45 protein-coding genes (1 of these 45 only partly in view) are annotated in these 57,671 nt (G+C 69.6%); 14 read left to right on the plus strand and 31 right to left on the minus strand.

All coding sequences use genetic code 11. The features are described from left to right. Window positions 1-363: 363 nt before the first annotated feature. The 10 genes from CXQ97_RS06385 to CXQ97_RS06430 all read right to left on the minus strand — a co-directional run bounded on the left by CXQ97_RS06385 (window position 364) and on the right by CXQ97_RS06430 (window position 10,212). Window positions 364-1,263, minus strand: a complete 900-nt coding sequence (locus CXQ97_RS06385) for an aminoglycoside phosphotransferase family protein (protein WP_104180020.1) — start codon at window positions 1,261-1,263, stop codon at window positions 364-366. Window positions 1,264-1,603: 340 nt separating this feature from the next. Further along, the gene (gene gatB, locus CXQ97_RS06390; protein ID WP_104180021.1) at window positions 1,604-3,118 is read right to left on the minus strand and encodes an Asp-tRNA(Asn)/Glu-tRNA(Gln) amidotransferase subunit GatB; all 1,515 of its coding nucleotides are present in this window, start codon (window positions 3,116-3,118) and stop codon (window positions 1,604-1,606) included. Beyond that, the gene (gene gatA / locus CXQ97_RS06395) at window positions 3,118-4,632 is read right to left on the minus strand and encodes an Asp-tRNA(Asn)/Glu-tRNA(Gln) amidotransferase subunit GatA (RefSeq protein ID WP_104180022.1); all 1,515 of its coding nucleotides are present in this window, start codon (window positions 4,630-4,632) and stop codon (window positions 3,118-3,120) included. Before gatA ends, gatB begins: the two co-directional genes overlap by 1 nt. Before the next feature lie 3 nt (window positions 4,633-4,635). Continuing rightward, window positions 4,636-4,932: an Asp-tRNA(Asn)/Glu-tRNA(Gln) amidotransferase subunit GatC gene (gatC, locus tag CXQ97_RS06400; RefSeq protein WP_104180023.1), complete on the minus strand. Its 297-nt coding sequence runs from the start codon at window positions 4,930-4,932 to the stop codon at window positions 4,636-4,638. A gap of 111 nt (window positions 4,933-5,043) precedes the next feature. Then, on the minus strand, window positions 5,044-5,550 hold the full coding sequence (locus CXQ97_RS06405) for a GNAT family N-acetyltransferase (protein WP_104180313.1): 507 nt from the start codon (window positions 5,548-5,550) through the stop codon (window positions 5,044-5,046). Between the two features lie 54 nt (window positions 5,551-5,604). Next, window positions 5,605-5,994, minus strand: a complete 390-nt coding sequence (locus tag CXQ97_RS06410; RefSeq protein ID WP_104180024.1) for a hypothetical protein — start codon at window positions 5,992-5,994, stop codon at window positions 5,605-5,607. 103 nt (window positions 5,995-6,097) lie between these two features. Then, window positions 6,098-7,249: a glycerol dehydrogenase gene (locus tag CXQ97_RS06415; RefSeq protein ID WP_104180025.1), complete on the minus strand. Its 1,152-nt coding sequence runs from the start codon at window positions 7,247-7,249 to the stop codon at window positions 6,098-6,100. Window positions 7,250-7,310: 61 nt separating this feature from the next. After that, window positions 7,311-8,345 (minus strand): NAD(P)-dependent alcohol dehydrogenase, encoded by a 1,035-nt coding sequence (locus CXQ97_RS06420; RefSeq protein WP_219815382.1) that lies wholly within the window; start codon window positions 8,343-8,345, stop codon window positions 7,311-7,313. Continuing rightward, complete coding sequence (locus CXQ97_RS06425; protein ID WP_104180027.1) at window positions 8,342-9,169, minus strand: metal-sulfur cluster assembly factor; 828 nt, start codon at window positions 9,167-9,169, stop codon at window positions 8,342-8,344. Before CXQ97_RS06425 ends, CXQ97_RS06420 begins: the two co-directional genes overlap by 4 nt. Beyond that, window positions 9,166-10,212 (minus strand): amidohydrolase family protein, encoded by a 1,047-nt coding sequence (locus CXQ97_RS06430; RefSeq protein WP_104180028.1) that lies wholly within the window; start codon window positions 10,210-10,212, stop codon window positions 9,166-9,168. The genes CXQ97_RS06425 and CXQ97_RS06430 overlap by 4 nt, the downstream gene beginning before the upstream one ends. Window positions 10,213-10,364: 152 nt before the next feature. Here CXQ97_RS06430 and CXQ97_RS06435 point away from each other — a divergent pair, with 152 nt between their 5' ends. After that, window positions 10,365-11,870 (plus strand): GAF domain-containing protein, encoded by a 1,506-nt coding sequence (locus CXQ97_RS06435; RefSeq protein WP_104180029.1) that lies wholly within the window; start codon window positions 10,365-10,367, stop codon window positions 11,868-11,870. Between the two features lie 19 nt (window positions 11,871-11,889). Here the strand turns inward: CXQ97_RS06435 and CXQ97_RS06440 are convergent, their stop codons facing one another. The 15 genes from CXQ97_RS06440 to CXQ97_RS06510 all read right to left on the minus strand — a co-directional run bounded on the left by CXQ97_RS06440 (window position 11,890) and on the right by CXQ97_RS06510 (window position 33,344). Continuing rightward, window positions 11,890-12,354, minus strand: a complete 465-nt coding sequence (locus CXQ97_RS06440) for a DUF2087 domain-containing protein (protein ID WP_104180030.1) — start codon at window positions 12,352-12,354, stop codon at window positions 11,890-11,892. Continuing rightward, window positions 12,351-13,199, minus strand: a complete 849-nt coding sequence (locus CXQ97_RS06445) for an inositol monophosphatase family protein (protein ID WP_104180031.1) — start codon at window positions 13,197-13,199, stop codon at window positions 12,351-12,353. Before CXQ97_RS06445 ends, CXQ97_RS06440 begins: the two co-directional genes overlap by 4 nt. Then, a complete protein-coding gene (gene ligA, locus CXQ97_RS06450; protein ID WP_104180032.1) occupies window positions 13,196-15,490 on the minus strand; it encodes an NAD-dependent DNA ligase LigA in 2,295 nt (764 codons plus the stop codon). The genes CXQ97_RS06445 and ligA overlap by 4 nt, the downstream gene beginning before the upstream one ends. A 224-nt stretch (window positions 15,491-15,714) precedes the next feature. Next, the gene (locus tag CXQ97_RS06455; RefSeq protein WP_104180033.1) at window positions 15,715-17,196 is read right to left on the minus strand and encodes a DUF4082 domain-containing protein; all 1,482 of its coding nucleotides are present in this window, start codon (window positions 17,194-17,196) and stop codon (window positions 15,715-15,717) included. Between the two features lie 1,127 nt (window positions 17,197-18,323). Next, window positions 18,324-18,959, minus strand: coding sequence for a 4'-phosphopantetheinyl transferase superfamily protein (locus CXQ97_RS06460; protein WP_104180034.1), 636 nt, complete (start codon window positions 18,957-18,959; stop codon window positions 18,324-18,326). Between the two features lie 179 nt (window positions 18,960-19,138). After that, a complete protein-coding gene (locus CXQ97_RS06465; RefSeq protein WP_146069583.1) occupies window positions 19,139-20,032 on the minus strand; it encodes a hypothetical protein in 894 nt (297 codons plus the stop codon). Window positions 20,033-20,037: 5 nt separating this feature from the next. Next, window positions 20,038-21,285 carry a heparan-alpha-glucosaminide N-acetyltransferase domain-containing protein gene (locus tag CXQ97_RS06470; RefSeq protein ID WP_104180036.1) on the minus strand — a complete coding sequence of 416 codons (1,248 nt, stop codon included), beginning with the start codon at window positions 21,283-21,285 and terminating at the stop codon, window positions 20,038-20,040. A 30-nt stretch (window positions 21,286-21,315) separates the two neighbouring features. Beyond that, complete coding sequence (gene dapA / locus CXQ97_RS06475; protein ID WP_104180037.1) at window positions 21,316-22,260, minus strand: 4-hydroxy-tetrahydrodipicolinate synthase; 945 nt, start codon at window positions 22,258-22,260, stop codon at window positions 21,316-21,318. Then, window positions 22,257-26,201 carry a Pls/PosA family non-ribosomal peptide synthetase gene (locus tag CXQ97_RS06480; protein ID WP_258062348.1) on the minus strand — a complete coding sequence of 1,315 codons (3,945 nt, stop codon included), beginning with the start codon at window positions 26,199-26,201 and terminating at the stop codon, window positions 22,257-22,259. The genes dapA and CXQ97_RS06480 overlap by 4 nt, the downstream gene beginning before the upstream one ends. A gap of 671 nt (window positions 26,202-26,872) precedes the next feature. Further along, complete coding sequence (locus CXQ97_RS06485) at window positions 26,873-28,033, minus strand: hypothetical protein (RefSeq protein ID WP_104180038.1); 1,161 nt, start codon at window positions 28,031-28,033, stop codon at window positions 26,873-26,875. Between the two features lie 252 nt (window positions 28,034-28,285). Then, window positions 28,286-29,275, minus strand: a complete 990-nt coding sequence (locus tag CXQ97_RS06490) for a PP2C family serine/threonine-protein phosphatase (protein ID WP_104180039.1) — start codon at window positions 29,273-29,275, stop codon at window positions 28,286-28,288. Window positions 29,276-29,688: 413 nt separating this feature from the next. Beyond that, window positions 29,689-30,774 (minus strand): adenylate/guanylate cyclase domain-containing protein, encoded by a 1,086-nt coding sequence (locus tag CXQ97_RS06495; protein ID WP_104180315.1) that lies wholly within the window; start codon window positions 30,772-30,774, stop codon window positions 29,689-29,691. A gap of 146 nt (window positions 30,775-30,920) precedes the next feature. Then, on the minus strand, window positions 30,921-31,529 hold the full coding sequence (locus CXQ97_RS06500; protein ID WP_104180040.1) for a PH domain-containing protein: 609 nt from the start codon (window positions 31,527-31,529) through the stop codon (window positions 30,921-30,923). 3 nt (window positions 31,530-31,532) lie between these two features. Further along, entirely contained in the window at window positions 31,533-32,414 is an 882-nt protein-coding gene (locus tag CXQ97_RS06505; protein ID WP_104180041.1) for a biotin--[acetyl-CoA-carboxylase] ligase, read from the minus strand. 48 nt (window positions 32,415-32,462) lie between these two features. Beyond that, on the minus strand, window positions 32,463-33,344 hold the full coding sequence (locus tag CXQ97_RS06510; RefSeq protein ID WP_104180042.1) for an NAD(P)-dependent oxidoreductase: 882 nt from the start codon (window positions 33,342-33,344) through the stop codon (window positions 32,463-32,465). A gap of 234 nt (window positions 33,345-33,578) precedes the next feature. Here CXQ97_RS06510 and CXQ97_RS06515 point away from each other — a divergent pair, with 234 nt between their 5' ends. Both CXQ97_RS06515 and CXQ97_RS06520 read left to right on the plus strand, forming a co-directional pair. Continuing rightward, window positions 33,579-35,162 carry an acyl-CoA carboxylase subunit beta gene (locus tag CXQ97_RS06515; RefSeq protein ID WP_104180316.1) on the plus strand — a complete coding sequence of 528 codons (1,584 nt, stop codon included), beginning with the start codon at window positions 33,579-33,581 and terminating at the stop codon, window positions 35,160-35,162. Beyond that, window positions 35,159-35,440 (plus strand): acyl-CoA carboxylase subunit epsilon, encoded by a 282-nt coding sequence (locus CXQ97_RS06520; protein WP_258062353.1) that lies wholly within the window; start codon window positions 35,159-35,161, stop codon window positions 35,438-35,440. The genes CXQ97_RS06515 and CXQ97_RS06520 overlap by 4 nt, the downstream gene beginning before the upstream one ends. Window positions 35,441-35,537: 97 nt before the next feature. Here CXQ97_RS06520 and CXQ97_RS06525 read toward each other — a convergent pair whose 3' ends face one another. Then, the gene (locus tag CXQ97_RS06525) at window positions 35,538-36,803 is read right to left on the minus strand and encodes a serpin family protein (RefSeq protein ID WP_104180043.1); all 1,266 of its coding nucleotides are present in this window, start codon (window positions 36,801-36,803) and stop codon (window positions 35,538-35,540) included. A 602-nt stretch (window positions 36,804-37,405) separates the two neighbouring features. On the opposite strand from CXQ97_RS06525, the gene CXQ97_RS06530 reads away from it, so the two are divergent. The 6 genes from CXQ97_RS06530 to CXQ97_RS06555 all read left to right on the plus strand — a co-directional run bounded on the left by CXQ97_RS06530 (window position 37,406) and on the right by CXQ97_RS06555 (window position 46,757). Further along, a complete protein-coding gene (locus CXQ97_RS06530) occupies window positions 37,406-39,055 on the plus strand; it encodes a DUF885 domain-containing protein (RefSeq protein ID WP_258062418.1) in 1,650 nt (549 codons plus the stop codon). 166 nt (window positions 39,056-39,221) lie between these two features. Next, window positions 39,222-40,634, plus strand: a complete 1,413-nt coding sequence (locus CXQ97_RS06535) for a dicarboxylate/amino acid:cation symporter (protein ID WP_104180044.1) — start codon at window positions 39,222-39,224, stop codon at window positions 40,632-40,634. Between the two features lie 159 nt (window positions 40,635-40,793). Continuing rightward, entirely contained in the window at window positions 40,794-41,354 is a 561-nt protein-coding gene (locus CXQ97_RS06540) for a hypothetical protein (RefSeq protein WP_258062355.1), read from the plus strand. An 83-nt stretch (window positions 41,355-41,437) separates the two neighbouring features. After that, on the plus strand, window positions 41,438-42,070 hold the full coding sequence (locus CXQ97_RS06545) for a nucleoside triphosphate pyrophosphatase (protein ID WP_104180045.1): 633 nt from the start codon (window positions 41,438-41,440) through the stop codon (window positions 42,068-42,070). Between the two features lie 107 nt (window positions 42,071-42,177). Beyond that, window positions 42,178-44,013, plus strand: coding sequence for a biotin carboxylase N-terminal domain-containing protein (locus tag CXQ97_RS06550; RefSeq protein ID WP_104180046.1), 1,836 nt, complete (start codon window positions 42,178-42,180; stop codon window positions 44,011-44,013). 500 nt (window positions 44,014-44,513) lie between these two features. Beyond that, window positions 44,514-46,757 carry a polysaccharide deacetylase family protein gene (locus CXQ97_RS06555; protein WP_104180047.1) on the plus strand — a complete coding sequence of 748 codons (2,244 nt, stop codon included), beginning with the start codon at window positions 44,514-44,516 and terminating at the stop codon, window positions 46,755-46,757. A gap of 142 nt (window positions 46,758-46,899) precedes the next feature. On the opposite strand, the gene CXQ97_RS06560 is transcribed toward CXQ97_RS06555, so the two are convergent. From CXQ97_RS06560 to CXQ97_RS06575, 4 genes are all read right to left on the minus strand, one after another. After that, window positions 46,900-47,694: a hypothetical protein gene (locus tag CXQ97_RS06560; protein ID WP_104180048.1), complete on the minus strand. Its 795-nt coding sequence runs from the start codon at window positions 47,692-47,694 to the stop codon at window positions 46,900-46,902. Continuing rightward, entirely contained in the window at window positions 47,691-49,154 is a 1,464-nt protein-coding gene (locus tag CXQ97_RS06565; protein WP_104180049.1) for a serine/threonine-protein kinase, read from the minus strand. The genes CXQ97_RS06560 and CXQ97_RS06565 overlap by 4 nt, the downstream gene beginning before the upstream one ends. A gap of 183 nt (window positions 49,155-49,337) precedes the next feature. Continuing rightward, window positions 49,338-50,750, minus strand: coding sequence for an MFS transporter (locus CXQ97_RS06570; RefSeq protein ID WP_104180320.1), 1,413 nt, complete (start codon window positions 50,748-50,750; stop codon window positions 49,338-49,340). 169 nt (window positions 50,751-50,919) lie between these two features. Then, complete coding sequence (locus CXQ97_RS06575) at window positions 50,920-52,320, minus strand: NAD(P)H-quinone dehydrogenase (RefSeq protein WP_104180050.1); 1,401 nt, start codon at window positions 52,318-52,320, stop codon at window positions 50,920-50,922. Between the two features lie 163 nt (window positions 52,321-52,483). Between CXQ97_RS06575 and CXQ97_RS06580 the strand changes: the two genes are divergently transcribed. The 5 genes from CXQ97_RS06580 to CXQ97_RS06600 all read left to right on the plus strand — a co-directional run bounded on the left by CXQ97_RS06580 (window position 52,484) and on the right by CXQ97_RS06600 (window position 56,816). Then, complete coding sequence (locus CXQ97_RS06580; RefSeq protein ID WP_104180051.1) at window positions 52,484-53,284, plus strand: purine-nucleoside phosphorylase; 801 nt, start codon at window positions 52,484-52,486, stop codon at window positions 53,282-53,284. 77 nt (window positions 53,285-53,361) lie between these two features. Continuing rightward, complete coding sequence (locus CXQ97_RS06585) at window positions 53,362-55,101, plus strand: phospho-sugar mutase (protein WP_104180052.1); 1,740 nt, start codon at window positions 53,362-53,364, stop codon at window positions 55,099-55,101. A 128-nt stretch (window positions 55,102-55,229) separates the two neighbouring features. Further along, window positions 55,230-55,910 (plus strand): deoxyribose-phosphate aldolase, encoded by a 681-nt coding sequence (deoC, locus tag CXQ97_RS06590; protein ID WP_258062359.1) that lies wholly within the window; start codon window positions 55,230-55,232, stop codon window positions 55,908-55,910. A 34-nt stretch (window positions 55,911-55,944) separates the two neighbouring features. Then, the gene (locus CXQ97_RS06595; protein ID WP_104180054.1) at window positions 55,945-56,232 is read left to right on the plus strand and encodes a hypothetical protein; all 288 of its coding nucleotides are present in this window, start codon (window positions 55,945-55,947) and stop codon (window positions 56,230-56,232) included. A 164-nt stretch (window positions 56,233-56,396) separates the two neighbouring features. Further along, window positions 56,397-56,816 carry a hypothetical protein gene (locus CXQ97_RS06600; protein WP_104180055.1) on the plus strand — a complete coding sequence of 140 codons (420 nt, stop codon included), beginning with the start codon at window positions 56,397-56,399 and terminating at the stop codon, window positions 56,814-56,816. Between the two features lie 142 nt (window positions 56,817-56,958). On the opposite strand, the gene mfd is transcribed toward CXQ97_RS06600, so the two are convergent. Continuing rightward, window positions 56,959-57,671, minus strand: the final stretch of a protein-coding gene (mfd, locus tag CXQ97_RS06605; protein WP_104180056.1) for a transcription-repair coupling factor. The gene runs 2,887 nt beyond the window's last position; the window shows 713 of its 3,600 coding nt (coding positions 2,888-3,600); its start codon lies off the right edge, out of view; the stop codon is at window positions 56,959-56,961.

The following is a 57,671-nucleotide window of genomic DNA, read 5'->3' on the forward strand; positions in this document are numbered from 1 at the left end:
GCGGGATGGGCTGGGCCTGGGCGGTACGAGTGCCGGGCGGGATATTGCCCGCGGCAACACTATCAGCGGCCGGGCTCGGGTACGCCGCCGCTTCGGGTCTGCCGCCGCTTCGGGTCTGCCGCCGCGCCGGGTGCCCATCCCCGGGGGAACGCCGCCCCGCACCTGGACAGCCGCGCCGGGTGCCCAGACCCGGGGGAACGCCGCCCCGCACCTGGACAGCCGTGCCGGGTACACGGATGGGTGGCTGCGACCGGGCGGACGCCACCCCTAGACCCGTGGCACAGGCCCATCCCCGGGGGAACGCCGCCCCGCACCTGGACAGCCGCACCGGGTGGCCCGGAGGGAGGAACGAGGATGGTGGAGTCAGTCCTCGACGACGGCCGCGAGGATCTCGACCCCGAGCGCGAGGAACGCCGGGAAGTCGTCCGACGACGCCGCCAGGGAGCTGCCCATGTTCACGGCCCAGCCACGCGCCCGGGCCCACGTCTCGGCGTCGCTCGGGCGCAGCCGTTCCAGCTCGGCGCGGAATGCGGAACGTCCCGCGGCATCGAAGTGCAGCCAGGCTGCGGCGAGGTCGGTCGCCGGGTCCCCCGAGCACAGGTCACCGAAGTCGACGACGCCGGCCAACGCGCCTCCGGGCCGGAGGACGACGTTGCCCGGGTGCAGGTCGCCGTGCAGCCACAGCGGCGCCTGCGCCCAGTCCGGAGCGGCAACGGCCGACTCCCACACCCGCAGCAGGGACGTGACCGGAGCCCCGGGAATCTCCGGCAGGGTCGCCAACCGTGTCCGGACCACGTCGTCGCGCGCAGCCAAGGGCCCGCCGCGTCCCACGGGACTGGCGGGAGCATCGGGCGGTGCAGGGCGCTGGAACTCGGCGAGGAACCGCGCGAGCGCGACGACGGAGGAGGAGCGTTGTGCGCGCGGGACGGCGATGCCGCTCGTCCCGTCGATCCACCGGCAGACGGACCAGTGCCACGGGTAACCGGCGCCCGGACGTCCCGTCCGCAGGGGTGCCGACGTCGGGACGGTCAGGGACGAGGTGAGGCGCGGCAGCCATTGCTGCTCCGCGACCATCAGCGCGTCGGCGACCGCACGCCGGGGCAGGCGCACCACGAGGTCCTCCCCCAGCCGGAAGAGCGTGTTGTCCCATCCGCCGCCGACGGGCCGCACCGGCAGGTGCGCCAGGTCCGGCGCCTGCTCGGCGAGCAGGGAGACGACGAGGTCGGCTGCGACGTCGATCTCCGCCTCGGGCATCCGGGCCATCTAAACCTCCTGGGAACGCTGAACCCGTGGCAACGGGGCAGACCCGTGGGAACGCTGAACCCGTGGCAACGGGGCAGACCCGTGGGAACGCCGCCGCGGGTCTGCCCTGCCGCGCCGGGTGCACGGCTCGACACGGCAGCATCGCCGCCCCCCGGTATTGGCCTACAGCAGGGGCCCGACCGCAGGGGCCTGACAGCTGCTCCCTGCAGCTACCGACCGCAGACACGGGGTGGCGGTGCAGACCCGGCGGATCTCCCCACCGGGTCTGCCCTGCCGCGCCGGGTGCGCACGGACGAAGGACGACGACGACGACGCACCGAGGTGCGGCCGACCTGAGGAGCTAGCCCTCGACGCCGAGGCGCTGCAGGATCAGCTCGCGCACGCGGCCGGCGTCGGCCTGCCCGCGGGTCGCCTTCATGACACCGCCCACGATCGCACCGACGGCCTGGACCTTGCCACCGCGGATCTTGTCCGCGACGTCGGGCTGGGCCGCGAGGGCGCCGTCGATGGCCTCGAGCAGCGGCCCGTCATCGGACACGACGGCGAGGCCGCGCTTCTCCACGACCTCCGCGGGCGTGCCTTCCCCGGCGAGGACGCCGTCGAGCACGTCGCGGGAGAGCTTGTCGTTGATCTTGCCGGACTCGATGAGCGCGTTGAGCTCGACGATCAGCTCCGGTGTGACGCCGAGCTCGGCGGGCTCGACGTCGGCGAGCTTCGCACGGCGGGAGATCTCGCCCATCCACCACTTGCGGGCGACGGGGGCGCTGACACCTGCGGCGATGGTGTCCTCGATGGAGGACATGACGCCGGCGTTGACGACGTCGCGGAACTCGGCGTCGGAGTAGCCCCAGTCGGCCTGCAGGCGCTTGCGGCGCTCCGCGGGAGGCTCGGGCAGTTCGGCGCGGAGCTTCTCGATCCACGCCTCGTTCGTCACGACGGGAACAAGGTCCGGCTCGGGGAAGTAGCGGTAGTCGTCGGCGTCGGACTTGGGGCGTCCGGATGTCGTCGAGCGCGTGTCCTCGTGCCAGTGGCGGGTCTCCTGGAGGATCGGCGTGCCGGAGTCGAGGACGGCGGCGTGGCGCTGGATCTCGTAGGTGACCGCGTGCTCGACGGCGCGCAGCGAGTTGACGTTCTTGGTCTCGGTGCGCGTGCCGAACTTCTCCTGCCCCTTGGGCTTGAGGGAGACGTTCGCGTCGCAGCGCACGTTGCCGCGCTCCATGCGGGCATCGGAGACTCCGAGGTTCTTCACGATCTCGCGGATCGCCGCGACGTAGGCCTTCGCGAGCTCGGGCGCACGCGCCCCGGCTCCGACGATCGGCTTGGTGACGATCTCGATGAGGGGCACGCCGGCACGGTTGTAGTCCACGAGGGAGAACTCCGCGCCCTGGATGCGACCCGTGGAGCCGCCCATGTGGGTGAGCTTCCCGGCGTCCTCCTCCATGTGGGCGCGCTCGATCTCGACCCTGAAGACGGTGCCGTCGGCGAGCTCGATGTCGATGTGCCCGTCGTACGCGATCGGGTCCTCGAACTGGGACGTCTGGAAGTTCTTCGGGGTGTCCGGGTAGAAGTAGTTCTTCCGTGCGAAGTAGCACTTCTCCGCGATCCTGCAGTTCAGCGCGAGGCCGATCTTGATCGCGGACTCCACGGCCACGCCGTTCACCACGGGCAGGACGCCGGGCAGGCCGAGGTCCACGGGTGTCACGTTCGTGTTGGGCACGTCCCCGAACGCGTTGGGGGCGGAGGAGAACATCTTGGTCTTCGTGTTGAGCTCCACGTGGACCTCGAACCCGAGGACCGGGTCGTACTTCGCCAGGGCCTCGTCGAAGGTCAGGACCTCATCGGTTACAGCAGTCATTACTTCCCACCTGCAATCTGTGTGATCTCGGGGGCCTTGGCCAGCAGCGGCCCGCCCCACGTGTCTTCGAGCAGCGATTCGAGGACGGCGCCCACGCGGTAGAGGCGTGCGTCCTGGCGGGCGGGCGCGAGGAGCTGGATGCCGACCGGCAACCCGTCCTCGTCCGCGAGGCCGCCCGGCAGCGACAGGCCGGGGACGCCGGCCAGGTTCGCCGGGATGGTGGCGACGTCGTTGAGGTACATCGCCAGCGGGTCGTCGAGCTTTTCGCCGAGCTTGAACGCCGTGGTCGGCGCCGTCGGCGAGACGAGGACGTCGGCCTGCTCGAAGGCCGCGGCGAAGTCGCGCTGGATTAGGGTCCGGACCTTCTGCGCCGAGCCGTAGTAGGCGTCGTAGTAGCCGGCGCTCAGCGCGTAGGTGCCGAGGATGATGCGGCGCTTGACCTCGTCGCCGAACCCGGCGGCACGGGTGGCGCCCATGACGCGCTCGATCGTCGGCGTGCCGTCGGGCACCACGCGCAGGCCGAAGCGCACGCCGTCGTACTTCGCGAGGTTGCTGGAGGCTTCCGACGGCATGATCAGGTAGTAGGCGCCGAGCGCGTACCTGAAGTTGGGGCAGGAGACCTCGACGATCTCCGCACCCGCCGACCGCAGGAGTTCGAGCGACTCGTGGAAGCGCGTGAGGACGCCGGCCTGGTAGCCGTCGCCCTGCAGTTCCTTGATGACGCCGATGCGCATGCCCTCGACCTGCCCCATGCGTGCGGCCTCGACGAGTGCGCCGACGGGGTCGGTGAGCGATGTCGAATCGTGGGGGTCGTGGCCGCCGATGACCTCGTGCAGCAGGGCGCTGTCGAGCACTGTGCGGGAGACGGGGCCGATCTGGTCGAGCGAGGACGCCATCGCGATGGCGCCGTAGCGGGAGACGCCGCCGTAGGTGGGCTTCACGCCGACCGTCCCGGTGACGGCGCCGGGCTGGCGGATGGACCCGCCGGTGTCGGTTCCGAGGGCCAGGGGCGCCTCGAAGGCGGCGACGGCGGCAGCGGACCCGCCGCCGGATCCGCCGGGGATGCGGTCGAGGTCCCACGGGTTGCGGGTGGGACCGAACGCGGAGTGCTCGGTCGAGGAGCCCATGGCGAACTCGTCGAGGTTGGTCTTGCCGAGGATCGGCATCTTCGCTGCGCGGAGCCGGCGGACCACCGTGGCGTCGTAGGGGCTCTGCCACCCCTCGAGGATCCTGGACCCCGCCGTGGTGGGCTGGCCCTTCGTGACGATGAGGTCCTTCACGGCGATGGGCACGCCGGCGAGCGGGTGCAGGGCGTCGCCGCCGGTCCGGGCCTTGTCGACCTCGGCGGCGACGAGCAGCGCCTCGTCCGTGTTGACGTGCAGGAACGCGTTGATCGCGCCGTCCACGGCGTCGATGCGGTCGAGGTGGGCCTGCGTCACCTCGACGGCGGAGACCTCCTTCGACGTGAGCTTCCGCGCGAGGGCGTCGGCCGAGAGGTGGATCAGGTCTGTCATGGGTTACTCCCCGTCCAGGATGGCCGGGACCTTGAAGCGGCCGTCGGCGTTGTCGGGCGCGCCGAGGAGCGCTTCCTCGTTGCTGAGCGTCTCGCCCACCACGTCGTCGCGGAACACGTTGCTCAGCGGGATAGGGTGGCTGGTCGCGGGGACGTCGTCGCCCGCCACCTCGCTCACGGACTTGATGGAGTCGACGATCACGGCGAGCTCCCCCGCCATGCGGTCGAGCTCTGCGTCGGTCATGTCGATATGGGCGAGCCGCGCGAGGTGCGCGACGTCGTCCCGGTTGATCTCAGCCATGGATCTCCCCTGGAAGTCGGAGGTGGGTGTCTGCCCCCAGTCTAGTGGCGGCACGGGAGGCGCCCGGCATCGGACGGGCCCGACGACGGCGGCTCCCTCCCGTTCCGCGGGTCACAGGGGAAGGCGGAAGACCCAGAGCAGGATGTCCTCGTTCGGGACCTCCCAGTCCCGCTCGGGCACCCGGACGAACCCCATCGATTCGTAGAGGCGATGGGCACGCACCATGTCCGAGCCGCTCGTGAGGCTCACGGCCTCGATGCCGGGGAGCGTGCGGGCGTGCTCGATGATGCGCTCCACCATCGCCCGGCCGACCCCGCCGCGCTGTACGGCCGGGTCCACCGCGAGCATGCGGAACTCGAGTTCACCCTCGATGGCGATGTCCGTGTACCGCTGGCCGGCGAAGGTCAGCGCGACCGACCCGACGACGTCGCCGCCGCGCTCGGCCACCCAGACCTCGGCGTGCTCGGCACGGTGCTCGATGTCGGACAGCACCGCCATGTAGGGGTGCGCCTCGTTCGTGAAGTAGCCGGCCTCGAGGTACGCGCCGCGCGTGATGCGGCGGACGTCCTCGAAGTCACCGGGCCGGACGGGCCGGATGACGAGGCTCGGGTCGGACAGGGGGTTTCCGGGCGTCGCGGTGGTCACCGGCCCATTTTGCCATGCACCCGGTGCCTACGACGTGCGATCGCCGCCGGGCATCACGGGCCCGCGCCCGTCGCTGCGACCGTCGCTCCCGCCGTCACCCCCGGGGTCGTCCGCGCCGTCGTCCCTGCCGCCGCGGAACAGGTTGCCGCGCAACGCGTAGAGCTGGGCGCCACCGAGCACGAACGCGATCAGGATGCACAGCGCGGGAGGCAGCGACGTCGTGTACAGGAGGACGAAGCCGAGCGATGCGGCGAACACGGCGACCGCGACCCCCACGAGCAGTCGCGTCGACGGGTCCAGGAGTCGGGCCGGCCTCCGTCCGCGCGGAGCAGTACCGGAGTGCCGGGAGTCGTCCTCGTATCCGTCCCGGTACCCGTCCACGGTCCACCCCTCCACGCTCTGCCGGACACCGCTCACGCGGCCGTTGCTCCCGGACCGGGACGTGCATCCCGCCGAGGTGCAACCAGTGTGGGCCACTCGATCCGTCGGGGCAACGCCCGGCGTGCCACGGGGGACGGACTCAGTGGGCGGCCACGTACGGCTCGGGAGCGGGGAGGCCGGCCTCCTCCCGGACCCGGCGCGAGAAGCGCTCGATCGACGTGAGCGCGGAGACCACGTCGGCGGGCCGCACGTCGAACGGCATGGCGTGGATGGTCTCCCCCGGGACGGTCGCGGCGGCGGCGACCAGCTCGAGTTCCTCCGTGTCCTCCACGGTCAGACCGACCTCGGTGAGGGTCGTGGGAAGGCCCACCCTCGTCGTGAATTCGACGAAGTCGCGGATGTCCGACGTCGGCGCGCCCTCGAGGACGAGCTGGGTCAGCGAGCCGATGTTCACCTTCTGGCCGTGCGCCAGCCCGTGGGTCTGCGGCGCGGCGGTGAGCCCGTTGTGGATGGCGTGGGCCGCCGCGAGGCCCCCCGACTCGAAGCCGAGGCCCGAGAGCAGGGTGTTGGCCTCGATGACCTTCTCGAGTGCAGGGGTCACGAGCCGGTCGCGGACGGCGTCGAGGGCCGGCAGCGCGTTGTCCCACAGGATGTCCCAGCTCAACCGTGCCAGGGCCGTCCCGGTGAGGGTCGGCAGTCCCCCGGCCATCGTCAGCGAGCTCGACGCCGCCGTCGCGCGCGCTTCGAGCCACGTCGCCAGGGCGTCCCCCACCCCTGCCGCGAGGAAGGCTGCGGGGGCATTGGCGATGATCTGGGAGTCGACGAGGACGAGGTCGGGATTGCGCGGGAAGAAGCGGTATTCCTCGAACGCGCCGTCCTCCGTGTAGACGACGGCCAGGGCCGACGTCGGCGCGTCCGTCGACGCGACGGTCGGGACGGTGACCCACCGGATACCGGCCAGGAACCCCGAGGCCTTGACGGCGTCGATGGTGCTCCCGCCGCCCACCGCGACGGCGACGTCGGCCTTCGTCGCCCTGATCACCTCGACGAGGCGGTCGATCTCGCGGGCCGACGGCACGCCGCGGAAGGCCTCCCGCGTGACGGGGAGCCCCGCCGCTTTCAGGGACGTGGTCACGTCGTGCCCCACGAAGCCCCACACGGCGTCGTCGGCGACGACGAGCGGCGTCCTCCCGATGGGTGCGAGGTACTCCCCGAGCCGGGAGATGGCCCCCGGGCCCTGGGCGTACCGGCCTGGACTGATGACCGAGCGGATGGGACTGTTCGCGGACATGGGAACCTCCTGGGACGTCGTCGTCGATGGCTGATCGGGTCGTTCGGCGGGGCAGGGCGGGTCACGGCACGAGGATGGCCCTGCCCCTCACCCTGCCGGCGTCGAGATCGGTGATGGCCTGCTGGAAGTCGTCGAGCGCGTACTTCTGCGTGTGCAGCGTGACGGCGCCGCGGGCGGCCAGGGCCATGAGGTCCTGCAGGTCGTTGTAGGAGCCGACGAGGTTGCCGATGATGTTGATCTCCGCCGAGACGATGTCGATCGTGGGCACGTCGATGTTCTCGCCGTAGCCCACCACGTAGTAGTCGCCGGCCTGCCGCAGCATGGCGATGCCCTGTGCGGTGGCGCCGCCCTCGCCCACGAAGTCCACGAGCGCCTCGGCGCCCTTCCCGTCGGTGAGGGCCAGGACCTGCTCGACCTGGCTGCCGTCCGCCAGGACACCCACGTGTGCCCCGATGTCCCGGGCGAGATCGAGGGCTGCCTCGTTGCGGTCGACGACGACGATGCGCGCCGGGGTGAGCGCCCGCAGGACCTGGATGCCGATGTGCCCGAGGCCGCCGGCGCCGATGACGACGCACGTGTCCCGTGCCGTCAGCCGCTTGGCGGCCTTCGCGGCAGCGTGGTAGGCGGTGAGCCCGGCGTCGGCGAGCGCGGCGACGTCGGCCGGTTCCAGGGAGTCGTCGATGCGGACGACCGAGCGGGCGGTGGTCAGCAGGTACTCGGCGTAGCCCCCGTTGGTGTCGATGCCGGGGAACTGGCTCTGCTCGCAGTGCACGTCGTCGCCCGACCGGCAGGCGCGGCACAGGCCGCAGGTGATGAGCGGGTGGAGGATGACCTTGTCCCCCGGGCCGACGTTCGTGACGGCGCTGCCGACGGAGTGCACCCACCCGGCGTTCTCGTGCCCGATGGTGTACGGCAGGTGGACCTGGGACTTCTCGGCCCACTGACCCTCGAGGATGTGGAGATCGGTGCGGCAGACTCCCGCACCGCCGATCCGGACGACGACGTCGAACGGGCCGGTGGCGGTCGGCATCGGCACCTCGGCCATCTTGAGGGCTTCGTGGTAGCCGACCACCTGGACGGCGCGCATTGTGCTCATGGTTGGTGCTCCTTGACTGTGAGGGGAAGAAGTCCGTGCTGGTCCGCGGGCTCCGAGCCCTCGGCCCGGAAGGCCTGGTCGGCGCCCGAACCCTCGTAGCGGGTGCGGAGGAGTCCGCGGCAGAAGTGCGCGTTGCCGTCGATGGAGATGCGGGTGGACCGCGCGCGGCGGAGGGCGAGGGGAACGGCGCCGGGCGCGTAGGTGCGGCCCTCGTCGTCGACCAGCACGCACGCGTCCCCGTCCCCGGGCAGGCCGAGTGCGGTCCGTCGGCGCAGCAGCGCCTCCTTCTCGCGGCCTGCGGGAAGGTCCCGGAGACGCACGGTCCCGAGGTCCTCCTCCGGGAGCTCCCGGTCCGCGCGCAGCAGGCCCGTGAGGCAGCGTTCCATGGCGGCCGTGTGGGCCTTGCGGCGGAACGTCCGGCGCAGCTCGTCGAGGCTGTCCTCGGCCTCGTGGCGGAAGGTACCCCGGTACCCGGCGTCCGCGGCGAGGCCAGCGTTGATCAGCTCCGAGTCGTGGTGGTCGTCCAGTTCCACGACGACCCGCCGCACCCCGGGGATCGCCGAGATGGCGTCCTTGCTGTCCGACGCCATGAGGTACGCGAAGTTGGGTGAGCAGAAGGACGTGGGAAGCCGGAGGTGGACCTCGACCGTCGTGGCGTCGGCTCCCACGCGGATGGAACGGACGAACCCGAGTTCGGTGATGGGCTCGTCGAGCTCGGGATCGAGCACCGCGTGCAGGCTCCGGCGGACGTCGTCGTCGGTGACGGTCCGCTCGCCCACCGGGGCCCGCCCGCGGGCCCCGGTGTCGACGTGCACTGCGGTCATCGGGCGCTCGCCAGGTCGGCCCGTTCCGGCTGGCGGGGCCCCGTGGCGGTCTCCTCGGCGTCGGGGAGCCGGAGCTCTTCCGGCACCGGGATGTCGTACATCTTCGCGGCGTTCAGGCCCAGGATCTTCTTCTTCTGCTGGACGGTGAGCTGCCCGTACTCGGTCATGTCCTCGGGGATCTGGAAGTCGACGAACCGCTCCACGAGCCACTTCGGCGTCCACAGTGCGTAGTCGCTGGAGAACTGGATGCGGTCCTCCCCGATCCAGTAGATGAGTTCACCGATGATCTGGGCGAAGTACCGCGGGCGGCTGTGCATGAACGGCATGGCGACGGCGAGGCCGCCGTGCACGTTGGGTTCCTGCGTGGCGATCCAGCAGAAGTCCTCGAGCCGGGGCAGGCCGACGTGCTCGACGACGAAGTTGAGGTCCGTGAAGTCGGAGGCCGCGTGGTCGACGTCGGACACGTCGAACGCATCCCGGTCGAGGGGCCTGATGGTCGGGCCCTTGTGGACGTGGATGTTCCTGACGCCCAGCTTGCGGCATTCCTCGAAGTACCGGTACGTCCACGGATCGGAGAGCTTGTACCCGCGGGAGTCGCCGTGCCATTCGGCGGTGTACAGCTTCACCCCCTTGAAGCCCATCCGCTCATGGTCCGCGCGCAGCTGGTCCAGGCCCGCCTCGCCCTGCCGTGGGTCGAAACAGTGGTTGTAGGTCAGCTTGTCCGGGTTCGCGGCCGCCAGCCCGTAGGCCTCCTCGGTCTGCCCGAATCCCCGGTGGTAGAACTCGCCGAGATACGCCGGCTGGAAGATCGCGTGGTCGACGTACCCGTCGGTGAACAGGTCCTTCATCAGGCGTTCGCCGCCCTGGTAGAGGTACTCCTCGTACGTCCAGAGCTCCGATTCCGGGGAGAGGTTCCGGTGGTAGTCGTAGAAGCAGTCGATGAACTGCTTGCCGTGGATGTTGCGCTGGTTCTCGGGACGGGCGTCCCAGAGCGCGATATGCGCGTCGACAATGAAGTAGTTCTCGCCATCCTTGCTGTACATCTCGTATCTCCTCCTCGTGACTGCCGTAGTCGCGACAGGACCGAGACTAGGTGCGAAGATGGCTCCCACCACGCGGCGTGTGTCTCATTTTGAGACGACCGGACGCCTGCGGGTGGAACACGGCCTCGACCCAGCGAACGAGGAGGGCGGCGATGGTGCCGACTCGAGACGGTGAGATCTCTCCGGCGGGGGCGACCCCCGGTACCGGCCGGCTGATCGTGGCTGCCAGGCGCCTCGTCGCCTCCTGGCAGCGCAGCGAGGAGTACGGGGTGTCGGCGGATGTGGTGGACCCCGCCTGGGCCGGCACCGTGCAGGCGGACTCGCTGTACTTCCAGTGCGGGCAGGAGGTGCTGGCCGCCCTGCACGGCACCCTGGCCGACGAGCCCGTCAGCCTGATGCTCACGGACGCCGACGGACTGCTGCTCAACCGCCTGAGCGGCAACCCCACCCTCCTGCGGTCGCTGGACAGGGTTCACCTGGCCCCCGGGTTCGCCTACTCCGAGCGCGACGCCGGCACGAACGGGATGGGGCTGGCGCTCGCGGACCGGTCCCCCGCCCTGGTGCGCGCGGAGGACCACTTCAGCGCGAGCCTGCGGACCTACACCTGCGCAGCGGTCCCGGTCTTCGACCCCGTCAGCGGGGACCTCGAGGGAAGCGTCAACATCACCACGTGGTCCAGGTCCTCCCCCGAGCTCCTGCTGGCCCTGGCGCACTCGGCGGCCGGGAACACCGCAGCGCTGATGCTGGCGCGGTCGCGGGGGCGCCGGCAGCGGCCGGGCCGGAAGGGCGGGGTGTTCCGGATGCAGCGCAGCGGGCTCGAACCGGGGGCCGGGACGCTGCGGGCGATGTCCTCACCCTGGACGGTCGCGCTCGACGACGCGACCCGCGCCCTGGCCGCGGGACGCGTCGTCGCCGCGGTCGGCGAGCACGGCGTCGGTCGGGTGACCCTCCTCGCCCAGGCGTTCCGCCAGGCACGGCCGGGATGCCGCATCCTCTCCGCCGCGGCGCCTGCGCCGGAGGACGTCGACGCCTGGTTGTCCCTGTGGACCCCGGAACTCGCGAAGCCGGACACCGCCGTCATCATCGAGAACGCGGACCTGCTGCCGGCCTGGGCGGCCCAGGAACTGCGGGGCCATGTCGCGCGGGCGCTGCATGCCCTTCCGTCGACGGCGGACGGGACGGCACCCACCCTCGCGTGGGCCGTCACGGCCACCGGACTGGATGCCGTCCCGTCTCCGCTCGCGGGCTCGATCGACACGGTGGTTCCCGTTCCGGCGCTCCGCGACCGGGGCGACGACGTCCTCCACCTCGCCCGGTACGCCGCCCGGCAGACGCGCCTGCGCGAGATCGACTTCACGGTCGCCGCGGAGAAGGCGCTCCTCGCGCACGACTGGCCCGACAACGTCGACGAGCTCTTCGGCGTGGTCCACGATGCCGCCGTGCGGGCGGAGACCATCGACATCCAGCACCTGCCCGCCTACCTCCTCGCCCGGCCCGGCATGCACCTGAGCCGGATCGAGTCGGTCGAGCGCGACGAGATCGTGCGGAGCCTGTCGCGGCCCGGGGCGACGGTCACCGCGGCGGCGACGGAACTGGGCATCAGCCGCGCCACCATCTACCGCCGCATCGCCCGCCTGGGGATCGCACTGCCGAAGTGAGCACGCCCGGGGGCCGGCCTCAGGGCGCCGTCACCCGCCGGTAGCCGGTGCCGTCGGGGTGACGCTCCACGAACCCGTGGTCGACGAGCGCACGCCGCAGGGTCGGGATGTCGCGCGTGACCGTGGCGAGCAGCCTGTTCACCTCGGGTTCGCTGATCTCCTCGCCGGCCGGGAGCAGCCGTTCGGCGAGGTGCGCCAGCAGGTCGGTGCGCTCCTGCCCGGCGCGCGGCAGGCCGTCGATGCGCCCGTCCCGGAAGAAGCGGTCGACGCCCTTGGGCGTGCCCGGCCCGGCAGCGGCGAGGACCTCCTTGAACAGCCCGTCCGCGACGGCGTTGTCCGGCGTCAGCAGCCCGGCGTCGACCAGGCGCTGCACCTCCTTCGGCGTCGCGTCGAGCGGTTGCCCGAGGACGGCGCGCGCGTACACCTCCCGGGAGCGCGCGCCGGCCAGCGTGGACAGGATCCTCTGCCAGGACGGTGTCGTCACGAGTGCCTCCCGAGGAGGGTCGCCCCGGTGGCCGGCCCGAGGAGGTCTGCGGGACCGGCGAACGTGACCGCGGCGAGGCGCTCGGACTCCGTGGGGCCGCCGTCGAGCACGGACCGGAGGTCCGGCCTGCGGACGGCGACGCCCGCCTCCTCCGCGACGAGGGCGCCCGCGGCGATGTCGTGCTCGTGCAGCCCCCGCTCCACGAAGGCGTCGAAGGTGCCGTCCGCGACCATGCAGAGGTCGAGCGCCGCGGAGCCGAGCGATCGCACGTCGCCGAAGCCGTCGAGCAGCGCCCCGAGATCGTCGGCCTGCCGGGCCCGCGTTCCGGCGTCGTAGGAGAAACCCGTCGCGAGCAGCCGTCCACGCCCGGCGTCGGGTCCGGCGAGGCGCCGTACCGAACCGCCGTCGCTCAGCCAGGCGCCGCCCCCGCGCGATGCCCAGTAGATCCGACGGAGGGCGGGGGCGTGCACGACGCCGGCGAGCCAGGTGCCGTCCGCGCCGGCGGCCGCCACGGACGTGCCGTAGTAGACGATGTTCCGGATGAAGTTGGTGGTGCCGTCGAGGGGGTCGATCGACCAGCGGACACGGCCACCGTCGTGCCTGCCGGAGGGGACCGTCGTGCCGAGCTCCTCGCCCGTGACGATGTCGTGCGGGCGGGAGTCGGCGAGGACGCTGCGCACCGCCCGCTCGGCGGCGATGTCGTACGCCGTCACCCAGTCGCTGTCCGAACCCTTGCTCGTGGCGCCGAGCGCGGCCGGGTCCCGCCGGGACAGCACCTCGGCGCCGGCCGCCGCCGCGTGGCGTGCCACGTGCAGGAGTGCGCCGGGCGAGACCGTGGAGCTCACGCGGGGTCCCCGGCGTCCGATCCGTCGGCCCCGGGACCCGACTCCTCGGCGGCCTCCTCGTCCTCGCCCGGGTCGCCGCCGTCGTCCGCCGGGACGGCGGGCCCGTGAGCGAGCAGTGCCGTGAAGCCCTCCTCGTCGAGCACGGGGATGCCCAGCGCCTCGGCCTTCTCCAGCTTGGTGCCGGCGTTCTCGCCGGCCACCAGGTAGCTCGTGTTCTTGGACACCGAGCCCGACGCCTTGCCGCCGCGCGTGATGATCGCTTCCTTCGCCTCGTCGCGGTTGTAGCGCTCCAGCGAGCCGGTGACGACGACGGTCAGGCCCTCGAGGGTGCGCGGCGTGCTGTCGTCCACCTCGTCCTCCATCCGCACTCCCGCCGCGGCCCACCGGTCCACGATCTCGCGGTGCCAGTCCTCCGCGAACCACTCGGTGAGCGCGACGGCGATGGTCGGGCCGACGCCGTCGACGTGCGCGAGTTCCTCCTCGCTCGCGGCGCGGATACGGTCCATCGACCCGAAGGCGGTCGCCAGCGCGCGGGACGCCGTCGGGCCGACGTGCCGGATGGACAGTGCGACCAGCACACGCCACAGCGGCTGCTTCTTCGCCTTCTCCAGCTCGGCGAAGAGCTTGCGCGTGGTGGCACTCGGCTCGGACGGCTTCTTCGCCGTGCCCTTCGAGTAGAAGTAGGGCACGAGCTCCCGGCCGGTCACCACGCCCTTGACCTTCTTGTCCCGCTCGATCATCACGTCCGCCAGCTTCTCCGGCGTGAGGTCGAAGATCTCGGCCTCGGTGGTGATCGGCGGCACGGAGGGTTCGGCGGGCTGGGTGAGCGCGATGGCCGCCTCGTACCCGAGGGCCTCGATGTCGAACGCGCCCCGGCCGGCGAGGTGGAACACGCGCTCACGCAACTGGGAGGGGCAGGACCGCGCGTTGGGGCAGCGGATGTCGACATCGCCCTCCTTCGCGGGCTGCAGCGGCGTCCCGCAGGACGGGCACTCCGTCGGCATGACGAACTCGCGCACGTTCGGGACCTGCTTGTCGCGCAGGGCCATGACCGGGCCGACGATCTCGGGGATGACGTCGCCGGCCTTCCGCAGGACGACGATGTCGCCGATCATCACGCCCTTGGCCTTCACGACCTCCTGGTTGTGGAGAGTGGCCAAGCCGACCGTCGAGCCGGCGACCTTGACGGGTTCCATCTTGCCGAACGGTGTGACGCGACCGGTCCTGCCGACGCTGACGATGATGTCCAGCAGCTTCGTGTTCACCTCCTCGGGCGGATACTTGTAGGCCACGGACCAGCGCGGTACGCGGGACGTGTGACCGAGGGCCCGCTGCAGCGCGAAGCTGTCCACCTTCACCACGATGCCGTCGATCTCGTGCAGCAGGTCGTGCCGGTGCTCGCCGTGGTACCCGATGAACTCGCCGACCTCGGCCTGCGTCGCGAGGACCTTGTAGTAGGGGGACGTGGGGAGCCCCCACGCCTTGAGGAGCCCGTAGGTCTCCGACTGCGTCCCGGCTGCCAGTCCGGTGCGCGCCCCGATGCCGTGCACGTACATGTCGAGGGGGCGCTCCGCCGTCATGGCGGGGTCCTTCTGCCGCAGGGAGCCGGCGGCGGCGTTCCTCGGATTGGCGAACGGGGCCTTGCCCGCGGCGACCATCCGCTCGTTGAGCTGCGAGAACTCCTGGGTGGGGAAGAAGACCTCCCCGCGGATCTCGACCTCCTCGGGGTGGTCGCTGCCCGCGAGGTGCTTCGGGACGGAGGCGATGGTGAGGACGTTGTGCGTGATGTCCTCACCCGTCACGCCGTCGCCCCGGGTCGCGGCCCGGACCAGCTCGCCGTCCCGGTACAGCAGGTTCACGGCGAGGCCGTCGATCTTGAGCTCGGTCAGCCAGGCGATCTCCGAGCCCGGGCTGCGCTCCTCGACGCCGGCGGACGCACGGTCCAGCCAGGCCTTGAGCTCGTCGAGGGAGAAGACGTCCTCGAGGCTGTACATGCGGGCGAGGTGGTCCACGGGGGCGAAGGCGGCGGAGACCTCCCCGCCCACCTCCTGGGTCGGTGAGTCGTTGGCGACGATCTCGGGGTGCAGTGCCTCCAACTCCTCGAGCCGCCGGAACAGGGCGTCGAACTCCGCGTCGGAGATGGTGGGGGCGGCATCCTGGTAGTACGCGGTGCGGTGCGCCCGGATGTCCTCGGCGAGCTGCGCGTACTCCCGACGCAACAAGTCGCTCGGAGGGACAGGGGTCGCTTCCGCACCACGACGGTTCTGCGTTTCCTTCGTTTTCTCAGCCACCCGCCCTAGTCTGCCCTACACCGTGAACGGGTGGTCCGAACCGCCTCCGGAACACGCGGACCGCCCGGTAGTCCTTCGCCGGAGAGCCCCGCAGGCTGGTGCTGCCGCGCACCGGCGTGAACCGTCACATCAGATACGCCGGTTTGAATGCGACAGGCCGACCCATGGGCAAAGCCCACTGGTCGGCCTGTCACGACTTCCTGCTGCTGCAGTCGGACGGGAGTCTAACGGAGCGGATACACCTTCGCCAGTTGTTCGCGCAATACCCGCGGCTCGTCGAGTTCGTAGTGATCGATACCTGCGGGGAAATCGGTGGTGACGCTGAATCCCCGATCGCGCCATTGAGTTGCCCCGGACTGCGCGGCCGTATAGCCGTTCCAGTTGATGGGCGAGCCCACACCGTCATCCTGGCCGGTGTAGAAGTGCATGCGGAAGTTCCCTTTGAACCCGGAAGTGAAGGGGACAGCGGGAGATGCCTGGGTCACCGAGCCGCCACCAGAGATGAGGGCTCCGCCCCCGCAGAACGTGTGGTGCTGACGCTTCACGTAGTAGAGGCTGATGAATTCCGCCCCGCCCGAGTAGCCGCTCAGCCACACCTTGTTCTTCTCGACGTTGTACTTCCCGTAGACCTCGGTGTCCAACAGTGCCTGTAGGAAGGGTACGTTGACACCGGCGTCCTCCCACCAGGTGACCGAGCCTGCTCGGTCCGGAGACTTCACGGAGACGAGGATCATGTTCCGCTCCTTGGCGATCGCAGCCATGGATAGGAGCTTGCCGGCCGAGGGCCGTCCGAACTCGTAGGCTCCGTCACCGTGCAGTTGGACCAGGAGGCCTACGGGCTTGGTCGGGTCGATGCCGGCGGCGTAGATGTGGAACTGACTCGTTCCTCCGGCGGGTGCGGTGAACGACTGGTTGAACCTGTCCGTGAATGCCCCGCCGGTTCCATTGGTCGGGCAGACGAGGAGTCCGCCCGGTGTGGCGGGGGGAGGAACAACCACGGGTGCGGGAGGCACGACAACCGGTGCGGGAGGGAGCACCTCCGGCACGTCGTCAGCCTGGAAGGCGACGTCCACCCAGTAGTTGGCGTCGCCGCGGGACGCGGTCGGGAAAGCGTCCTGAGATCCGTACCGGTACACCCCCGTGTTTCCTGCGACGGTGGACAAGGCTCCGTCGGCGCTATTGATCGTCCGTCCGCTGAAGTATCCGCCATCGCGGGAGAAGATACCGCGCGGCGAGGTGTAGGAAACCGTGTAGGTCTGGTCTGCCGCCAGCACGACAGGTGTTGCGAATGTGGCACTTTGCCAGCCGGAAGCCGTTTCATTCGTGAAGGTGACGGCGCCCAACTTCGTCCCGGTGGAGGACCACAGAGCTCCGGTGTGGATGCCCGTGTCCCTCGTTCCCTTGTAGAACTCGATCGCCGTCACCACCCCCGGTTTCTTTGGCTTGAATCTCACGCCGACATTGATCGCTCGCCCGTCGACGTAGTTCTGCGTGAGCGGCGCTTCGTTGGTCCAGAGCCCGGAAACCGGGGCTGCATAGGCCGAAGGGGCCATGGTGAGTGTGCCAGCCACCATGGCTGAGGCCGCAAGTAGGCCTGTCAATAGTTTGTTCATGACGCTTCCTGGTGCATGGAGGAGGGCAGGGCCTGGGCGGCGCGGTGTCGCGAGCAGGTTCTCCCGGAGACTGAGACGTGCACACAGTAACATCGCTAACACTGGACTCGAGGGTAACTCCTATAACATTTTTTCCGAGGTCTACCTGCGCGAAGGAGAAGCTTGAAAACTCTGGACAGACACGCATTCGGCGTCGATTGTGTGTCGTGAGCCGGGAGGGTCCTGGCATTGCAAGCGAACCGACGCGGTGCCGGGGTGATTCAGTACGGCCCGGCGAACCTCACAGCCTGCTCATAGCCACTCGACAGCAGACACCTAGTCCAGGTCGACAGAGTTGAGGTGGACGAAGTAATCCTCGACCTGACCGACCGGATCACCGACGACAAGAGATAGGGAACGCACCATGCTGGAACCCGACGCGATCCCCCGACGCAGCGCTGCTGTCGCAATGAGGTCCGAGCCCGGGACTGTCGTTCCGGCGCCGAAGGCACCCGCGGATGCGGATGACCGGGGTAGGGCGTTGTATGAGCAGCGACTCGTGCTCCTCGAGGGCCTGTGGATGCCGGATGCCCCTCCCTGGGAGGAGCTTTCTCCCGAGGCGAAGGAACGGTGGCGGCACCATACCGGACCTCGAGGATGACTCTGTGGAACATCGCGGACGAAGGCCGCTGCCCGACCGATCCCGAGCATCCGGAACCCGGAGTTCCTACGTACCGCTAGCCGGAGCCGTGCTCTCCGCCACCCTCGGCGTACAGTCTCCACCGGCTCTTCACCTCATCGCAAAGATCCTCCCAGGGAGGAGCCTCCGGCATCCACAGACCCTTGAGCAGCGCGAGTCGCTGTTCGTACAACACCCGGCCCGGATCCACGGCACCACTATCCTGCTGCGTCACCGGGACGGGACCGACGCGAGAGGAGGAGGCAGACTACGATGATCCGTCATGAACACCCAACTCTTCCCCCCGAGCACGCCGCGCATGCTTTGATCACCGATCGACACGGAGCTATGACAACTCTAGGCCGATCGGCGGACGGACGGCCTGCACGGATGTCATGGATGGAGAACCCGGCGCTCGCGTCGAACCCGTTCCCCTCCAGGCACGCGGCCCCGAGTCACCCCATCGTGACGAGCAACGGCAGCCCGTTGCACTCGTCATGCGGAGCAGCAGTACGTCGTGGTCGGCGTGTTCAGGACGAGCGGCGCTGTCGGCAGCATGCCCTCACGAGGTAGCAGGATAAGCCGGCGAACTATTTTCCTCACGCACTGCGACCGCCACCACGAACGGCAGCGGCAGCCCGAGATCCTCGGCGCCGGCATCAGCCAGTGAAAACCGGGGCTCGCTAGCTGCTGCCGCAGGCCACCGACGGATCCGTGGCGAGGTGAACGGACCCGTGTCGAGATCCTGCGGGTCGAGTCGCAGCCCGAGTCCCACAGCCTTGAACGCCGCTTCCTTGCGCGTCCAGAGCATTGCGCGCAAGCGTGGTCGTTCCGACGGTTCGTATCGTCGCAGCGCCTGGGCTTCACCTGCCGAGGCCATGACCGAGTCGAGGCCCTCGTCGGCGAAGGCGGGCTCCCGGGAGTCCTCCACATCCACTCCGATCCTGAGACTCCCGCCCATCGACGGCAGAAGCTCATCGGGGCGAGCCGGGATCACGCGCTTCGTCATCCCCACGACCAGCCAGTCCCCCGCCCTGCTGAAGCTCACCGCCGGGACCGCCTTCTTCTGATCGACGCGGTAACGGGGCCAGCCGTGGCTGCCGTCAAACACCGCGCGACAGGCCGGGCATTCGAAATCGGCAACAACTCGGCGCTCATCGACACCAAGGCGTATGGCAACCAGCTCGCGGACCTTCACTCGACCGGCCAGGAACCGCCGTCGGGACCGCGAATCGTGGATTCCACCTGCACGACGAAGTTCCGCTCTGCTCAGCGTGTCGAAGCGTGCCGGGTTGACGGCACCGAGACGATGGGCGGTGATTAGGGCACCGCTCCACAGGAGACCGGTCGCGGTGGAAGAATCTACCCCGACACCGCTCAATGGTGCCCCCGCTTCCTTGGATGCCCCCGCTTACTCAGGAGGGCGAGGCCTGCGATCAGGACAGCAGCGAAACCCAGCCCCGTGGCCACACCCCCGAAAGGAAACTGCGGTTGCGCCTGTCCTGACCCTGCCGTGTCCTCAGTTGTCACGGCCGATGGATCCTCATCGGTGGTCGCACCTGCGGCGAAAACCATCTCCTCTACTCCCATCACTATCCGGTCTCCGGGTGTGGCGCGTTGAAGGAGCCGGGTCACCGTGGCGAGGTCGGTGGAGATACAACCTACCGTGAGGGCATTGCCGGCGTGGAGAAAGATCGCGAAGGAAGCTCCCTGGACCGTGGGCATGTCGGGCTCCCGATTCCAGTTGATTACGGCCGCCTGCTCGTAGAATCCCTGCTGAAGATAGAACCACAGGTTCTCGTCGGCGCCGCCGTCCTCGCCCTCGAAGTACTGGTTGTAGGTGGGGCCCGGCTCTCCGCCCCACCTCGAGTCCGGATTGATGGTGTGGTACTCGAGTTGGGTCCCTGGATTCTCCCTGCCCAGGGCTTCGGTGAAGGAGAACGACCCCGATGGCGAGTACAGAGTGTTCTGCCACATCTCGCCCGGCGGAGCGAACCCGTTCCTGCCGGCGAATCCTGTGGTCTGCCACTCCTGGACGTAGCCTTCCGCCGAGCGCACGCACCCTGTGATGAGGACGCGGGTCTCCCGATAGGATGTGGCCGTTGCGAAGGTCACCCGCTTCACGCCGTACGTGGGATGGAGCACCTCGCCCGCGCTCAATCTCTCGCACGGATTCGTCACTGTACCCGGAACGGGTGCTGCTGCGCCGGAGGTTGTCGAAAGACCCAGCACGGCCGCGATGACCAGGGGTGCTGCTATCGATAGATCCATTGCTGCTATTCGGCGCCCCGTCGATTCACGGGGTCAGCCTCAAGGAGTTCGGTAGCCCCTGAGTCGGTACTTGTAGCGTGCCGTCCCGAAAACGAATCCCGATCCAGTACCCAGCGGCGCGCGCGGCTTGCGCCACCCGAGACGAGGCGCTCCACCGGACCCTGCTTGCCGGCCGTCACGTTCCTCCATACGATGGCGAAGATTGCCGAGATGAGGACGTGAATCGTCAAGCACAACAGTGGTCGGTTCAGCAGGAAGCCCGTCGAGAGGGCAACGAGGTGCGCGGAATACAGGGTCAGCGTCATCCCGCCCATCACCGCCAGCGGCATCAGGGCCGATCCGATCTTGCCGGCGAGGATGATGATGGCACCCAGGACGGCCGCCGCGATACCGATCGTGTTGAAGAGCTCCAGAGGAGTGGACGAGTACGGCGACAGGATGGCCAGCCACCACCAGGACGTCGTCGGAAGCCCGGAATCGGGTCCCCAGATCTGGATATCGTTGAAGCCCTCGATATCCATCCATGGCGTCGCTTCCAGCAGGTGACTCCGCCCTCCGAATGGCCCGAGGAGGATTTCCGAGAGCAGCCATGCGCCGGTCGCAAGGGCAAGCCCGCCGAGGGCGATCCTGGTCTGCACTGCGTAGGACCGAAGATCAAGCCGGCCGAGCGCGAGTCCTGCGCAGATATAGGCCATCCATGGGATGGCCGGATAGCTCCCCGAGACGAGCAGCGCTGAGACCGTTGCGGCCGGCTCGGTGACCAGCGAGGCGAAGGTCGGATCGAACCCGTCGAGGGTGGGCAGGTCGTCACGGACCGCCTGCATGATCACCGGCCCGATGACGGCAAAAGCGACGGCCAGAACGGCAAGGGCGCGGGCGCCGAGTCCCAATAGCGGGATCGCCATCAGGAACATCACCCCGTAGTAGGCGAGGATGATCGCCGCGGGCGGATTGAGGTAGGCGATCAGGAGGCCGATGGCGAGGATGATGCCGGCACGCACTGCGAGGGCTGCCCTCGCTGCCGTGAGTGCACGCCCTGCCAGCGGCTGCCTTCCGCCCGCAGAGAAGGTGAGCGAAACTCCTGCGAGGGTAGCGAAAAGACCTGCCGATGCCCCCGACAGGATGGTCCAGGACAACGTCGGCTGGGAGTTCTCATCGACCCCCGGCAGGATATGGATCGCCATCATGCCGATCAAGGCGATCCCCCGGGCTACGTCGATGCCGATGAGGCGCTGTTTGGTGGTGGATGTCATCGCTTGTCCCTTACGCGGGTTGGTATCGGTTCATACCGCTGCTACCGGCTGTGAGGAGAGGAACCCGGAGGACTCAAGATCCTGGAGGAGAATCGTAGCTTCTTCTTCCGTCAAATCTACCAAAGGAAGTCTCACCGACCCTCCGGGCAGGTTCTGCACGGCCAGGGCTGCCTTCACCGACGCGGCGGCGGGTGCTCGGAACACGGACCGGTATACCGGCAGCAGTTCGCGGTGGATCATTAGTGCCTCGGCAACGTGTCCCTTGCCATGGCAGTCGAGAAGGTCGCGCAATCGATGGCCCACGACGTGGCCCACCACGGAGACGAATCCGACCGCACCGATGGAAAGCAGTGGGAGGTTGAGCGCGTCGTCTCCCGAGTAGTAGGCGAGGTCTGTCCGCTTCATGACCCAGGACGACCCCTCCAGATCGCCCTTCGCATCCTTGACGGCCTGGATGCGGGGGTGTTCGGCCGCCGCTGCGAAGGTGTCCGGTTCGATCGCGACGCCTGTCCGCTTCGGGATGTCGTACAGCATCACGGGCAGAGGTGTGCTGTCCGCTATCGCAAGAAAGTGCTCGAGTATCCCGCGCTGCGAGGGGCGTGAGTAATAGGGCGCAACCACGAGCAACGCGTCCGCTCCCTGCGATGCGGCAGCGACTGCCATCGCGATGCTGTGGCGCGTGTCGCCCGCCCCCACTCCGGCGATGACCTTCGTACCGCTCCCCCCGACGGCCTCCTTCACCGACTGAACGACGGACAACTTCTCTTCATCTGAAGTGGTGAGTGACTCCCCGGTGGTGCCATTGACCACGATGCCGTCGTTCCACCCCGGCCGTGTCAACCATCGTGCAAGGGTCGAAACGCCGCTCTGGTCGAGTTCTCCACGGTGATCGAACGGTGTGACCATGGCGGTGATGACGGACCCGAAAGTACCAGCTGCGCTCGCGGGCGTTGCGTCCCTGTCGAGAGTGGTCATGACTCCGCGCTCCTTGATGTCGGTTGGGCGGGCCCCTGCTGCCAGGGCACTCCCGGGTGCAGGTTGCCGGTACTCCATTGCAGATCGACGGGATGCCCGTGCCGGCTCTGGGCTTCCGAGAGAGTCCAGTGACGGATCGGATTTCCGGCCCAACGGGTGCCCTGGGGGACGAATTCTGATCGCATGACCAAGGATGCTGCTCCGACCGTGGCACCCTCAAGGATGGCGCTGCCCGGCAGCACGATGCTGTTGGGGCCGAGCGTGGAATCAGCGCCGAGGTGGATCCTATCCATGCGCATGATGCGGTCATGGAAGAGGTGTGTCTGCAGCACCGTCCCACGATTCACGCTCACGCCGTCGCCCAGCGCGATCAAGTCGAACTCCGGAAGCCACCAGGTCTCGCACCACACGCCCCTTCCCACCTTCGTTCCCATCAGGCGTACCCACCAGTTCAGGAAAGGAGTTCCGATACTCATCCTGATGAGTCCCGGAACCGCCAGCGACTCGGAGAACACGTCCGCAAGCTCGTTGCGCCAGATGAACGAGGTCCACAGGGGGTACTCCGTCGCCTCGAACCGCCCGACCAGCGTCCACTTCGCGACGACGGCCAGGAGAGAGGTCATGACGGCGCCGGCCAGGAGCACCGGACCCGCCCACACGGCGGTGACGAGGAACCCGGACTGGACGTAGATTGCGTTGAGCACCCACACCGTGATCAATGCGAGCCAGCCAGTGAGTATCGCCGGGAGTATCCGGCATGCTTCGACCGCACCGCGGCCCACCATCAACTTCCGGGGAGGGTTGTAGGTGCGCGACGAATCGCCCTGATCGATGGGCCGCGGGAGTTCCACCGGCGGGCGCCCGAACCAGGAGGAGTTCTCCGGCATCCCCTTCGGCGCAGAGGAGAGCACGGCGAGCAGCGAGTTGTCGGGAACAGCGAGATCTGGTCCGACGATGGCGGAATTTCCGACGAAGGATTTCTCCCCGACGCTCGAGACGCCGAGGTGGAGCCAACCATTGCGGACGCGCCGAGAGGAGACCATCGAGTGGTCCGCGAGAAAGGACCGGTCCGAGACGCGGGTGAGATGCGGCATGGTCTCGACAGTGGAGATCTCCACATGCTTACCGACCCGCGCGCCGAGCAGACGCATCCAGACAGGGGTGAACAGACTGGCGTAGATGGGATACGTGGAGATGAGGGACTTGGTCAGCAGTGCCTGGGTGAACCACGTCGCCCATCCCGTGATCCCGTGAACCGAATGCATCCCGGGCTTGATCAGGGAACTCAGGGCCCTCACCAGCAGGACCGTCAGGGCCAGGTAGACGATGACAGTGACGACGATGAAGACGGGGGTCCAAGCGGCAAGGGTCCAGAGCGCGTTCTGCAGCGAGCCGACGCCTTGAAGTGCCCGCAGTGCCAGCAGTCCACCCGGAACCACGGACAGCAGTGGTAGCACGGTCAGCGAGAAGAGCGAGAGCAAGTAGAGAATCGAGATCATCGGGAGCGGCCGCGCATGGTTCATGCCGGAGGGCCAGTCCGCGCCGGCATCGCCCACGTACTCCATCTGAGCGCCGGCCCAGTGCTGCCCTGCCGGGACGTACCCGGTGACGGAGGTTCCCGGCGCAACCTCTGCGCCCACCCCCACGTGCGCCCCATCGGTCAAGGTCGAGCGGGTACCCACCCGCGCGTGGTCGTCGATCCGTACCTCGCCCACATTGAGGCGGTCGCCGTCCAGCCAGTGGCCGGCCAGGTCTGCCTCGTACTCGATCGATGCACCCGCTCCGAAGACGGCGAGCCCGGTAACGGGCGGCATCGCGTCGAGGTGGACACCCTTGCCCACCTCACATCCCAGAGCCCGGGCGTACCAGGATGCCATGGGAGTGCCCATGAGTGGTTCCAGTTTGCAGAACGTCACGATGCGTTCGACAGCCCACAACCTCAGGTGTGTGGAACCGCCTCTGCGGAAGACGCCGGGTCTGATCCCGACTAGTAGGAGCCGGGCGGACGTGATCGCGAGGAGGAGGCGGAACGGCAGGCTGTAGAGCACCACCCAGGCTGCCGCGGTCCCCAGGAGCGGTGGACTCGGGACCCACGGACTGTCCGTGAAACTGAAGAGGACGAGGCAGACGATCAGGATGCCGGTGACGTACCTCAGCCCACTGATGGAGTAGAGAGCTATGATCACCGGTGCCTGGAAGAACCCGATCCAGGAGGAGGTGGGAGCTACGGACCTGTCTGTCCTGTCCACGCCCGTGCTCTCCGTGAGGTGGGCGGCGAGCTCTCCGAGGGTGGGATGGGCGTAGACGTCCGCAATGGACACCTGCGGGTGGCGTACGCGTAGCGACGACACGAGCTGCGCGGCCGCTAGGCTGGCGCCCCCGGCGGCGAAGAAGTTGGTCTCCTCGGTGAGTGGCACCGGACCGAGCAGTTCCGTCCACTGCTGAGCCAGCCAGGCGAGATCGCCCTCGAACGCCTGAACGGGGATATCCGCGAACGATGTCAGAGGCCAGGGCAATGCTTTCCGATCGACTTTCCCCGAGGTTTTCACCGGAAGGTCGTCGACGATGCCGAGGGTAGGAACGAGCTGTTTCGGAAGCCTTTCGGCGAGGAGTTCACGGCAGCGCGAGAGGTCAAGAGTCGCCCCGGTTGCCGGGACCAGATAGCCCGCCAACACCTGATTGCCGCTGGGGCTCACCTGAACGGCGCCCGCTGCAGCGGCGACCCCGGGTAGCTGGGCGAGGGCGTCATCGATCTCGCCCATCTCCACTCTTCGTCCTGCCAGCTTGACCTGCTCGTCGGCCCTCCCGACGAACACCAACCCGGCAGGGTCCGCGAGCACCAGATCGCCGCTGCGGTAGGCCCGAGTCCAGCCGAGCGAGGGCAGAGGAGCATACTTTTCGGCATCCTTGGCCGTGTCCAGGTAGCGACCCAACCCCACTCCGCCGATGACCAGCTCACCCTCCTCACCCCACCGGACCGGCGTCCCGTCGGGATGGACGACCGCGAGCGCGTATCCCTGCAGCGGGAGGCCGATCCTGATAGGAGTGCTCCCGTCGACCATCGCTCCGCAAGCGATGACCGTCGCTTCGGTGGGACCGTACGTATTCCAGACCTCACGCGACGGACCTGCGAGACGTGCGACGAGTTCGGCGGGGCAGGCCTCACCACCGAAGATCAGCAACCGCACCTTCTCCAGGGCCGTGCCGGGCCACAGTGCCGCAAGGGTGGGAACTGTCGACACCACCGTGATGTCCCGCTGCGCGAGCCACGGACCAAGATCGGCCCCGGAGCGCACGACGTCGCGGGGAGCAGGCACCAAGCAGGCACCGTTCCGCCATGCGAGCCACATCTCCTCGCACGAAGCGTCGAAGGCCACAGACAAACCGGCCAGCACCCGATCACCTGGTCCGAGCGGGTTGCTGACGCAGTAGAGCTCCGTCTCGGCGTCCACCCACGCTGCGGCCGAACGGTGAGTGATCGCGACGCCTTTCGGCTTGCCTGTCGAACCGGACGTGAAGATGATCCAGGCGTCGTCGTCCCGGTGTGCCTGCGGGCTGTGTCCCAGCGTGCGGACGCCACCGGTGAGCGTCAGGGTGAGGCCCTCGCCAATTACAGCGCAGACGCCCGCTTCAGCCCACACCGTATCCGCCCTGTCCTGCGGTTCGTCGGCGTCGACCGGAACGTAGGCACTGCCGGCAACGATCACTCCGAGGATCGCCACGTAGAGGTCGACCGAACCTGAAGGAACCCGTACCCCGACGCGGTCCCCGGCACCGATGTTCGCGCTCCAGAGGCGACGCGACAACTCGGCGATCCGCTCGCCGAGCGCTTCGTAGGTCAGCAGTACCGTGCCGTCGTCCAGCGCCGGAGCCGCAGGGTATCTGGCGATGGTCTCGTGGATGACGTCGACGAGCGTACGTCCTTCAGGGGCCTCCGTCACGGGGAAGATCGCCCGTCCGGACGAGTTCCCCGCAAGCAGGCTCAGGTGGGAGATGGATCCTACGGATTCAAGCCTTGATTCGACTGCAATCGTGTCGTCCCCTGGTCGCCCTGCGACGCTGCTGCGGTTCCCGACACCGATAACAGGGCTCGGCTGTAAGGTACCCCAGTTCGCTGCACCGGATTTGTCATCGAGATTCAATCTAGTGCACTCCTGAACTACATGGACCGGATTCGGATCCCCCGGCGACCGTCAGGGCTACCACAGGTAGTCCGCGATTCCTCAAGGGTTCCCCTTCTGACTTTTCAGACCGGGTGGCCTTTCGTGACGGCGTCGTACAAGAACAGCCCACGGCGAGATCCTCCGGACGCAAGAATGCTACGAGCAGCACGACGGAATTCAGGCCATTACTCGCTGGCCTGAATTCGCGAACTGGGGAGGAAACGCTCGACGATTGGCTGATGCACAACGCTGCTTCCAACCTAGGGGGCGAATCCGCGGCCCACACCAGTAGTCGCTACCTCCTTCTCCTACGGAACTACTTGTGACCGGTGTCACTAGGAGCTCCGTCGAAGACGCCGTGGACGATGTCAGGGAGAGGCTCATGGAGGTCGGTGGGGCTGAGGGCAGCGACCGTTGCTGCCCTGCCGCCCTGACACGAGCCGCTGACGCTAGGAGCTCTCGATGAACCCGCCGATGAAGATGCCGAAGCCGAGGCGGCAGGTGAAGCAGGTGACGAGGAGCGTGACCAGCAGGAACCGCGCGCCGAGGAGCCGGCGGCGCACCGCCTGCCTGCCCCGCCCGGGGCGGCTCAATGCCGCGCCGGTGACCCAGGGGCTGTCGCCACCGGCCACGGCCCGCGAGTGGACCACCAGGTCCAGGGTCTTGATGCCCACAGGATCCCGACGGACAGCATGCCCGCCCCCGCGGTGGCATCGCCCCCGATGCTCGCCGTGAACACTACGAGGACGATCCCGGCGAGCGCGGCCTGCGTGTAGCTCCGCTGGGACGACGCGTCGTCCCCGAAGCGGATGAGGTGGTAGTTCTGCCGCCGGAGGTTCTCCGAATGCCCTGCGACGGCCAGGCGGACCAGCGCCCGCTGGACCGAGAGCAGTCCCCCCGGCCGGGACGACGGCCGGGGGCACGAGGATCCCGTCGCCGGGGCCGAGGTCCCGGTGGAGAGCGGCGAGGACGGTGCCTCCGGGAACCAGGACGGCGGCTGCCGCGAGCGCCACGGCACTGTTCCTGCCGCGCACCGGGTCCATCCGCTGCTCCCGCAGGTAGCCCGCGGGGAAGACCGCCTTCAGCCGCCGGTAGCTCAGGACGACCAGCGCGGCGTGCATCCCTCCGGCCAGCAGTGCGACGGCGAGCAGCACGGGTACCGGCAGCAGGACGACCGCCAGCAGGGCGACGCCCCGCACGTGGTACCAGAGGTAGAAGAGGTGCGTGCGTACCCAACGCAGCGGACTGGAGGCGAGGTCCGCCTCGGCGGGGGCGTCGAGCGGACTCTGCTGCAGAATCCCCCCGACGAGCTTCTCCTGCGACCCGACGACCGTGTCCCCTCCCTTGATCCGCTCGCTGAGCAGGAGAAGGTCGCGGTCCAGTGGGAACCGCGCGAGACCGGCGGCCAGGAGCGCCGGGGCCTCATGGTCGTCGTCGAGGAGCGACGCCGTCTGTGCCGCTCGGGCGAACGCGTCGGCGTCCGCGCTCAGCGAGAGTGCGTACCGCGCCGCCTGATGGGCGACGACGAGGTCCTGGTGGTCACGCCGTCGGGCCAGCAGCGCCTGGCTGAGCCAGTAGTGGGTCTCGGACTCCTTTGCGTGGTGCTCCACGATGTACCATCACCCGGGCGCCTCTTGCGTCCGAGGCGAGGGCGACCAGCGCCGTGGCGGCGGGTTCCGCCCCGGCTCCGCCGCTCACGGGGGGCAGCAGCGGAGCGATTCCGGCGTCGTCGTCCATGACATCCCAGACCGCTCCTGTGGTGGCCGGGTCGGTTCCGGCGGGCAGCGCCGCGCGGATGCTTCCTCGCACGAGCACCGTCCAGTCGCCCGGCATATAGGAGTAGGCCGGCACCCGCCCCGTGGTCATGACTGCTCCCCACGGCTCGGCTGTCCCGAGGAATCGTCGAGGTCCGTCAGGGAGACTGCATGGGCGCCCGCGGGCCTCGGGCCGTCCTCCGGCGCGGAGCCTGGCTGCAGGGCGTCGGGCTGCGAACCGTCGGACTGCGCGGGGTGCGTGCCCGTCTCGACGGTGTGCCCGACGTCGGCCGCGAAGGTGCCGCCGCGTAGTGCCGTGGTCTGCATCTCCTCGTCGTCGCCCACGCCGGTCGCGTCGACGACGATCAGGGTCACGTTGTCGCGCGCACCGGAGCGGAGCGTGGCATCGACGAGTTCGTCGCAGGCCCGCTGAGGATCGCGCACCGCGCTCAGGACGGAGTAGATGCCGTCGTCGGTGACCTCGCCGCTGAGGCCGTCCGAGCAGATGAGGATGCGGTCGCCCTCCTCGACGGGCATGAGCCAGAAGTCGACCTCGGCGTCATCGCCGGTCCCGAGGGCACGGGTGACCACGTGCCGGCGGGGGTGGGTGCGGGCCTCCTCGGAGGTGATGGTCCCGACGTCGACGAGCTCCTGGACCTCGGAGTGGTCCACCGAGATCTGCCCGAACCAGCCCTGGCTCAGGCGGTAGGTCCGTGAGTCCCCCACGTTGAAGAACAGCCAGTGGGGCATTCCAGCCTCCTGCACGAGCACCACGCCCGTGAGGGTCGTCCCGGCATGGCCGCCCGCCTGCCGCCGGATCTCGCGGTCGGCGTGCCCGATGAGCGCCTCCAGGTCCGCGGCGGAGAACTCCGGCAGGTGGCGTCCGATGATCGGGCTGTCGCCCAGCGTGCGCACGCAGATGCCGCTGGCGATCTCCCCCGCCTCGTGCCCGCCCATGCCGTCGGCCACCGCGAAGATGGGTTCGGAGGCGATCAGGGAGTCCTCGTTGAGTTCCCTGCGCAGTCCGCGGTCGGTCGCGAAGCCGTAGGTCAGGCGCAGGTCGCGGGGTGAGGCAGGCCCGGGGCGGTGATCCGTCACGGGCGCACCGCCAGGAAGCCGTGGTTGGAGGCCCGCAGTCTCCGGCTCTCCACGGGGACGTGCAGAAGGGTCCTGGACGCTGGGCGCCCTCGGTCACGGGATGCGATGAGCTCGTCGATCATCTCCCCATTCTGCCCTGCGAGGTTCCCCCACCGCTGGCAGGCACCCGCCCGCGGGTCGGTGGCCGCCAGAGGTGGGGGCGCATCCGGGTACGTGGTCATGGCAGACGCTGGGGATGACGGCGGCAGCAGGGCACGTTCGTGCTGTAAGGCGATGAGGGTGTGACCCACGACGGCCACCTCTGTGGCCCCGCTCGGTGCTGCTGCGGGCCGCGGGCCGGACGGGCGTTTTCCGGTACTCCTACTCTGCGCCCTGGACGGGCCGACGCAGGGCTTCCCGGTGGCGCCCGGGCGTCAGTCGAGGATGATCCCGGTGCCCGTCCCCCGGGCCAGGGTCACCGGGCGCACCTCGCCGAAGCCGCGCACCTGCCGTGCTTCGTGGGGCGTGAGGACGAACTTCTCGTTGTGCGTGAGCGTGTCGGCGGTGCCCGAATCGACGAGCACCTCCCCGGGTTCGGCGAGCGCGGTGAGGCGTGCTGCGAGGTTGACGGTGGGGCCGTAGATGTCACCGAGCCGGGACAGCACGCGCCCCCAGACGAGCGAGCAGCGGGCGGAGGGCAGGAACTCGTCCTCGGAGAACGCCTTGGACAGGGCCAGGGAGATCTCCGCCCCGGCCTCCGGCGATTCCGCGATGTAGAGAACCTCGTCGCCGATCGTCTTCACGAGGCGTCCCCCGCCCACGGAGATGATCTCCGCGCTCTTGTTCTCGAACCGCTGCACGAGCTGGGCCAGCGTGCGCTCGTTCATCTGCCGCGAGAGGCTCGTGTAGGAGACGAGGTCCGCGAAGCCCACCGCGCGGGCGAGCGGCAGCGGCGCGTCCTGCTCGTCGCCGTCACGGCCCGCCTCGCTGGACCGCAGGCCTGATTCTGCGCGCAACGCCAATCGCTGGACGGCTGCGTTCATCTGCCGGCGCCACGCGTAGACGAGGGTCTTCTCGAGCGGCTCGATCAGGTCGGGGAGTTCGGACACGAGCGTCTTCCGCGCGTCGGCGTCGGTGAGTCCGCGCTGCGCCACCATCTCCTCGACGATCGCCTCGATCTGCCAGACCACCATGCGGTCGGTCATCTGCCCCACGGCCCGTGTGATCGAGATGGCGGCGTCCTCGGTGAGCTGCTCCTGGCGGACCAGGTCGATGATCGTGGTGAGGGCGTCGAGGTCCTTCTCGGTGAAGGCGATGTCGTCGTCGCCGATGTTGGGGAAGCCCATGGCACGCCACAGCTTCCGGGCGGACAGGAGGGACACGCCCGCACCGGCGGCGATGTCGCGGCGCTTGAGGGTGCGCTCGGCGCCGAGGAGTTCGCGCTCGAGGCGGCGGATGGTGTTGCGGTCCACTTCCCGCGGCCTCTCCGAGGGGGACGGCGCCTCGGCGCCCGTCGCCATGTCGGACTGCAGCTGCCAGACGGCCTTCGGTGCCGTGGACGCCGGCGCTTCGGGTGCGTCGTCGAGCCGGGCTGTCTCCACCGGGACCCGATCGGGGTGCGGGCTCTCGTCCGCGGGGTGCCCGGACTCGTGGCGGTCCTCGACTGTCACGACTGCTCGCCCTTCCATTGCTGCTGTGCCCATCCCTGCTGTGCTCCCGGCATACTGCCGCGGGCGTACTGCGGGTCGATCTCCATGTCTACACCATCGAACATGCGCGTCAGCGGGAGGTCTCCGATCGCCTGCACCACGTACTCCTTGAACGTGGCGATCTGCGGCACGTTCGGGTAGGCATGGGCGCGGTCGAATCCGAGGTCCGCGACGAGGGTTCCGCTGCGCACCATCCGCTGCATCACTCCCTGTTCCGTCTGGAGCTGCGAGATGGCGGACAGGTTGATCTGGTGCTCGGTGCGCCGCGTCGCTCCACGCCGGTGGATGAGCCGCATGCTCGTGAGCACGTAGCGGTTGCCCGACCAGCGGATCAGGGGCAGCACCGTGAGGCGGGCCAGCAGGAGCACGACGGCGGCGAGCGCCACCACCACGAGGACCGGCTGCCAGTCGGCGAGACCCGGCAGGGTCCGGGAGGCGAGGTAGCCCAGGCCGAATCCCCCGACGCCGAGGAGCACGAACCCCGCGAGGACCGGGCCCACGAGCGGCAGTGGGTTGGGCCGGGTGCGCACGAGGACGCGTTCCCCCGGGAGCAGTCTGATCCGCACCCGCTACACCTGCGGGCGGAGGTGGACGACCTCGCCGGCCGAGACGGTGTGGCGTTCGCCGTCGTCGTCGCGCACGATCAGCGCACCGTGCGTGTCGAGCGCCAGGGCACGGCCGCTGAGCAGGCCGCCCCCGGGCAGGTCGGCGCGCACGTCCTGGCCCAGCGTCGTCATGCGGGCGCCCACCCGGGTGTGCAGGGACGGCCCGCTGTCCCAGGCGGCATCGGCGTCACCGTCCACGTCGCAGAAGGCCCGGTAGGAGTCGGCGAAGGCGCGCAGGAACGCCTTGAGGAGGACGTTCCGGTCGGTCGTTCCGGCGTACTCGAGGAGCAGGCTGGTCGCGGTCGGGACGGGGAGCTCGTCGCCCGTGAGGCTGACGTTGAGGCCCACCCCGACGACGACGGCGGGCGGCTCGGCGCCGGCGCCGGGCACGAACTGCGCGAGGATCCCCGCGAGCTTGCGGCCGTCCACGGTGACGTCGTTGGGCCACTTGAGCTGCGGGGCGATCTCGGTGCGGTCCTCGATGCTCTCGGCGAGGGCAAGGGCGGCCAGCAGCGAGAACCAGGAGTACGCGGTGGTGGGGACGGGCCGGCCGTGCCGGTTGAAGGGGCGCAGGAGCACGCTGACGAAGAGCGACGACCGCTCGGGCGCCACCCAGCTGCGGCCCAGCCGACCGCGGCCCGCGGTCTGCACCTCGGCCCCGAGGACGCTGAGGTCGGGCCAGCCCGCGGGCTCGCGCTGCGCGTTCTCCACGAGGTCCGTGTTGGTGGACCCGGTGCGCTGCACGATGTCGAGGCGTGAGAACGGACCCGACGGCATGCACAGCGCTGTCCTCAGCGCGCCGAGGTTCAGGCCCGGGCGCTCGAGATTGGAGTAGGGGGAGGACATGGCATCGATCTTATCCGGACCGGTGCCCTCGGCCCCGGAGCTCCGGCGTCAGAGGAAGATGTCCGGCACGAGCTGGTCCTCGGGGGCTCCGAGGCTGTAGCCCGTGAGGTCGGTGATCCCCTCCTCGCGCAGCACCTGCTCGTCGGTGTAGAAGTGTCCGGTGCAGCTGCGGGCCGGGCGGACGAGGACGGCGTGGGCGGCGTCGGCGACGATCGCGGGGCTGCGGGCCGCCTGCACCATCCGGCTCCCACCCGGCATGTTGCGGATGGCTGCGGTGTCGATGAGGGTCGCGGGCCACAGCGAGTTCACGGCCACGCCGTCGTCCTTCAGCTCCTCCGCCAGCCCGAGCGTGGTCAGGCTCATGCCGTACTTGGCCATGGTGTAGGCCAGGTGCATGGCGGCCCAGCGGGGCGCGAGGTTCAGGGGCGGTGACAGCGTGAGGATGTGCGGGTTGTCGGACTCCTTCAGCGCGGCAAGGGAGAACTTGCTCAGCATGAAGGTGCCGCGGACGTTGATGTCCGCCATGAGGTCGTAGCGCTTCATGTCGACGTCGGGCGTCTTCGTCAGGTCGATCGCCGAGGCGTTGTTGACCACGATGTCGATGCCGCCGAAGGTGCCGGCGGCGGCGTCGACGGCGGCGCGGACGTCGTCGTCGTTCCGCACGTCGCCGACGATCGGCAGGGCGCGTCCGCCTGCGGCCTCGATCTGCTCGGCGGCGGTGTAGACGGTGCCCTCGAGTTTCGGGTGGGGTTCGCCGGTCTTGGCCATGATGGCCACGTTCGCGCCGTCGCGGGCCGCACGCAGCGCGATGGCGAGGCCGATGCCGCGGCTTCCGCCGGACATGATGATGGTGCGCCCTGCGAGCGTCGCACCGGAGGCTCGTGCGGTACTCGTCGCCGGGGATTCCTGGGCTTCGTTGCGTGCAGTCATGGCTCCACCATAAGCAGCGGGACCGGCCCGACGGCGCTGCGACGCACCGATGTTACCCACGGGTAACATTACCTTCCCGGCTAACCGATGGGGGACGAAACTGTAGACGTCCTACAACGGCGAGCCCCCGGAACCTCACTAGACTTGGTGAATTGCGCCGCGCGTTGGAGGAAACCTCCAGCCGCCGGCGCATCCCCCATCCACGCGCCCACCGGAGTATTCATGCATCAGGACCTGCAGCCCGACCTCACGACGACGGCCGGGAAGCTCGCTGACTTCCGGAGGCGCAAGGCGCTCTCGGAGCAGCCCTCCGGTCCCGAGGCCATCGAGAAGCAGCATGCACGCGGCAAGAACACGGCCCGGGAGCGCATCGACCTGCTCGTGGACGAGGGCTCGTTCGTGGAATTCGACGCCCTCGCCGTCCACCGTTCCACCGCGTTCGGCATGGAGCGGAAGAAGCCGCTGGGCGACGGCGTGGTGTCCGGGTACGCCACCGTCGACGGGCGGCTGATCGCGATCTACAGCCAGGACTTCACCGTCTACGGCGGGTCGCTCAGCCAGGTCAACGGCGAGAAGATCGTGAAGGTCCAGGAGTTCGCGCTGCGCAACGGCTGTCCCGTGATCGGCATCAACGACGGCGGCGGGGCCCGCATCCAGGAGGGCGTGGCCTCCCTCGCGATGTTCGCCGACATCTTCCGCAACAACGTCCATGCCTCGGGCGTGGTCCCGCAGATCTCGCTCATCATGGGCCCGTGCGCCGGTGGGGCGGCCTACTCCCCCGCCCTGACCGACTTCGTGGTCATGGTCGACAAGACCTCGCACATGTTCATCACCGGGCCCGACGTCATCAAGACGGTGACCGGCGAGGACGTGGACATGGAGACCCTCGGCGGAGCACGGCAGCACAACACGACGACGGGCACCTCCGCCTACCTCGCCGCGGACGAGGCGGACGCCATCGGCTTCGTGCGGGAGCTCCTCGACTTCCTGCCGTCGAACAACCTCGCGGAAGCACCCCTCACGGCGTTCGTGGAGGAGCCCGAGGTGACGGACGAGGACCTCGCCCTCGACGAGCTGATCCCCGACGCCGCGAACCAGCCGTACGACATGCATGCCGTCATCGCGGCGATCGTGGACGACGGCCACTTCCTCGAGATGCAGGCGCTGTACGCGCCGAACGTCGTGACGGGCTACGCCCGGGTGGAGGGCCACACCATCGGGATCGTGGCCAACCAGCCCCTGCAGTTCGCCGGGACCCTCGACATCAACGCCTCGGAGAAGGCCGCACGGTTCGTCCGTCACTGCGACGCCTTCAACATCCCCATCCTCACCCTCGTGGACGTGCCCGGCTTCCTGCCCGGCAAGGACCAGGAGTTCCAGGGCATCATCCGGCGCGGCGCCAAGCTGCTGTACGCCTACGCCGAGGCGACGGTGCCGAAGCTGACCGTCATCACGCGCAAGGCGTACGGCGGCGCGTACATCGTCATGGGGTCCAAGAAGCTCGGGGCCGACCTCAACCTCGCCTGGCCCACGGCCCAGATCGGCGTCATGGGCGCCCAGGGTGCCGTCAACATCCTGTACCGCGGGCAGCTCAAGGCCGTGGCGGAGGCCGGCGGGGACGTCGAGGGCGCGCGCGCGGATGTCGTGCAGCAGTACGAGGAGGAGCTGCTGAACCCGTACCAGGCCGCCCAGCTCGGGTATGTCGACGCCGTCATCGCCCCGTCCGAGACGCGCCTGCAGATCGTCCGCGGGCTCCGCGCCCTCCGGGACAAGCGGGCCTCGAACCCCGCCAAGAAGCACGGGAACATCCCGCTGTGACCGGCGTGGAGAGCGTGCCCGACGGCGGCCCGGGGGCCCCGGTCGCGGATGCCCCTTCCGATGGTCCGGGCGTGCCCGACGGCGACGCCGTCCTGTCGGTGGTGTCCGGTCGCCCCACGGACGAGGAACTGGCGGCGCTCACCGCCGTCGTCGTCGCCCTGCAGGGCGCGGACGACGGCGATGACGCACCGAACCAGGGCCGGTCCTGGGTGCGGCGGGCCCTGCTGCGACTGGGTCCGACACCGGGTCCCGGCTCCTGGCGGCGCAGCGTCCGCTAGTTCCCGCTGCCGCCCTGCTCGCGGGTCGTCGCTCCGCCGACGGCCCCTCCGTTTCCCGGGTCCCCACCCGGTCGGGGTGGCACCGTCCCCGGTCCCGCTATCGCGGATCCGCGACGGTTCCCATGACGACCGCCAGCCCGGTCTCCTCGTGGATGACCTGGTAGCCGAAGGGCCGATCGAAGGAGATGCTCAGGTCCGGTGGGATCCGGGCGCTCGTCATGATCGCGAAGTGCGTCACCGCCGCCGCGATCGTCCCCTTCTCCGCCACGGTGATGTTCGCCGCCTGCGCACCTCCGGAGAGGACGCTCCCGGGCTGGATGGCACCGAAGTCGGCGCCGGGACCCAGGGTCTCCTCCAGCCCGAGTGCTGTGAGGAGACCGAGCAGGTTCTGGTCGTACGCGTGGTCCCAGGCGGGGAGCGCGAGGGCCACGGGAACGGGTTCGGCGGCGTCGAGGGCGTCCGCAATGTCGGCCAGTTGCTGCTCGTCCCAGGCGGGCGCGGACCCTTCATCCGGAAGGACGAGCCGCATGAAGAAGCCCTCCCCGTACGGCAGGTCGATGCCGCTCCACCCCGCGCCGTCGACATGCCGGACCGTGACCGCGGCATGCATGGTGGGCACCTCGGCCTCCGCGCCGCTCGGCAGGGTGAAGCGCTGGTTCCTCGTATCCGCGGCGTCGAAGGGTTCTTCCCAGGCGGCGGCGAAGTAGACGGTGTTCAGCAGCGACAGCGTGGTGCCGGGAGTCGCCTTCAACGGGGCAGCCTCGATCCGGCCTCCGGTCTCCTGCGAGACCCAGTCGTCGATGCGCGCCGACGTCGAGGGATCCGCGAAGTCGACCGGATAGACGCCGGCTCCGTACTGCCGTGCCAGGACGTCGAGGAAGGCGTCTCCCGTCTGCCCCTCCTCCGGGACGAACACGGCGTTGGCCAGATGCAGCAGGGGCGTGTCGGGCGGGTTCTCCTCGTCGACGTCGCCGGGGTCGCCGTCGAACTGTTGCACGCCGCCGAGCAACGCGTTCATCGCCTCGTGGTGCTCGGCGGTGAACCCCAGCACGGCGTCCATCTCCTCCGCCGTCGTCGTACCGGCCCCGGCGCGCAGCATGGACAGGGCGTAGAGCGCGCTGAGCGGGCTGGTGACCTGGTTGGAGTCGGGCGATGCCGTGAGCGCCGCACCCAACCGGTAGGAGGACCGCAGGATCGCTTCCTGCGCCTCCGGGTATTGATCCTGCTGGACGACGACGCGCTCCACGGGCGCCCTCTGCTGGTCCGGCGCGGTCGTACCGCAGGCGGTGAGCAGCACGAGTGCGGCGGTCGCCGTGGCGCCCCGTCGCGTCGTCTGCGTCGCATCCGTGCGTCGCTGATCCATGTGCTCCCCTCCCGGCCCTTCCAGGTCGTGTGCGTCCCGCGCGTCATGGTCCACCTGTGCGTCGCGCAGCTGCTCGCTGTGCACCACGGTAGGCCCACCGACCTCGGGGAGCCATGGAACGAGGAGAACGATCCGGTCACGGTCCGGAAGTGGTGCAGGTATGCGTCGCGGAGGTGAACGCGGGGCAGATGTCCCGACCCGTTTCCGGAAATGATGCCGGGACGAGGGGGAGAATCGGGCGGACTGCGAGCGGATCGGCACTCGCACTGCCTGCGATCCGACGGGACTATCCCACCCCTGCGCGCGGAGACCCGGAATCCGGCTCTCGTGGTTCCACCCATTCCTCCTTCGCGGCATTCGAAGCACGAACGACGTCCCGGTGCCACGGGCGGGCGGGAGGCCGTTCCCGCACGCCTCGAGCAGATCGCGGATCCTCGAGCGTGGTGTGCGACCGGTGAGCCCGCGACGTGGACCACGTGGCGCTGTGGCCTCCGGCAACCACCTGACGCTAGGCTCGGGACGTGACCCACAACACTTCAGCCTCCGACGCTTCCGCACCCTCCGGCGAGCCCGGCGAACCTCCGGCACGCCAGGCGACCGCGATCGATGCCGTCGCCACGTCCTACTACGAGACCCTGCTCGAACTGATGCCGAACTTCGCCACCGAACTCGGCCTCCCCGGTCACGAGACGGAGTACCAGGACTACTCGCCGGCCGGCATCGAGGCCCTTGCCGAGGCCACGCGGGAGACCCTGACCCGACTGAACGACCTGCAGCCCGCGGACGACGTCGACACCGTGACGCTCGACGCGATGCGGGAGCGGCTCGGACTCGACCTCGAGATCCATGAGACCGGCCTCGACTACGCGGAACTGAACAACATCGCCTGCCCGGCCCAGAACATCCGTGCGATCTTCGACCTCATGCCCACCGCCACGGCGGAGGACTGGGGACACATCGCCGGCCGCATGGCCAACGTGCCCGGCGCGATCGACGGATACATCTCCTCGCTCCGCGCCGGCCGCGAGCGCGGACTCGTCGCAGCACGCCGGCAGGTCTCCATCGTCATCGAGCAGTCCACGAAGTACGCGGAGGACGGCGGCTTCTTCGACGCCCTGGGCACCACCACGAGCGCGGGCGACGTCGACCTTCCCGAGCCGGTCCGCGAGCAGCTCCGAGCCGGTGCCGGTGCAGCCCGCGCCGCCTACCGCGCCCTCGCCGCCTTCCTGCGGGACGACCTGCTCCCCACGGCACCCGAGAAGGACGCCGTCGGTCGCGAGCACTACGCCCTGATGTCCCGCGTGTTCCTCGGCTCCGCCGTCGACCTCGAGGAGACGTACCAGTGGGGCGTCGAGGAACTCGATCGCGTGATCGCCGAGCAGGAGGCGGTGGCCGACGAGATCCGCGAGGGAGCCACCATCGAGGAGGCCATGCGCATCCTCGACGAGGATCCGGCCCGCCAGCTCCAGGGCACCGATGCCCTGCAGGCGTGGATGCAGGAGCTCTCCGATAAGGCCGTCGACGCCATGGCCGGGGTGCACTTCGACATCCCCGACGTCATGCGCCGCCTCGAGTGCCGGATCGCCCCGACCAACGAGGGCGGCATCTACTACACCGGACCGAGCGACGACTTCTCCCGCCCGGGCCGCATGTGGTGGTCGGTACCGGACGGCGAGGACTCCTTCACCACCTGGAAGGAGACCACCACCGTCTACCACGAGGGCGTGCCCGGCCATCACCTGCAGGTCGCGACGGCCACGTACCAGCGGGCGCTGCTCAACCCCTGGCGCCGCAACGCCATCTGGGTCTCCGGGCAGGGTGAGGGCTGGGCGCTCTACGCGGAGCGCCTCATGCAGGAACTCGGGTTCCTGTCCGATCCGGGCGACCGCCTGGGCATGCTGGACGCCCAGCGCATGCGTGCTGCCCGGGTCGTGTTCGACATCGGCGTGCACCTCGAACTGGAGATCCCTGAGCGCTGGGGCGAGGGAACGTGGACGCCGGAGAAGGGGTACGACTTCCTGGAGCGCAACATCGCCATCAGCGAGGGCCAGCTCAGTTTCGAGTACACGCGCTACCTCGGCTGGCCGGGGCAGGCGCCGTCGTACAAGATCGGCCAGCGGCTGTGGGAGCAGATCCGCGACGAGGTGCGCGCGAACGAAGGAGACGCCTTCGACCTCCGCGCCTTCCACACCCGGGCACTCAACCTCGGCTCGGTGGGACTCGACACGCTGCGTCGGGCCCTGGTGTCCTGACCCGCCCGCCGTCGTTCCTGGTTCTCGCGTCCGATCGCCGTGAGCAGCGGCGTGTCCCGCCGCGACACCCGCTCCGGTGGGCGAAACCCGGGAACGACGGCGTCGCCGGGTAATATTTCGCAACTGCGGCTTCGCTCCGGTATGACTCGCCCCTAGTGTTTCGGGCGTGTCTACAGAAACCAGTACCCCGCCCTCGCGGCGCAGACTGCCCCGCTGGGCAACCTCCTTCGGTCCGCAGATCATCGCAGCCCTGGTCGTCGGGCTCGCCCTCGGCCTCCTCGCCAAGTACACGGGCCACACCAAGGAGACGCCCACCGGCCTCGGCACGACGCTCGCCACACTCGGCTCGAGCTACGTCGCCCTGCTGCGCGCCGCCGTCGTCCCCCTGATCTTCACCGCAGTGGTCAGTTCCATCGCGAACCTCCGTGCGGTCAACAACGCGGCGCGCCTGGCGGGGCAGACCCTGCTGTGGTTCGCGATCACCGCGCTGATCTCCGTGGTCATCGGCATCGGTCTGGGCGTCCTCTTCCAGCCCGGCGCCGGGACCGGCGCGACCGCACCCGCTGAATACACCGGCAGCACGGGCAGCTGGTGGGCCTTCCTGACGGGCCTCGTACCCGCGAACTTCCTGGGCCTCCAGGCCTCGTCGACCGTCGCCGAATCGGGCTCGGTCACCACCGCGCTCACCTTCAACGTGCTGCAGGTCCTCGTCGTCGCCGTGGCCGTCGGTATCGCGGCCCTCAAGGTCGGCAGGCAGGCCGAGCCCTTCCTCGCCTTCAACGCCTCGGCCCTCGCCGTCATCCAGAAGGTCCTCTGGTGGATCATCCGGATCGCACCGCTCGGAACCGTCGGCCTGATCGGCAACGCCGTGGCGGTCTACGGCTGGGACACCATCGGCTCGCTCGGCAAGTTCACGCTCGCCGTCTACGTGGGCCTCGCGCTCGTGCTGTTCGCCGTCTACCCCGTCCTCATCAGGGCGCACGGCCTGTCGGTCAGGCAGTACTTCTCCGGCGCGTGGCCGGCCATCCAGCTGGCCTTCGTGTCGCGTTCCTCCGTGGGCACCCTCCCGCTCACGCAGCGCGTCACGGAGCGCAACCTCGGCGTCCCCCGCGGTTACGCCTCCTTCGCCGTGCCGCTCGGCGCGACGACGAAGATGGACGGCTGCGCCGCCATCTACCCGGCCATCGCCGCGATCTTCGTCGCCCAGTTCTTCGGCATCGACCTGTCGCTCACCCAGTACCTCCTGATCGCGCTCGTGTCGGTCCTCGGCTCCGCGGCGACCGCCGGGACCACCGGCGCCGTCGTCATGCTGACGCTCACGCTGTCCACGCTGGGACTCCCCCTCGCCGGCGTCGGGCTGCTCCTCGCCGTCGACCCGATCCTCGACATGGGCCGCACCGCGGTGAACGTCGCCGGCCAGGCACTCGTGCCGACCATCGTGGCCCGGCGCGAGCAGCTGCTGGACCTCGAGCTCTACAACGCGCAGCGCACCGGTGACCCGTTCGCCGACGACAGCGGCGTCGACGGCATCGACGCGGCCGCACCGAACGACGGCATCTCGGCCTCCGTCACGCGGTAGCCGCCCCGACGTCCTCCGACGGCCCGTCCCGGCATGCCGGGGCGGGCCGTCCAGCGTTCCCTGCTAACGATTCGGCGCCGTTCCGCCGGGAAGTGGCGCTTTCCCTCCCCTCCGGGAGGACCATTGATGCACCTATCCAGATCGACCAGGTGGTGCGCCATGATCACATCGCGCATGACGGAGAAACTCTCCGCCACACTCGCCGCACTCGCCCTTGCAGGTGGCCTCGGCCTTGCAGGAGCACCTCCGGCGTCCGCCGCGTACTGCGGCATCTCATGGGGCTCGACGACGAAGGTGGTCGACTCCTACTCCTCCGGTCCGATCACCAACGTCCGCTCCGGGCGGCACGAGTGCTTCGACCGACTCGTCATCGACACCCGGGGCCGCGTGCCCGGTTACCGCGTGTCCTACGTCTGGCACGTCGCCCAGCCCGGCTCCGGTGACAGGGTCCCGCTCCGCGGGGGTGCACGGCTCGCCGTGCAGGTTCTCGCCCCGGCCTACGACAAGTACGGTCGGGCGACGTATCGGCCCGCGAACCGCGCCGAACTCGTGGACGTGCGCGGGTACTCCACCTTCCGGCAGGTGGCCCTGGCCGGGAGTTTCGAAGGCCAGACGACCTTCGGTCTCGGCGTGCGCTCACGGCTTCCCGTCCGCGTCACGGTCCTGCCGGGACACAACGGCGGATCGAGGGTGGTGATCGACGTCGCGCACCGCTGGTGAGACTCTCGCCGGTCCCGTCCCCGTGCCGGGACGGGACCGACGGGCACCTCCTCGGTCCCTGCCGCAGCCCCTAGGCTTGGAGCATGACGGCCCGCCTGATCCTCGCTTCCAAGTCCCCCGCCCGCACCAAGCTGCTGTCCGACGCGGGCATCGGTCATGCCGTCCTGGTCTCCGACGTCGATGAGCCCGCCGTCGTCGCCGCCTACGGGGACATCGACGCGCATGACACCGCCCTGCTGCTCGCGCGCGCGAAGGCCGAAGCCGTCGCAGCGCTCGACGACGCCGACGACGCCCTCGTGCTCGGCTGCGACTCGGTGTTCGAGTTCGACGGCGAAGCGCACGGCAAGCCCTACGAGCCCGCCGTGGCGATCGAGCGCATCAGCCGTATGCGGGGACGCTCCGGCGTCCTCCACACCGGCCACTGGCTGGTGGACACGCGCGACGGCGGATCGGGCGCCACGATCGGTGCGGTGTCCTCGGCGACCGTCCACTTCGGCGCGATGTCCGACGCCGAGGTCGAGGCGTACGTGGCGAGCGGGGAACCCCTGCAGTGCGCCGGATCGTTCACCATCGACGGCCTCGGTGGCGCCTTCATCGAGCGCGTCGACGGCGACCCGCACGCCGTCGTCGGGCTCAGCATCTCCACGCTGCGTGCCCTCCTGAACTCGGCGGGCGTCCCGATCACCGATCTGTGGGAGCACGTCCCGGCGTTGTAGGTTCTCTACAAAGGATCGCCGCACAACACTCCCCTTCGGCACGATCCATGGGCGGAAGGCACCAAACCGGGCTAGGCTCCGAACTGAGAAAAAGGAGTCCACGCCCCATGAGTCAGTCCCCCCTCGCATCGTCCGTGTCCCCGGATGCCAGCAGCTCTCCCGACACCGACCGCGCGCGCCGTCGGGTGACGAAGGTGCTGGTGGCCAACCGCGGGGAGATCGCCGTCCGGGTCATCCGCGCCGCACGGGACGAGGGCATCGCCTCGGTCGCCGTGTACGCGGATCCCGACCGCGACGCGCTGCACGTGCGCATGGCCGACGAGGCCTTCGCCCTCGGCGGGGACACCGCGGCGGAGTCCTACCTCGTGATGGACCGCATCCTCGAGGCGGCGGAGCGGAGCGGCGCCGATGCCGTCCACCCCGGCTACGGCTTCCTGTCCGAGAACGCCGACTTCGCGCAGCGCGTCATCGACGCCGGCCTCACCTGGATCGGCCCGTCCCCGCACTCCATCTCCCAGCTGGGTGACAAGGTGCAGGCCCGCCACATCGCCGAGCGCGTCGGCGCCCCGCTCGTCCCCGGCACCAAGGACCCGGTCGGGTCCGTGCAGGAGGTCATCGACTTCGCCGACGAGTTCGGATTGCCCCTCGCCATCAAGGCCGCGTTCGGCGGTGGTGGTCGCGGCATCAAGGTGGTCCGCAGCCACGAGGAGATCCCCGAGCTGTACGAATCGGCCGTCCGCGAGGCGACGGCCGCGTTCGGCCGTGGCGAGTGCTTCGTGGAACGCTTCCTCGACGCCCCCCGCCATGTCGAGACGCAGTGCCTCGCCGACGCCTACGGGAACGTCGTCGTCGTCTCCACGCGTGACTGCTCCCTGCAGCGCCGCAACCAGAAGCTCGTGGAGGAAGCACCGGCCCCGTTCCTCTCGGCCGAGCAGAACACACGGCTGTACGAGGCGTCGAAGGCCATCCTCCGGGAAGCCGACTACCAGGGGGCCGGCACCTGCGAGTTCCTCGTGGGCCAGGACGGCACCATCTCCTTCCTCGAGGTCAACACCCGCCTCCAGGTCGAGCACCCCGTGTCCGAGGAGGTCACGGGCATCGACCTCGTCCGGGAGCAGTTCCGGATCGCCCGGGGCGAGGAGCTCGGCTACGGCGACCCCGAGGTGCGCGGCCACTCCTTCGAGTTCCGCATCAACGGCGAGGACGCCGGCCGCGGCTTCATGCCCGCCCCCGGCACGGTGCAGACGCTCAGGCTCCCCAGCGGCCCGGGCGTGAGGGTCGATTCCGGCATCGAGGCCGGCGAGGTCATCGGCGGCAACTTCGACTCCATGCTCGCCAAGCTGATCGTCAGCGGTGCCACCCGGGAGCAGGCGCTGGAGCGCGCCCGGCGTGCCCTGCACGAGATGGTCATCGAGGGCATGCCCACGGTGCTGCCGTTCCACGCGGCCGTCGTCGCCGACCCCGCCTTCGCTCCCACCGAGGGCCCCTTCTCCATCCATACCCGCTGGATCGAGACGGAGTTCGACAACACTATCGAGCCCTGGAGGGGTCCGGCCGACACTGCGCCCGACGACGACCCCCGCCGGCGCGTGGTCGTCGAGGTCAGCGGGCGCCGCCTCGAGGTGGTGCTGCCGGCAGGACTCGGCGCGTCGTCGAACGGCAAGACCAGTGCCCCGACGAAGTCGAAGAAGTCCTCGCGGGCCCGCGCCGGCAAGGCCACCGTCAGCGGTGACGAGCTGACCTCACCGATGCAGGGGACGATCGTCAAGGTGGCGGCGTCCGACGGCGACGTGGTCTCCGAGGGCGATCTCATCGTGGTGCTCGAGGCGATGAAGATGGAACAGCCGCTGACGGCCCACAAGGCAGGGACCCTGACGGGCCTGACGGCCTCCCCCGGCGACACCGTCTCGGCCGGCTCCGTCATCGCGACCATCCGGGACTGACGCCCCCGGCCGATTCCGCAGGAAGTCGAAGGAATCTGTCTCTTTCCCTCGGCGTACTCCTATTCCCGCGGGAAGTCCTATTCGCCGCGTCGGGTGCGTCGGCGTCCCATTCCCTTCGGCATACTCCTTTACTGCGAACTCCCAGCGTTTGTTCAGGTGGAACTCGGAAGCGGAAAGCGACTGCGGATCAGGGCCGTTTCCGCGGCCGCACTGCCCGTCGGTCGAGGAATACCCACGACCAAGTAGGAACGAGTAGAGCGCGAGAATGCGACCGTACAAATAGGGTACCGACCACTCGCGACGACGGAGCCCTTGCTAAATACGCTTCGAGCACGGGTCGATATCAGGGCCCGACAAATTGGCTGGGGAAACAGCGTCGTGTCGCGCGACCGCGCGACAGGGTTGCGGAATGGGTCTTGGATATCGGGGTCGAAAGGCCTCCGGTGTGCGCAGCCTTCGATGGAACCGGTTTCCCCCTGACGGATTATCGGGGTGCAGACATGGGAACACGGACCGAAGAGCCCGCTCACGCGGGATCGAACCACTCACGCAGAAGAGGGCGCAGCCCCTCCTCCGGGCGTCTGCGATGGACGGCACTCGGCAGCGTCCTGGCGGTCTCCGCCAGCCTGCTCGGTGGAGCAGTCTTCGCGGCGCCGGCACACGCCGTCGCCAACACCGTCGTCAGCCTCACGTTCGACGATGCCAACGACAACCAGTTCGCCGCCGCCACGACGATGAGGAACGCGAATCTCCGGGGGACGTTCTTCGTCAACTCGGGGTTCCTGAATGCTCCTACCTACATGACGACCGCCCAGGCCCAGCAGCTGCAGGCCGACGGCCACGAGATCGGCGGGCACTCCGTGACGCACCCGGACCTCGCGGTGACGGGAGCGGACGAGGCCAGGCGCCAGGTCTGCAACGACCGGGTCAACCTCACCAGCATGGGCCTGGACATCAGGAGTTTCGCCTACCCGTTCGCTTCCTCCAATCCTGCGGCAGAAGCCATCGTCCGGGACTGCGGCTACAACAGTGCGCGCGGCCTGGGCGACATCCGGAGCAAGAACCCCGAGTCGGCCACGTTCCCGGTCGCCGAGAGGATTCCTCCGGCCAACCTCTTCTACACGGGAGCCCCCGACCAGGTCGACAGCACCTGGACGCTGGCCGACCTGCAGAACGTCGTGACGCAGTCCGTCAACGGGGGCGGGGGGTGGGTCCAGCTGACCTTCCACCACGTCGGCCGTGACGGTGAGCCGCTGTCCATCCCCAGCACCGTCTTCGCCCAGTACACCAACTGGCTCAGGGACGAGGTCACGGCCGGGAGGATCGAGGTCAAGCCGGTCCGCGACGTCATCGGCGGAGCGACGAAGCCGATCGTGGCCGGGCCCGCCGCACCGGCTCCGATCACGAGTGGGAACCTGCTGCAGAACCCCGGCCTCCAGACGCCCAGCTCCGTGGCAGGCGTACCCAGGTGCTGGGCCTTCGGCGGCTTCGGCGTCAACACCCCGCAGTTCTCGCAGGTCGCCGGCCGCACGAGCACGATCGCGCAGCAACTGACCATGACGAACTACGTGGACGGCGACGCGAAGCTCCTCCCGACCCTGGACCTGGGTGAATGCGCCCCCGGCGCGGTGCCGGGCCGGGCCTATGTGATAAAGGCCTGGTACAAGTCCACCGGACCCACCCAGTTCGAGCTCTACTACCGGACCGGGCTGGGCACGTGGAGGTACTGGACGAGCAGCCCGCTGTACAACGCCGCCGCGGACTGGACCCAGCTCACCTTCACCTCACCTCCCGTGCCGGAAGGCGCCTCCGCGATCAGCATGGGGCTTAACCTGACCAGCAACGGAATACTCGTCACGGACGATTACGAGCTGACCGTCTCCGGTACGACTCCTCCGCCGACGCCGCCTCCGGCTCCGGCGCCGACTCCCCCGGCGGCCGTCGCTGCGATCAATGCAGCGGCAGCCGCATCTCCCGGGGTCGGAACGGCTAGCGGCGCGGTCGTGTGCGGCCTCGTCTCCGGCGGTTGCTACCAGAACTACCAGAACGGTTCCATCCACTGGACCCAGGCCACCGGCGCCCGCATCACCAGGGGGGCCATCGCCGCAGCCTGGGCGGGCCAGCGCTGGGAGAACGGACCACTCGGCTACCCGACCAGCAACGAGGTCGGCGGGCTGAAGAACGGCGGCGTGTACCAGAACTTCCAGGGCGGAACCGTGCACTGGACGCCGGCGACCGGCGCCCGCATCACCAAGGGAGCCATCGGCGCGGCCTGGGCGGCCCAGGGATGGGAGAACGGTGGCCTCGGCTACCCGACCGGCAACGAGGTCACCGGACTGAAGAACGGCGGCGCCTACCAGAACTTCCAGGGCGGCGTCGTGCACTGGTCCCCGGCCACGGGAGCCCGGATCACCAGGGGTGCCATCGACGCGGCATGGGCCTCGTTCAACTGGGAGAACGGCTTCCTCGGCTACCCGACCAGCAACGAGATCGTCGGGCTGAGGAACGGCGGCGTGTACCAGAACTTCCAGGGCGGGGTCATCTACTGGTCACCCGCTACCGGAGCACGCAGCAACGCGGGCGCCATCCGCAATGCCTACGCCTCGCAGGGCTGGGAGAACGGCCGTCTCGGCTACCCGACCACCAACGAGTTCAGGCTGAGCGCCACTCTCGTGGCCCAGGATTTCCAGGGCGGACGCATCACCTGGTCCGCCGCCACGGGAGCGGCCATCACCTACAGGTAGGCCCCAGCGGGGAACCGGAACGGCCTTCGGGTTCCCCGCCCACCAGATCGTCCGGGAAGCGCCCGGTGGGACTGCACCTCCACCGGGCGCTTCCTGCTGTCGGCACCAGGTCCTGCGGTGCCCGCACCGACACGCGACGGCGCTAGCCCGCTTCGCCCTTGCCCTTGTCCCCGGAATTCCCGGGGTCGCCGCCCGAGTTCCCGGGTGCGGTTCCGGAGTTCCCCGGGGCGGTGCTCGAACTCCCCGGGGCGTTCCCGGAGTTCCCGGGGGCGGTACTCGAATTCCCGGGGGCGGTACTCGAATTCCCGGGGGCTTCCTCCGCAGCCTTCTCCGCGGCCTTCCGCTGCTGTTCTGCTGCCTTCTCGGCTTCCTTCTCGGCCGCCTTCTCGTCGACACCCGGCGCGGACTCCTCGCCCGCGTCGTCAGGTCCCGTGTCCCCGGCGTCTTCCGGGTCCTCCTCCGGCGTGGGGGCGGGCGCGGGCTCGACCGGATCCGGTGTGGTCGGCGCAGGAGTGGGCTGGGGTGCAGGCGTGTCCGTCTCGACCGGCGCGGGTGCTTCCTCGGCCGGTCCCTCGACCGGTGCTTCCTCGGCCGGTCCCTCGACCGGCGCTCCCGTCGCCGGGTCCGTCCCGGTGTCGGCGGGCGCCTGCCCTGCTTCGAGGGCAGCGATCACCGCGTCCAGGTGGGTGCCGATCTCACTCGCACGGTCCTCGGTGACGGTCCCCGCGGCGCGGGCGGCGTCCACCTCGCCCTTCAGGTTCTGCGCGAGGGCGATGGCTGCCGCGGGGTCACCCGCTGCCGCCGTCGATGCGATGGTGCGTACCTCTGCCTGGAGATCTCCTGCCGTCGCGGCGTCGATCGCCGGCGCACCGCACCCGGCCAGCAGGAAACCGGCGGCAACCAGAGTCACGACCCCGGACCTGGTGGTACTCCTCATGGCTGCACGCTTTCGTAGAGTTCCTGCAGTCTCTGGCCCGTCTCCCCGGGCACGGCGGGCAACGGCTCGACGGCGGGTGCGGGATCCCCGCCGAACAGCAGGACGAACACCCACACAGCCGCTGCGAGGACGGCGACGGCGAGCACGGCGACGAGCCAGGAGGACCGACCACGACGCCGGGTGGCGGAACCGCCCTTCGACGTCACGTCCCGACTCCGTCCCGACCGGTCCGCCGGGGAGTCCTCCCCCTCGGTACGGGTCGGCCCGGAGGGTGCCGGCGCCCAGGGACGCTCGGCGCGTATCGGTGCGGACGGTACGGGAGCCATCAGGGCCGTGGCAGGGTGATCTCCCGTACGGGTGCCGCCGTCGGTGGGATGAGCACGCCCGTTGCCCGGACCGTGCGTGTCGGCGCCCAGCACGGACGTGGCGACGTCATGTGCCCGCTCGGTCGCGCGGGTGTCCAGCACGGACGTAGCACCATCGTCGACCGGCCCGGACGCGGCGCCGGCCAGGGACGTCGCGTCGTCGTGCGGGAGGGCGGAGCCGGCCGTTGCGACCGTCGAGGCGGTCGCCGCCGCGGCCGTCATGGCCGCCGTCGGCGGGTCCGCCACGGGCAGGACCGTGGTCGCCAGGGGCTCCTGCCGCTGCGGGCCCATGGCCGTCAGAGCCCGGACCAGGCTCGCCGCGTCCGGGCGGTGGCCCGGCTCGTCGAGGGTCATCGCGATGAGGAGCGCGGACAGCGCCGGGCCCGCCGCGTGCGGGATGGACGGACTCCGGTGCAGGCGCGCCAGCGCGCTCTCGACCCCGGTGCCGGGGAAGGCCCGCTCGCCCGTGAGGGCTTCGATCAGCACGAGCCCGAGCGAGTAGATGTCGGAGGGCTGTCCGACAGCGTCGCCCCGGGTCTGTTCGGGGCTGAAGTAGGCGGCGCTCCCGATGACCTGGCCGGTGGCGGTCATGTGGGTGCCGTCGAAGAACCGGGCGATCCCGAAATCGGTGAGGAGGTAGCGGAAGAGACCGCTCTCCGGATCGGCCTGGCGCGTCAGGATGTTCGACGGCTTGATGTCGCGGTGCACGATGCCGCGCCCGTGGATGTACTGCAGCGTCCGCGCGAGGTCGAGCGCGAGGGCCCGCACGGCTTCCGGACCGAGCGGCCCCCCGATCCTGACCATGTCCCTCAGGTCGGGGCCCTGGACGAGTTCCATGACCAGGTAGGCGCCCTCCTGGGAGTGCTCGCCGCTGTCCATGTCCAGCACGCGCACGAGTCCCGGGTGGTCGAGCCCCGCGAGCAGGCGGGCCTCCGCGGATCCCCGCTCGAGCCCGTCCGCGGTCCCGGGACGGAAGATCTTGACGGCGACGTCACGCTCGAGCCGCGTGTCACGGGCAGCGAAGACATCCGCCATGCCACCGGATCCGATGCGCTCCCCCACTGCGTACCGCCCGGCCAGCGCCTGCTTCTCCATGTCACCCGCTTCTACTACTCCGTTGACCGGCCTTTGGCACACGTGTTCCGTGCGCGTCGAAGTATTTGGTAAGCCGCCTTTCCTTCCAGTGTACTGGGGGTGCCGGAAACGGGCAGGGACGACGACGGCGCCGCACCCGGGTGGGTGCGGCGCCGTCGTGGAGCGGTCGAAGGAACGGGCAGGTCAGGACACGTTGTTCTCGTAGTCCCGGTCGCGTGTCTCCTTGGAGATGAAGAGCGCGATGAAGGTGAGGACCGCGGCGACACTCAGGTACAGGCCGACGAGGAACGTGCTGCCATCGGCGGCCTGCCACAGCGCGACCGCGATGAAGGACGCGGGAGCGGCTCCGATCATGCTCGAGACGTTGTAGGCCACGGCCGAGCCCGTGTACCGGACGTTGGCCGGGAACAACTCGGGCAGCACGGCCGCCATGGGTCCGAAGGTGAGGCCCATGAGGGTGAACCCGATGATCAGCAGGGCCATCGCCCCGACCGTGCCGGCGCCGAACAGCGGCGCCCAGAGGAGACCGAAGACGGCGATGCCGACGGTCGTCGCGAGCAGCATCTTCCGCCGGCCGAAGCGCTCGGCCAGGGGCCCGGAGACGATGGTGAAGATGCCGAAGAACACGACGCCGATGATCAGCATCCAGAGGAAATCGGTCCGGGTCATGCCGAGGCCGGGGACGAACGACGCGGCCTGGGCCGCCGTGAACTCCTTGCCGGCCGCTTCCGCCCGGGCCTGCGCCTGCTCCACGCTCGACGGCGCGGTCCCGTAGGTCAGCGTGAAGGCGGTCATGAAGTAGAACAGCACGTAGGTGGCGAACATGATGAAGGTGCCGAGGATCAGCGCGCGCCAGTGGAGGCGGAAGGTCGTGCCGAGCGGCACCTTGACGACCTTGCCCTCCTTCTGGACCTTCTGGAAGGACGCGCTCTCGATCAGCTTGAGGCGTACGTAGAGTCCGATGATCACCATGACGGCGCTCAGCAGGAACGGCACGCGCCAGCCCCATTCGAGGAACTCCTCGGGGCTCAGCGTGGTGCTCAGCAGGACGAACAGCAGGTTCGCGAGGATGAACCCGATCGGCGCTCCGAGCTGCGGGAACGTGCCGTAGACGGCACGCTTGCCCTCGGGTGCGTTCTCGGTGGCGAGCAGCGCGGCGCCGCTCCACTCCCCGCCGAGCGCGAGGCCCTGGAGGAAGCGCAGCACCACGAGGAGCAGCGGCGCCAGGAAGACCCACCCGGGATTGGTGGCGGCGGGCAGCAGGCCGATGAGGAACGTGGCGATACCCATGGTCAGCAGCGAGGCCACGAGGGTCGCCTTACGGCCGACCTTGTCGCCGAAGTGGCCGAAGACGATGGACCCGAGCGGGCGGGCGACGAAGGCGACGCCGAAGACGGCGAACGAGCTGAGGAGCTGGTTCGCGGAGGTCTGGTTGGGGAAGAACAGCGCCGGGAAGACCAGGACGGCTGCCGTGGCGTAGATGTAGAAGTCGTAGAACTCGATCGTGGTTCCGATGAGGCTGGCGAAGATCACCTTGCCCCGGGAGTTCAGCGGTTTGGTGGTTCCGCTGGCACCAGCGGAAGTGGAGGAGGTCATGGCTGCGGCTTTCTCGGACGAGGCACCGCCGCCGGGGCACGAGGCTCCGCAGCACGGCACCCGCGCTTCATTGAACCCTGATATCTGACCACCGGCGTCCAGCACGTGGATAAACGTGTCCACATGCTGGACGGCGGGAACGGATGCCGCGGCTCCGTCCCGCTACGGGTCAGAGGCGCTTGTGCAGGCGCCGCGCCGCTTCGGAGATGGAACCGGTCAGCGACGGGTAGACCGTGAAGGTGTTCGCCACGTCGTCGACGTGCAGCTTCTTCGTCACGGCGATCGCGAGGGGGAAGATCAGCTCGGAGGCGCGCGGCCCGACGACGACGCCGCCGATCACGGTGCCGGAGCCCTTGCGGGAGATCACCTTCACGAAGCCGTCCTTGACGTTCATCATCTTCGCGCGGGCGTTGGTGTGCAGGGAGAGCTTCACGATGTCGCCCTGGTACTGGCCGGACGCGATGTCCTCCTCGGTCACGCCCACGGTGGCGATCTCGGGCGAGGTGAAGATGTTCGAGGCGACCTGCTTGAGCTTGATGGGGCTGACGGAATCGCCCATGAGGTGGGCGATGGCGATCCGGCCCTGCATCGCGGCCACGGACGCGAGGGCGAAGACGCCCGTGCAGTCGCCCGCCGCGTAGACGTTCGACGCCGTGGTGCGTGAGACGCCGTCCACCTGGATGTGGCCGGACTCGCTGATGGCGACGCCGGCCTCCTCGAGGCCGATCCCCGCCGTGTTGGGGACGGCCCCGACGGCGACGAGGCAGTGGCTGCCCTCGACGGTGCTGCCGTCGCCGAGGGTCACGATCACTCCGTTCTCCGTGCGTTCGACGGCGTTGGCCCGTGAGCGGGACAGGACGGTCATGCCGCGGTCCTTGAAGACGCCCTCGAGCACCTCGGCGGCGTCGGCGTCCTCTCCGGGGAGCACGCGGTCGCGGCTGGAGATGAGCGTGACCTTGGAGCCGAGGCCGTTGTAGGCGCCCGCGAACTCCGCACCGGTGACGCCCGAACCGACGACGATCAGGTGCTCGGGGATCTCGCGGAGGTTGTAGAGCTGCGTCCAGTTGAAGATCCGCTCGCCGTCGGGCATGGCGCTCGGCAGTTCGCGCGGCGTCGAGCCGACGGCCAGCAGCACGGCGTCGGCCTCGACGATGGTGGTCTCGCCGTCGACCTCGACCTCGAGCCGGTGGTCGTCCAGCAGCTTGCCGGAGCCGATGAGGACACGCACCCCGAGGCGCTCGAGCGTGGCGCGGATGTCGGAGGACTGCTCGAGCGCGAGCTTCAGCAGCCGCTGGTTGACCTTGTCCAGATCGGCGTAGACGGCGCTGTCCGCGGAGAAGTGGACACCGAGCCCGCTGGCGTCGGTGAAGCGCGTCATGGTGTCCGCGGTGGCGATGAGCGTCTTGGACGGCACGACGTCCGTGAGGACCGCCGACCCGCCGAGGCCCTTGCGCTCCACGATGGTGACGTTGGCGCCGAGCGACGCGGCGACCATGGCCGCTTCGTATCCGCCGGGCCCGCCGCCCAGGATCGCCAGGCGCAGTGAGCTGAAGTCGAGTTGGTTGGTCACCCGTCGATTATTGCCCATGCCACCGACACGGCCCAACGGCGGGCGGTCCGGAGGGAGGCCGACGGGATGCGGTTGGAACTGCCGTGGGAACCGCGGGAGGAACCACGGTCAGGAGGCCGGAACGCGGTGGTCCGCCCGATTGCGCAGCGGGTAAGTTGTAACGGTGACTTCTGATCCTTCTGACCTGGCCCGCAACGCTGCCGACCATATCGCCCGTGCTACCGGCATCGACCGGCACGACACCGCCCTCGTGCTCGGCTCCGGCTGGGGTGAGGCGGCCGAGTTCATCGGCGAGACCACGCACACGCTCGACGCCGCGGACATCCCCGGCTTCTCGGCTCCCGCCGTCGTCGGCCACACCGGCACCGTCCGCTCCGTCCTCACCCCCAACGGCAAGCGCGCGCTCGTGCTCGGCGCGCGCACGCACTTCTACGAGGGCAAGGGCGTGCGCGCCGTCGTGCACGGCGTGCGGACCGCGGCGGCCGCGGGCGCGACGACGATGATCCTCACGAACGGCTGCGGCGGCCTCAAGGAACACTGGCAGCCCGGCACCCCGGTGCTCATCAGCGACCACATCAACCTCACGGCGTCCTCCCCGCTCGAGGGCGCGACGTTCGTGGACCTGACCGACCTGTACTCCTCCCGCCTCCGCGACCTCGCCCGCACGGTGGATCCCACCCTCGAGGAGGGCGTGTACGCGCAGTTCACCGGCCCGCACTACGAGACGCCCGCCGAGGTGCAGTACGCCAAGCGGATCGGCGCCGACCTCGTGGGCATGTCCACGGCGCTCGAGGCCATCGCCGCGCGCCATGCCGGCATGGAGGTCTTCGGCATCTCGCTCGTGACGAACCTCGCCGCCGGCATCAGCCCGGTCCCGCTCAGCCACGCCGAGGTCCTCGAGGCCGGGCAGTCGGCCGGGCCGCGTATCTCGCGCCTGCTGGCCGACATCGTCGCCGCCATCTAGCCTCCCGGGCACCAACCACCTGCAGGACACGGGCGCCGTCGAAGCGGTGCCCGTCCTCGCCGACACTAGGGACTTGCATGACCACCTCCGACCTGGAAACCCTCCTCGCGACCGCGGACGCCTGGGCCGCTGCGGATCCCGATCCGCACACGGCGCAGGAGCTCCGTACGGTCGTCGCGCACGTGCGCGACGGTGACTCCGCCGCCGCTGCCTCCGAACAGGACCTGCGTGACCGCTTCTCCGGTCCCCTGGTGTTCGGCACGGCCGGCCTGCGGGCAGCCCTCGGCGCGGGTCCGAACCGCATGAACCGCGTGGTGGTCCGCCGGGCCGCCGCCGGTGTGGCAGCCCACGCGCTCGACCTCGCCGCCGGTGCCTACACGCCCCGCGCCGTCGTCGGGTTCGACGCCCGCCACAACTCGCGGATCTTCGCCGAGGAGACCGCCGCGATCCTCACCGCCGCCGGGATCGAGACGTTCCTCATGCCGCGCGAGCTGCCGACGCCGGTACTCGCCTACGCCATCCGCGCGCTGGAGTGCGAGGTGGGGATCATGGTCACCGCGAGCCACAACCCGCCGCAGGACAACGGGTACAAGGTGTACCTGGGCGGGCGAGCCGTGGAGGAGGACGCACGCGGGGTGCAGATCGTGGCACCGCACGACGCCGGGATCGCCGCCCGCATCGACGCCGTAGAAAGCATCGACCTCGCGGCGGCCGGCTGGGCCGTCCTGCCGGAGACCATCGAGACCGACTACATCGCCTCCGTCGCGGCCCTCGCCGATCCCTCCTTCCACGACCGCGACCTCAGGATCGTCCTCACGCCCCTGCACGGGGTCGGCGGCCGCACGGCGCAGGCGGTCCTCGCGGCCGCCGGGTTCGACGACGTCACCATGGTGGAACGCCAGGCCGAGCCCGATCCCGACTTCCCGACCGTCGCGTTCCCCAACCCGGAGGAGCCCGGGGCACTGGACCTCGCCCTCGAGACGGCGGCGCAGACGGACGCGGACCTCGTGATCGCCAACGACCCGGATGCCGACCGTGTGGCCCTCGCCGCCCGCGAGCCCGCCACGGGTACGTGGCGCATGCTGCGCGGCGACGAGGTGGGCACGCTCCTCGGCCTCCATCTGGCCGCGCGCCTCACCGCGGCGTCCCCCGCGGGCCGCGCCGACGCGGCACGCACCGGCGTCTTCGCCAACTCGATCGTGTCCTCACGCCTCCTCGGGCGGATCGCAGGCGTCTCCGGGATCGATCACGCGCAGACCCTGACCGGGTTCAAGTGGATCGCCCGCGTGCACGACCTCGCCTTCGGCTACGAGGAGGCCCTGGGGTACTGCGTGGCCCCCGAGCTCGTGCGGGACAAGGACGGCATCTCGGCGGGGCTCCTCCTGGCCGAGCTCGCGGCCGCCACGAAGGCCGCCGGGCGGACGCTCTTCGACCTGCTCGACGACGCGTTCCTGGTGCACGGCCTGCACGCCTCCGACCAGCTCTCGGTCCGGGTGGGCAGCCTCGGGCTGCTCGGCGCGATGATGAACAGGCTGCGCGAGAACCCGCCGTCGTCGTTCGCCGACTCCCCGGTGGCCATCGCCGAGGACCTCGCCCGGGGTTCGGCGCAGCTGCCGCCCACGGACGGGCTCCTGTACCTGACGCAGAACGAGACGCGCGTGATCATCCGGCCCAGCGGCACCGAGCCGAAACTCAAGTGCTACCTCGAGGTCGTGGAACCCGTCGGATCCGCCGCCGAGCTCGACGGCGCCAAGGAGACCGCCCGGGCGCGCCTCGAGGCCGTGCGCCGCGACGTCGGCGAGGCACTCGGGCTCTGAGTCACCCCCCTCTCGCCGCGAGGACGGAGAAGGCAGGTCACGGGCGCGCTCCGCGGTCCTTCCCGTCCGCTCGGCGGCGGGCGCGGGGGCGGGCGCAGGGGCGCAGCCGACATGGAAGGATGGTGGGCATGCCTACCGACGTATCCCTCGCCTCCTACATCGACCACACGCTCCTCAAGCCCGACGCCAGCCGCGAGCAGATCCTCACGGTGTGCCGGGAGGCGGTCGAGTACTCGTTCAAGTCCGTCTGCGTGAACCCCCTCTGGGTCAGCACGGTGCGTACCGCCGTGAAGGGCTCGGGTGTGCTCACCTGCTCCGTGATCGGCTTCCCGCTCGGAGCCACGACCACCGAGTCCAAGGTCCTCGAGGCACGCGGCGCGGTGGCCGACGGCGCCGACGAGATCGACATGGTCATCAGCATCGCCGCTGCCCGCGCCGGTGAGAAGGACGTCCTCGTGGCGGACATCCTGGCCGTCGCGGACGCGGTGCACGAGCACGGCGCCATCCTGAAGGTCATCATCGAGACGGCGCTGCTCACGGACGAGCAGAAGGTGCTTGCCTGCCAGGCCGCGGTCGAGGCAGGAGCCGACTTCGTGAAGACGTCCACGGGCTTCAACGGTGGCGGCGCCACGGTCGAGGACGTCGCGCTCATGCGGAAGACTGTCGGCCCGGACCTCGGTGTGAAGGCCTCCGGCGGGGTCCGATCGCTCGAGGACGCACGCGCCATGATCGACGCCGGAGCGACGCGTATCGGCGCGAGCTCGGGAGTCGCTATCGTTAAGGGTGAACAGGGTGCCGCAGGCTACTGACGGCGCGGCAGACACAGCACGCAAGGGAGACCACATGTCACACGAAGCCAACGCCGAGAACCCGCCCGCCCACGCCGGCAAGGGTCACCTCGTCGAGAACATCCTGGTGTTCGTGATCATGTTCGGTATGTTCCTGCTCGGCATCTACCTGATGACCTGGTTCACCCCGCAGAACATCTGGCCCATGGCCGCGATCATCGTGCTCTCCTTCCTCGCGTTCTTCATCCCGCAGGGCATCCTCGGCCGCGCCGACACCGGCTACAACCTCGCCGAGGGCAACAGCACCGACGAGAAGGAGACGTCCGCGGGCGTCAGTTCCTGATACCAGCAACGACGGCGCACCCGCCGTCGGGAGGCCGTCCCTGCGGGGGCGGCCTCTTCTCGTTCCCGCCGAGTCCCGCCCGTCGCCGTCCGGCCATGCCCGGCCCGTCGTCGTTCCCGGGTTCCAGGGCCCGAGGTGCGTGTCACCGCAGGACGCGCCGCGGAATGCGGGGTCCCGCGTGGAAACGTAGGAACGACGACGGCCCTGCCAACCTCGCCCTCTTCTTCCTGGGCATTCTGGCCGGAGGGAGCTACGCCTTCACGTCACCCGCGGGTCCGGCGAGGGTCGACGCCGTCGTCCTGGTCGGGTTCACGGTCCTCCCGCTCGCGCTGGGGCTGACCATCGTCGCCGTCGTGCGCCGCTGGTGGCCGGCGGTGGTGACCGTCGCCCTGGTCGTCGCCCCGGTCCTCGAGATCGGCACGATCCTCGCCATGACGATCCCCGCCGACCTCGACCTGCCGAGCACGATCGCGCTCGCGCTGTGCCACGTGGCACTCGTCGCGGTGACCGTGCCGGCCCTCCGGGCGCTGCGCACCGGTCAGGGCAGCAGCCCGACGGCAGCACCGAGGACGGCCGACCTGTAGAGCGCCGGCAGGTGTGCAGGGGCGCCGTCCTTGTCGTCGTTCACGTGTTCCGAGGCGGGAAGCGCGTGCCGCCGGCCGGAACGCCGCAGATCGCCCCTCCCGGCAGGGAGAAGAGTGAGCGACGACGGCGCACCGGGCGGCGCTACGGGGTGAACACCGACTCGAGCACGTTCTTGGCCCAGCCGAGGATCTCCGCGTCCACGAGGTCCCGGCCGCCGATCCTCGCGGTCTTCGGCTTCGGGACGAGCACCGCGTTGAGCGCCGGCTTCACGGCGGACCCCGGGTACATCCGGGTGAGCCGCATCTGCTTGGACTCCGGCAGCTCGGCCGGCGCGAACTTGATGAAGTTGCCCTGCAGCGCCACGTCCGTCAGGCCGAGCGCGCGGGCGCTCACCCGGAAGCGCGCGACGGCGATGAGGTTCTCCACCGCTGCGGGCGGCTCTCCGTAGCGGTCCTTGAGCTCGGCGACGACGGCGTCGATCGCCTCGTCCGTGATGGCCGCGGCGAGCTTGCGGTACGCCTCGAGGCGGAGCCGCTCCCCCGGCACGTAGTCGTGCGGCAGGTGGGCGTTGACGGGCAGCTCGATCTTCATCTCCGCCGCCTTCTCCTCGGCCTCGCCGCGGAAGTTGGCGACGGCCTCGCCGACGAGGCGGATGTAGAGGTCGAAGCCGACGCCCTGGATGTGACCGGACTGCTCGCCCCCGAGCAGGTTGCCCGCTCCGCGGATCTCGAGGTCCTTCATGGCAAGCTGCATGCCCGCACCGAGCTCGTTGTGGGACGCGACGGCCTTCAGCCTCTCGAGGGCCACCTCGCCGAGCGGCTTCTCCGACGGGTACAGGAAGTAGGAGTACGCCC

Origin of the sequence: Arthrobacter sp. B0490 (genome assembly GCF_002929355.1) — a bacterium.
Lineage (GTDB): Bacteria > Actinomycetota > Actinomycetes > Actinomycetales > Micrococcaceae > Arthrobacter_D.

Excerpts from the sequence above, each read along its gene's own strand:
- CXQ97_RS06385 (WP_104180020.1), bottom strand. The coding sequence starts at position 1,263 with ATGGCCCGGATGCCCGAGGCGGAGATCGACGTCGCAGCCGACCTCGTC.
- gatB (WP_104180021.1), bottom strand. The coding sequence starts at position 3,118 with ATGACTGCTGTAACCGATGAGGTCCTGACCTTCGACGAGGCCCTGGCG.
- gatA (WP_104180022.1), bottom strand. The coding sequence starts at position 4,632 with ATGACAGACCTGATCCACCTCTCGGCCGACGCCCTCGCGCGGAAGCTC.
- gatC (WP_104180023.1), bottom strand. The coding sequence starts at position 4,932 with ATGGCTGAGATCAACCGGGACGACGTCGCGCACCTCGCGCGGCTCGCC.
- CXQ97_RS06415 (WP_104180025.1), bottom strand. The coding sequence starts at position 7,249 with ATGTCCGCGAACAGTCCCATCCGCTCGGTCATCAGTCCAGGCCGGTAC.
- CXQ97_RS06420 (WP_219815382.1), bottom strand. The coding sequence starts at position 8,345 with ATGAGCACAATGCGCGCCGTCCAGGTGGTCGGCTACCACGAAGCCCTC.
- CXQ97_RS06425 (WP_104180027.1), bottom strand. The coding sequence starts at position 9,169 with ATGACCGCAGTGCACGTCGACACCGGGGCCCGCGGGCGGGCCCCGGTG.
- CXQ97_RS06430 (WP_104180028.1), bottom strand. The coding sequence starts at position 10,212 with ATGTACAGCAAGGATGGCGAGAACTACTTCATTGTCGACGCGCATATC.
- CXQ97_RS06435 (WP_104180029.1), top strand. The coding sequence starts at position 10,365 with ATGGTGCCGACTCGAGACGGTGAGATCTCTCCGGCGGGGGCGACCCCC.
- CXQ97_RS06455 (WP_104180033.1), bottom strand. The coding sequence starts at position 17,196 with ATGTTACTGTGTGCACGTCTCAGTCTCCGGGAGAACCTGCTCGCGACA.
- CXQ97_RS06465 (WP_146069583.1), bottom strand. The coding sequence starts at position 20,032 with ATGGATCTATCGATAGCAGCACCCCTGGTCATCGCGGCCGTGCTGGGT.
- CXQ97_RS06470 (WP_104180036.1), bottom strand. The coding sequence starts at position 21,285 with ATGACATCCACCACCAAACAGCGCCTCATCGGCATCGACGTAGCCCGG.
- dapA (WP_104180037.1), bottom strand. The coding sequence starts at position 22,260 with ATGACCACTCTCGACAGGGACGCAACGCCCGCGAGCGCAGCTGGTACT.
- CXQ97_RS06495 (WP_104180315.1), bottom strand. The coding sequence starts at position 30,774 with ATGGCGACGGGCGCCGAGGCGCCGTCCCCCTCGGAGAGGCCGCGGGAA.
- CXQ97_RS06505 (WP_104180041.1), bottom strand. The coding sequence starts at position 32,414 with ATGTCCTCCCCCTACTCCAATCTCGAGCGCCCGGGCCTGAACCTCGGC.
- CXQ97_RS06510 (WP_104180042.1), bottom strand. The coding sequence starts at position 33,344 with ATGACTGCACGCAACGAAGCCCAGGAATCCCCGGCGACGAGTACCGCA.
- CXQ97_RS06525 (WP_104180043.1), bottom strand. The coding sequence starts at position 36,803 with ATGGATCAGCGACGCACGGATGCGACGCAGACGACGCGACGGGGCGCC.
- CXQ97_RS06540 (WP_258062355.1), top strand. The coding sequence starts at position 40,794 with ATGATCACATCGCGCATGACGGAGAAACTCTCCGCCACACTCGCCGCA.
- CXQ97_RS06545 (WP_104180045.1), top strand. The coding sequence starts at position 41,438 with ATGACGGCCCGCCTGATCCTCGCTTCCAAGTCCCCCGCCCGCACCAAG.
- CXQ97_RS06550 (WP_104180046.1), top strand. The coding sequence starts at position 42,178 with ATGAGTCAGTCCCCCCTCGCATCGTCCGTGTCCCCGGATGCCAGCAGC.
- CXQ97_RS06555 (WP_104180047.1), top strand. The coding sequence starts at position 44,514 with ATGGGAACACGGACCGAAGAGCCCGCTCACGCGGGATCGAACCACTCA.
- CXQ97_RS06560 (WP_104180048.1), bottom strand. The coding sequence starts at position 47,694 with ATGAGGAGTACCACCAGGTCCGGGGTCGTGACTCTGGTTGCCGCCGGT.
- CXQ97_RS06565 (WP_104180049.1), bottom strand. The coding sequence starts at position 49,154 with ATGGAGAAGCAGGCGCTGGCCGGGCGGTACGCAGTGGGGGAGCGCATC.
- CXQ97_RS06570 (WP_104180320.1), bottom strand. The coding sequence starts at position 50,750 with ATGACCTCCTCCACTTCCGCTGGTGCCAGCGGAACCACCAAACCGCTG.
- CXQ97_RS06585 (WP_104180052.1), top strand. The coding sequence starts at position 53,362 with ATGACCACCTCCGACCTGGAAACCCTCCTCGCGACCGCGGACGCCTGG.
- deoC (WP_258062359.1), top strand. The coding sequence starts at position 55,230 with ATGCCTACCGACGTATCCCTCGCCTCCTACATCGACCACACGCTCCTC.
- CXQ97_RS06595 (WP_104180054.1), top strand. The coding sequence starts at position 55,945 with ATGTCACACGAAGCCAACGCCGAGAACCCGCCCGCCCACGCCGGCAAG.
- CXQ97_RS06600 (WP_104180055.1), top strand. The coding sequence starts at position 56,397 with ATGCGGGGTCCCGCGTGGAAACGTAGGAACGACGACGGCCCTGCCAAC.